The following is a 44,145-nucleotide window of genomic DNA, read 5'->3' on the forward strand; positions in this document are numbered from 1 at the left end:
GTACGTTCTCCGGGTCCCGGCCTCGGCCTGGACTCCGGCCGTCGAGTCGGACGGCGAGGTCTGTGACGGGGCCTGGCTCGCCGAACTCACCGGGGACCTGATCGACGGCTGGCCAAAGGGCATGCGGCTGATCGTCCGCAAGGAACGACCCCATCCCGGGGCCCAGTTGAGGATCACCGACGCGGACGGCATGCGGATCACCTGCTTCGCAACCAACACCGCCGACCGTCCGATCGCCGAACTCGAGCTCCGTCACCGGCTGCGGGCCCGCGCGGAGGACCGGATCCGGGCCGCCCGGGCGACCGGCCTGCGGAACCTGCCCCTGCACGACACCGCGCAGAACAAGGTCTGGCTGGAGATCGTCCAGATCGCACTCGACCTGCTGGCTTGGATGCCCCTGCTCGCCCTGACCGGCAAGGCCAGGCTCTGGGAGCCCCGCCGGCTGCGGTTCCGCCTGTTCTCCGCCGCCGGACAGCTCGCCACCATCGGCCGGCGCCGGATCCTCCGCCTCGCCGCCCACTGGCCCTGGACGTTCGAAATCACCACCGCTCTCGAACGGCTCGCACTCCTGCCCAACCCCGGCTGACCAGCGCTTCTCCTGGCCCTAGAGAACGTTCCAGTCCGGAGCAGTGGAACCCCGGCGTCCACCCGAGACGACACTTGGGACCTCGGCCTGCCCAGCATCAGCCATCGACAACGAAACGGACCACCGACCCCGTCGGCGGCCCGTCAAGAAAGATCGAGGTTAGATCACGCTGCCGACTGGCATTAGCGATTTTTCGCCCCGGAGGCGCGAATGAATCCGCCAAATGAGAAGTGCGGTCGCGCGTTTCCCGATCTGGTCGCGGCGGCCGTTGAGCAGCTCCCGACCGGCCTGGTCCTGGACGGCGAGCTCCTCGTGGAAGGTCTTGCGGGATCGACGGACTGCTTGATGCGCACCTTGACGATCCATCGAGCCGGGGTTGCCGTGTGGGGGTGAGGACCCGGTGCCGAGAGGACCCGTCCATGACCAAACGCACTACTGAGCAGCAGCGCGCCCGCGAACTCCAGCGCACCGCACACGAGCAGGGCAACACGCCTCAGCTACCACGAAGTCCTCAACTGGGTGCGTGAAACCGCCCAGGCGCAGGCTGAGTATCCAGGTCAGATCGTCGCCTTCGCACCGCACGCGAGCATCATGATCTCCGACGCGGACGAGGATCCAGAGTTCATCCGCGCCAACATCACGCCAACTCCCGCAGCCGAAGTTGAGCTCGCCAACGAGCTCTTCCAGCGGAGGGACGCTCTGATGCGCTACCACTCCAAGGCGGAGATCATTGCCATGATCCTCAGGAGGTGGCGCTACGATCCGGGCGAGAATCTCGCACGCTGGACCAAGCAGGAGCTCGCCAATGAGCTGGTGGACGGCGAGGACGGCCGTGAGCGCTACGAGGCGTACGGGCGGGTGGCCAGCGCCCGACTCCCGACCTCTTTGCGGGGGTGTCGGCTACCCCGGACACGACAGCGCGACACCCTGGCCAGAAACCCGCGTGCGCTTCCGCGCGGCCCGCGAACACGGCATCGTCGACGCCCTCGCCCAGGCCGATATCAAGTGCTGGGGAGACAAGGGATACCGGGGTGCCGACGGCACGGTCCGCATCCCGTACTGGGGACGGTGGGAGGCCCTCTCCGTAGGCCAGAAGGCGGTGAACCGGTCCCCACGCAAAGATCCGGGCTCCGGTCGAGCAGGCCGTCGCCACCCTCAAATCCTGGCGGCTCCTCCGTAAACTGCGGTGCTCGACCACCCGGATTACCAGCCTCGTCCAGGCCGTCCTCACCCTTCATCTGACCATCTCAGAGTGAGGGTGGAAAAGGCTCTCTGTTACCTGGGCCGTCGTGGGAAAGCCCCGCTGGGGAACCGGAGCCGGGGACGCGCGCGCCGGGGCGTGTTCACGGTCGAGGCGGACCGAGGCGGGCCCCTCGACCGGCTGGACGTCAAGGACCAGGCGGAGGTCGCCGCCGCGGCGCGTCAGCCTCGTGGGTTCCCCGATCGCGCCGCGATCAAGGACCGGCCGGCGTAGCCGAGAAGGCCCAGATCGTCCAGGGCCGCGCCGGAGGCCCAGCGCTGCAGCTGGCGGCCGTCGAGGAGGTGGACGCCGCCTTGGCGGGAACCCCAGAGCACGGCCGTGCGGCTGAAGGTGCCGAGGTGGACGACGACCCGGATCAGGCGGTTGATGCTGGGGCGGCCCGCCTCCGGTAGGGGAGCGGGCCCGCTCGTGTCCTCGTCATTGTCTGCCGCAGCCGTCGCCGCGGGCCGAAACGCCACGTCGAGTTCGCGACCTCGGAGGTCCCGCGCGTACAGGCGCGGCCGCCCCTGGCGAGCGGTCAGGTCGACCACTCGCCAGCCGTCGCGCCGCAGCATTCGCCCGGTTGCCAGCGCCAGGCCCTGGTCATCGAGCCGGGCGAGTTCGGCCGGGGAGTAGTGGCCGCCGCGCCGGCGGACGACCGTCCGGCGCACACGCAGGCCCGCGGTCGCGGCGGCCGCCACCAGGACGACGCCGAGCACCAAGCCGGCGCCGAGGGCGTGGTAGAGCCAGACGAGCAGCAGGATAGGGGCGACGGCCAGGCCGAGGCCCACGAAGCCGGCAAGGACGTCACGGACTTCAGGCCCGTACCGGCGCTGGGCACGCGACCAACGCGACTCTCCCCGGGTCCCTGGCGCTACCACCGATTACGGGACAGAGACGTCCTTTTTGTAGACCTGACCGAGGCCCCGACAGACCCCCTGGTCCGTTCCTGTGCGTATTACGAGGGTTGAATGAGCCTTGCCTTGCCGTAGATGGTTGCCAAGCGTGCGCCGCTTGGGCCTGAAGCGAATCCCATGCCGATACTGAATACGCCGGGTTGGGTGAGGTCCGGAACGTAGACTCCGATGCCTTCGGGTTCACGGTAGTCCAGTGTGTACGCAGCTGCGGTGTAGAGGGGATTGACGTTGCCATTAAAGGGAGAGGGCGGGGCAGGGTAGAGGGCGCCTGTGGCGAGGTCCACAGAGGTGATGAACGTGTTGCCGATATTGGGCTGGGAGATCACCACATTTTGGCCATTGATGTTCTCGGTCGTACCGTAGGCATTGCCGTGCAGCATGTAGAGGTATCGGCCGACGGCAACGTAGCCCTGGAGGGACGGGTGGCCGTAGGTAGTGAGGGGCCATCCGGGGACCGCGGTGATGTCGGGCTCACTGATGCTCGCGAGCGGCTTGCTCCAGATATTGAGGCGCGCCAGGTCAAGGTCGTGCACCTGGTACTTCTTAACGCCATCCGTGTCGCGGTAGCGGACGACGAGTCGACCGTAGATTGGGTCAATGCTGGCGGTGTTGACCGTGGAGCCTGGGACGGGCGTGTACTTGGCAAGGGTGGAAGAGGTGGAGTCGAGTACCTGGCCGTTGGTGAACGGGAAGCGAGCTAGGCGAATGCCGCGACTGGTGCCGTCACTTAGCGCAACGGCGTCGACTTCCGTCCACAGATAAGCTGTGCCGCCGACCGGTTCGACGCCGAAACTCATTCCATGTCCGAAGCCGCGCAGATACATGTAGCCGAGAATATTGCCAGACATGTCCCACTTGGTTATGGTCAGGTCGCCGTTCAGATTGCGGTCTGCACTGCTTACTGGGGCGGACTCGCCGGTAAGTTTCAGACCTCCCTGCGTCACCTGTGCAAGATATATGTGTCTGTTGGCGTTGTCGTAGTCGAACGACTGGATGATGGTGGCATCCTTGGTAGGCTTTGCGCGTATCCAGTTGTCTGACGCACTGTTCAGGTCAAGTCGAGGGGAGGGCGCCAACAGGGCGGAGCCTGGCGCGGGAAAAGCGGCGGCTGAGGCTGTCTCGGTGCCGAGGGATACGGTCGCGGCAGTAAGCGCACTGGCACCGCTCCATGTGAGCAGGGAGCGGCGGCTGGGGCGGAAGAACCTGTCGTAGGTCATGGCGCCCTATTAAATCGACAGGTGCGGCCATGATCAACCCTGGCTGTCAGCCAGGCGTGGCACTGGCACACTGATAGGCAATTTGCAGAAGGCGGGACGCACCCGACCTCGCAGGTGCCGAATACTGACTTCGGCGTTTTGCGGTCAAGACGGTGGTGAGTCGACTTAGAATACGGTTTCGGCCATGAAGCCGTCCAGGACCGGGGGCTGGTATTGCAGGCTTTTGAGTCAGTTACGGACCAGGTTTCCGGCCGGTCGACCGTACCAGCGGCGAGGTTGGCCAGACTGCGCTTGCACTGTGACCACACGCCTTCTACCGGGTTCAACTCGGGCGCATACGCAGGCAGCAGGCCATGTGCGGGTGGCTGCGGACGCGCTGGAGGTCTCGGAGCGCACGGTGTGGCGCTGGCTGGCCGCCGCTGAAAGCGATGAGACCGCAGCCGCCTACCCCGGCGCACGCTCCCGGGCCGACGCGAGGTTCACGATCACGCCCGAGGTCCGTGGACTGCTGGCGTTGTGGAAGGGGAACGTGCGGGCGGTGCATCGTGAGCTGACGGCCCGTGCGGCTCGGCAGTCTCCGCCCGCGGACGCACCGTCGCTGACGACGCTGCACCGGGCGATCCGCCGTGATCTGACGCCGAGGGAGCGGGCCGGACTTGCGGGAGGTGAGCGCAGGGCGGTTGCAAGTTCCGGGATCGCGTAGATCGTCCGCGTCCAGCGGGAGTTGACGTGGCAACAGCACAGGCACGAGACGGTGATCATCAGGGTGTCTATGCCAGCTGAGCTGATCACATCGAGGTCTCGTGCCTGCCGCTCCATCCTCCCCGATCCCTGCCGTCCTGGCGAAACTGGGCCCCCTCCACCAGCGCGACACCGGCCGCCTGCGCGTCCACCTCCAGCGCGTACCCGACCCGCGTTCGCGTCGAGGCCGGTGGTATCCCCTGGTCGGCTTGCTGCTGATCTGCGCCTGCGCAGTCGTCTCCGGCGCCCGGACCGTCACCGAGATCACCGAGTGGGGACAGCGCGCCACCACTACGGTGCTGGAACAACTCGGCATCCGCCGCCACCTGCCCGGACGTCGCCGCGCCCCGTCCCACGCCACCCTCACCCGGCTCCTGGCCGCCCTCGACGGCGATGCCCTGGACGCCGTGATCGGCGCCTACCTGGCCGCACGCGACCACATCGATGCCGACGGCACCGGCTCGGCGCCGCGGCCGGCGATCGCGGTGGACGGCAAGGCGCTGTCCGGCTCCGCGCACCGAGGCCAGCGCCACCGGCACCTGCTGTCCGCCGTGACCCACGCCCCCACCGTCACCCTGGCCCAGCGGGAGGTGGGGGCCAAGACCAACGAGACGGCCGCCTTCCGCCCGTTGCTGGAACCACTCGATCTGGCCGGCGCCGTGGTCACCTTCGATGCCCTACACAGCGTCAAGGACCAGGTGCGCTGGCTGGTGCAGGAGAAGAAAGCCCACTACATCGCAGTGATCAAGGGAAACCAGCCGACCGCGTCGGCCCAGGTCAAGGCCCTGCCATGGGAGCAGGTGTCCGTAGCGCACACCGTCTCCGAAACCGGTCACGGTCGGCGGGAGTCCCGCTCGGTCAAGACCATGGCCATCGCGGCGAACCTGGGCGGGATCGCCTTCCCAAAAGCGCGACTGGCCTTGCGCATCCACCGGCGCCGCCAGGAGAGCGGCAAGCGGCAGACCCGGGAGACGGTCTACGCCGTCACCAGCCTCGACACCCACCAGGCCAGCCCTGCTGACCTGGGCAGATACGTGCGCGGGCACTGGGGAATCGAAAATTCCAGCCACTACGTCAGGGATGTGGTGTTCGCCGAGGATGCCTCCACCGTCCACACCGGCAGCGCGCCGCGGGCGATGGCCGCTTTGCGGAACCTGGCCATCGGCAGGCTGCGGCTGCTGGGAGCGGACAACATCGCCAAGACCACCCGAGCGATCCGGGATGCACCCGAACACGCCGTCTGGATCTGGGGCATCACCGACAGCCCGCTCCTACCGGGATTGAAGTCGCCCTGGTAGGCGGTGTAGCCGTATGTGGCCTTGGTGTCGCCTGCCGCCGTGGTCACGGATTCGATGTCACCGCGCGAGTTGTAGCTGTAGACGCCCAGCCCCTGGGCGCCTCCCGGGTACTTGATCTGAGAGATCCGCTGTATGCGTTGCTGCGAGAGTCCGGTTGATGGGGTTGGGTTGCCACCGCCGAACGCATACCGGTTTCCGGTGAACGGATCGACGGTTCGGTCATCCGATCGGCAACAGGGCCGGCCACCAGGAGGGAGCGGCATCCAGTTCGCAAGCCTGCCCGGCCGGCCCCGCCAGGAAGTGCCAGACCGCCATGGCGGGCCAGAGCAGGGCGAGGACAATGCCGAACATCCCTAGCACGGGCCACACAGTCGAACAGCCGTCCGTCGCTCTGAACAGCGCACGCCTGCTCGCCACACTGACGATCGCCACCAAGGTCGCGCTGACCATCACATGGGCGACCATGAGCCCTGTCTCTGTGTCGCCGCACTCCCGCCAGGCGAGACCCAACACGAGTCCATGCGCGTAGAAGGACGCTGTGAAGACAACCCACGCCCAACCGGACGGCTCAGGTTGGCCACGGAAAGGTATTCGGTCACCCCACGCATTCTTCAGGATCTTGAACAGAGATATCCAGGCCAGAAACCCGAGAGCAGCAAGCACGAGTCGGGAGGGAATAGGGAGGCCGTGGAACACAGCCACTCCCGGCATCGCTACGGAGGAAATCACCGTCACAACCAGCACGGGGGGACTGGTCGGAGCCCGCAGCGACATAAGAATCTCCAATCCATCAACGGCCAGTCGGCGGCCCTGCACATCCGTGCAGGGCCGCCGGTCAGCCTACCGACATGGACAAACTGGGCGGTTGCAGCCTCCGGGCACCAAGATGAGCCTTGACTCCCGCTGGACGCGGACGATCTACGCGATCCCGGAACTTGCAACCGCCCTGAGGTGAGCGGGCGGCGCGCAAGCATGATGTGTTCCTGCCCCGGTGTGAGTGGGCAGTGGGGTGGCAGTGGGTGGGCGTCAGCGGGCTCGTGATGTGGATGTCCTGGTAGCAGGTGTGGGGCGGGGTTGTGGTCGCTGTCATGGGGTGACTAAGCGGCTGTTGTGGTGTGGCTAGCAGGTTGGTTGCTGGATGTCATGGCTTTCGCCGTTCCTATGTGAGGGGTTGGCGGGGTCGGGTGGGCTGGCCCGTATGACGGTTCAGGGGGTTTCGGCGGGTGGGGCCGAGGCGGGGTCGGCTGGGTCTGCGCCGACGGGGGGTGTGCCGTTGGCGCGGGGTGTAGTGGTACGGCGGCTTCTTGCGGTGGACGGGGACGGGACGCTGACTGCGCTGCATGTGCGGATCGCGGCGGAGCTGGCGGGTGTGTCGGAGCGGACGGTGTGGCGTTGGCTGGCCGATGGGCGCCGGGGCCACGTCGAGGCGCGGCCGCGGCAGGACGGGTTTTCGCTGAGTGACGCCTTGTGGGAGGTCCTCGCGGAGGCGGGCGGGAACGTCGCGGAGTTGCGACGCAGGATGCTTCGGGCCCAGGAAGAGGGGGTGTTGGAGGGGTGGGGTGCGCAGTGTGTGCCCTCGCTGCCGACGTTGCACCGGGTGATCAAGCGGGATCTGGGGGCGGGCCGGGTTCTTGAAGTAGCTCGTCCGGCTGGGGCCAGGGTGGGGCTGGAGCCGAGCCGGTATGACCGGGCGCTGGCGGATTTGGGGCTCGTGGACGGGGCGGGTGGTCCGCTTGTTGTCGACGGGCCGCCCGCCGACGTGCCGGTGCCGGAGCACGCCGCGAGTGCGGGGGTGCGGGGCGGCGGTGTGCGGTTGTATGTGCCGGGGGCCCGGCTGGTGTCCACACGGCAGGTGGCCGCTGTGGCGGAGGCTGTGGGGCATACGGTCGCGGCACGCGGGATGTGCTGTGTGTACGGGGATACGGGCCTGGGGAAGACGGTCGCCGTCGAGCAGGCGTTGCATCTTCTGCCCGGCCGGGTGCCGGTGTGGAGGGCGGTGGCCGGCGTGGCGCCCGGTCTGCCGCAGATGCGGGCCTCGCTGTGTGAAGCGCTCGGGCTGCCGTTGGGGGCGCTGCCACATCGGGCTGGGCCGGCCAGCCAGGCTCTGACGCGGGCACTGGCCGAGCCGGGTGTGCTGTTTATCGATGACGCCCAGCGGCTGACGCCGCCACTGTTGGATTACCTGCGGCAGTTGTGGGACGCGCCGGGCTGTGCGGCGGCGCTGGTTCTGTGTGGGGCGGGAAGCGAGCGGGCTCTCGCCCGTGCTTCGGCTCTGCGCTCGCGGGTGTTGACCTGGCATCAGGTCGGCCGGCTTGAGCCGTCTCAAGTGCCGCAGACGCTGACCCTGTTCCATCCCGTGTGGGCGCAGGCGGCCCCGGAGGACCTTGCGCGGGCGGACGAGCAGATGGCGCGCGGCAATTTCCGCACGTGGGCGAAGATCACGTCGCATGTCTACGCGGCCCGCGAGCGCGGCCCCGCAAGGCGTGTGGACCCGGAGCTGATCGAGCAGGCCTGCGCGCGTCTTGGCCCCTACCCGTGACGGTCCGGGCTGCTCGAAAGGCTCGTGCATGAGGGCCTTCACCTGTCCCGTCGAGGTGAACGAAGACGGGCTCCACGGAAGCGGATGAGAACGAAGGGGCATGGCATGGACGGACAGCCGCTGGCGCCGCCGGACGATCCGGCCGGTGTTTTGGGGGAGGAGTCGTTGACGGCGTTGCGGGCGCCGGCGGTGCGTCGTCTGCTGGCGCTGCGCGCCGAGCGGCGGCTGTCGCGGGAGCATGTGCGTCTGGCCGGGGAGTGTCTGGGCGTGTCGGAGCGGACGGTGTGGCGGTGGCTGGCTGAGGTCTCCCGGTCGCCTCAGGCCGCGCTGCGCCCTGGGGAACGCAGGGGTGACCGGTTCGAGATCACCAGGGAGATCCGGGTGCTGCTGGCGTACTGGCACGGCAACGCTTCTGCGGTCCACCGTCAGTTGGTGGCCCGGGCCCAGACCGGCGGCGATGACGGTCAGCTGACGGCGGCGTCTGAATCCGTGGCTTCTCCCGCGGGCGCTCCGCCAGCTGCGGTGCCGTTGCTGGACCCGGTGCCATCGCTGTCGACGTTCCTGCGTGCGGTGCGTCGTGATCTCACCGCGGGGGAGCGGGCCGGTCTTGCCGCGGGGCCGGACGCGGCCCGCGCGCATGACGTCTTTGGTAAACGGGCGGCCTCCTGGCGCAATTACGTATGGGAGGCCGATCATGTCCAGGCGCCTCTGCTGGTCGATGCGGACGGTGACCTGGTGCGCCCGTGGGTGACGTGGTTCATCGACACCGCCACCAAAGTGATCACCGGCACTGCGGTCACTCCTGGCGTTCCTTCCCGTGCCTCCGTGCTGGCCGCGCTGCGCGCCGCTGTGCTGCGTGAGGAGCCCTACGGCCCCGCGGGAGGGACACCGGAGCAGGTGCGGGTGGACCGGGGCAAGGACTTCCTGTCCACCGCCGTCACCGCCGCGTTCGGCACGATGGGCGTGACGGTGAAGGACCTGCCCGCCTACAGCCCCCATCTCAAGGGCACGGTGGAAAACCTCAACCGGGCCGTCGACCGGATGCTGTTCGCCGCTTTGCCCGGCTACACCCTCACCCCCACGAAGCCCCGCTCCGGCCGGCGAAGTAAAGCCGCGGGCCGCAGGCCGGAGACCTCCGGTGTCATGTCGTTTCAGGACTTCACAGCGGAGGTGCTGGCCTGGACACACTGGTGGAACACCGAGCACCGTCCCAAGGCGCTGTCCGGCCGTACGCCGCTTGAGGCATGGCAGGCCGATCGGACTCCCGTCACGGACGTCCCCGCCGCCGACCTGTGGACGTTCACTCTGGAGGACGACGGCCGCCCGCGGAAGCTGACCAGCCACGGTGTGCGGTGGCGCGGGCGCACCTACATCGCCCCCTGGATGACCGGCCAGGCCGGCCGTACCGTCACAGTGCGCTACATGCCGCACCACGATCACGAGATCGACATCTGTGACGCGAGCGGCAAGTATCTCGGGTCCGCGCACCTCGCGGACGCGGCCACCCCCGAGCAACTCGAGGCCCTGCGGACAGCCCGAGCGGAGCGTGCCCGACGTCTGCGCGCGGAGGTGAAAGCCGCCGAGACGCTGCGCCGACAGCGCTTCGCCCCGGCTACCACGGCCGGGCCGGCCCAACGGCTGGGAGCCCTCACCTCCGCTGCGACTTCTCATTTTGATGTCGTCAGAAGTTCTCATCTTGGTGTCATGCATCTCTCCTGGTCAGAGCGCAGAAGTGGTGACATCGAGTGAGAAGTCTTGGTGACATCGAGTGAGAATCCCCAGCGCACTGAACTAAGAAAGCCATAAGAGTGGCCATTTGACCTGTGGTTTTGTGCTTTGGCCTTGCTGAGTGAGAGCCGTGCGCGTTAGCCAAGAAGTTTGATCACCAAGGACAGTCGCTGGGGGCGAATGAACCCGAGCGCCTGTGACCGGGCATTACAGGGCTATCACCGTCGTCCCACTGAGGGCCGGGACGAGCCCACGGGCCGGGACCGAGCGGGCGTACGTCCAGTGGGTAGAACGGCTCCCACGTGGGTGGGGAAAACGGGCTGGCGGTTGAGAACGTCCGCATAAACGGAGACAGACCCCCACGCGTGTGGGGAGTACCGATCCTGCGCATCCCGCGGTTGGGGTACGAGGGACGGACTTTACGCCTGAGGGGCCACCGATGGCATGCCGTGACCGATCGCGGAATCCGCGGCAGACCCCCAGGTCTGTGGGGAGAGCGGCTTGCGCAGGCAGGTGTTGACGGCCAGGGTCGACAGACCCCCACGCGTGTGGGGAAGACATCAGCGTCGTGCGCCCGTCTTCCTCGGCGCGCGGAAGACCCCCACGCGTGCGGGGAAGACCTCCGAGGGGGTCAGGTCCTCGGGAAGACCCCCACGCGTGTGGGGAAGACCGGGCTGGAGCATCCGATGCGCCCAGTGCAGGGGGAAGACCCCCACGCGTGTGGGGAAGACCCTTCGTGGCCTGCGGGTTTGAAGATCAGCGGGCTGTTTTTTGCTCACTTTACATGGTCGGCTGTGCTGATGAGGGCCGTGTGCCGGGGGGCAGTCGCCCGTGGTGGGTGAGTTTGAACCGCTCGGTCGGTAGGCGACTTCGGGATCGCCTTGTGGCCGGGTGAAGGGCCTGGCACCTGGAAGGCCGAGCCCGTCAGACCGTCCAACTTGCGCCGCCACGACAGACCCCCACGCGCGTGGGGGAGGTGGCACGGCTGGACGACCGGGGAGGCGTCACCCTGGACAGGCCCCCACGCGTATGAGGAGCATCCCAAGACGATCGTTGTCGAACGGGGCAAGGTTGACAGACCCCCACGGGGGTGGGGAGAAACAGGGGGATTGCCCTACTGTCATTCGGTCGCCGAGACGGACCCCCGCGCGCGTGGGGGAGCGCCTCCTAGCTGTACTGGTGATGCTGCTCATGGCGGACAGACCCCCACGCGTATGGGGAAGACCTCCACGCCGACCTTGCCGAAGCCCTCACGCAGGGCAGGCCCCTACGCGTGTAGGGAGACCTCGCGGTGCGTGCTGATGCATCCGAAGATTCCGGCACGACCCCCATGCCAGGTGGGGAGGCATAAGGTCTGTGAGGCCCGTGGTGACCAGCAGGGGTGCACCCTCCCAAGGGGAGAAAATCCGCGAGACCCGGACCGCAGACTACACCTCCGCTGCGGGAGACGTCGGCACCGGGAGATGTTCCGCGTGCGGCAGGATGAGCGTCAACAGCTCTGACGCATGGGAAAGTTGAGGCGGGCGGGAGTTGGCCGTAGGAGTGCGGGAGGATGCCCGGTTTGGCGGGATCGATCTGACGCCGTGGGGGAAGTTCGACCGTGGGCAGCTTGCGGTGTATCCGCTGCTGTTTCATCTTCTGGATGTCGCGGCGGTCGCCGGGGTGGTCTGGGACCGGTATCTGACCCGCGGCCAGCGGCGTTTGATCGCAGCTGGGCTGGGGGTGACGCCTGCGGAGGCGCGCTGTTTGGTGATGTTTATTGCCGGGCTTCATGACTTGGGCAAGCTGTCTTCGTTCCAGGAGCGGGAGGCGCATCCCTGGGCCCGGGTCAGCGACGCCCTGCGGGCGGACACTGGCGATTGGCGGCATATGCCGCACGAGCGGGTGTCCATGCACAGTGTTTTGCAGCTGCTGGCGGAGGCCGGCTACCCGGTGGACACATCCGACAGCCCCGGAGTGCTGGTGGCGCAGATCCTGGGCGGACACCACGGCCGGTTCCTGCAGGTCGACATCGACGGTGCGGCCAAGGCCTCCCGGGTCAACCTCACGCTGGGCGGGCTCGCTTGGCAAGATCTGCGCCGCCGCTACTTCGCGCTGGTGCGCCACCTGACCGGCGCCACCACGGTGCCGACCGATGTGTCGGTGCCGGCGGCCGTACTGATCACCGGAGTCGGCATCATCGCGGACCGGCTGGCCAGCCAGCGCCACTACTGGCTGCCCAAGGCCCAGGCGCCCGCCTTCGGTGCTGGCGAGCACTACGCGCAGGCCGTCCGGGACGCCCCCGGCCTGCTCGAGCAGTCCGGTCTGACCCGCATCCCCCTGTCGTACACATCCTTCACCCGAGCGCATGGCGGCCTGGAGGCCCCGAATGCCCTGCAGGCCTCGGTGATGGAGCAACTCGCACCCGCGGTGGGGGAGAAGGGGCCGGGGATCCTGGTGGTCACCGATGCCACCGGCGGCGGTAAGACCGTCACCGCCCTGGAAGCCGCGCGTATCTTCAACGCCTCCGGGGACACGGCCGGAATCCTGTGGCTGCTGCCGACCATGGCCACCACCAACGCCGCCTACGATGTCCTCGAGGCCTACGTGGCCGCCCACCGGCCCGAGCATGCCCCGGTCTCCCTGGTTCACAGCCACAGCTACCTCAACACCGCCTACACCGACCACCGTCTCGCCGCGCATGAGCCGTCGACCTGCGACGCCTTTTGGCCCGGCGAAGACGACGCCGACACACCGGCGGGGGAGCGGCCCGAGGAGCGGGTGACGGTGCCGGACGGCTGGCTGCGCGGCTGGGACAGGGCTCTGCTGGCTCAGTTCACCGTCGCCACCCACGACCAGGCCCTCATGGCTGCGCTGCCGGTCCGCTTCAGCGCCCTGCGCATGCTGGCCATCTCGGGGCGGACCGTCATCGTCGACGAGGTCCACGCCCTGCCCCCGTTCATGCGGCAGATGCTGGGGCAGCTGCTGCACTGGCTGGGCGCTGTAGGCTGCCCGGTGGTGCTGTTGTCCGCGACCCTGCCGGGGCAGGTGAGCAGCGAACTCATCCGCAGCTATCTCGACGGCGCTGGCCACCCCCACCCCTACACGGCCCATCTGGACTGCCGTCCTGCCTATCCCGGCTGGCTCTATGCCGCGGCCTCGGACGCCTCCCTGACCCGCATCGCCCCCGCCGCGGCCGCCGCCCACGCCGCTCGCAACCGCCGCCGCGCGGACATCCGCCTTCACTTGGTGCGCCACTCCTCCTGCACCGATCCCGAAGATGCTCCCGTCCGGGAGACCCGCCTGGAGCGCATCACCCGGGAGATCGCACCCGTCGCCGAGGCCGGTGGCTGTGCGGCCGTGTACTGCGCCACCGTGGCCGACGCCCAGGCCACCTACGCACACCTGCACACGGCCCTGGACTGGCCGGACGGTGGCCCCGGCCGTCAACTGCTCCTGGCGCACGCCCGCCTGCCCGGCCATCAGAACGAGACTCTCACCCGACGCGTCCGCACCGCGCTGTCCCGCACCGGTGAGCGCCCCCAGCGCCTGGTGGTTGTCACCACCAGCCTGCTGGACATGAGCCTCGACATCGACGTCGATGTCATGGTCAGCGACCTGGCCGCCCTGCACACCCTCCTGCAACGACTGGGCCGGCTGTGGCGCTTCGACCACATCAAACGGCCCGACTGGATGCGCCAGCAGAACCGCCCCCGCCTGAACGTCCTTCAGCCCACCGACCACCGCGGCCACCTCCTGCTGCCGCCCGCCTGGCGCGGTCTGGACTCCCCGTTCCTGCCGCGCGCCGCCGCCGCCTACCTCGCCCGCCGGCCCGATCACCCGCTCACCCTGCCCGACGACGTGCAGCGCCTGGTGGAGAGCGTGCACGGCGACACCGACGACCTCACCCAGGCCGATGCGGCCCTGCAGCGCAGCGACACCCTCCACCAGGCCCGGCAGCGAACCGAGGAACACCACAGCGCCCTGCACACTGTCCCGGCCTGCCACGACACCCTCTCGCTGTCCGACCTGCACCGCCAGAACCTGCACGCCAGCCAGGCCGCCACCCGCCTGGGTGTCATGCCCCGCCGCCTCCTGCCCGTCTACCGCACCCCGGGCGGCCGTATCACTCTGGACGCAGCCGGCACCCAGCCGCTGCCCCGCCACCGCAAACCGACCACCGTCCAGACCCGCAGGATCCTTCAGCACACCCTGCCCGTGCCCGCCGCCTGGGTCGCCGACCGCGGCCGCCGCAACCAGGTCCCCGACTCCTGGCGCACGCACGCTCTCCTCGCCGGCCTCGTCCTGCTGCCGCAGGATGCCGAAGACCCTGCACGGCCGGTGCGTTTCGGACGGCACAGCCTGCGCCTCGACGCCACCTTGGGGCTCGTCCACACCGAGGCCTGAGCCGTTGTCGCCCACACGCCTGTGGCCGCCGCCTTGCCCCGAGCACTTCACACGCCCTGTGACTGCGGATCGCAGACCGCGCAACGCTGCACGACGACCGAGCGAGCGCTGTCGAGCCGGCGTCTGTCCAGCGGGCCACCGCCACCTCGCGAATCTGCCCAATACGACAGGCGCTCGGACAGGGCCCGCACGCCCTGGAGACGGTGCCGCGTCGCACCCCTTGTGCTCTTAAGACGGTCGCTTGCGCCCGTCCGGGAGGCGAAAAAGAAGGGTGTATTTCAAGCCAGAACCGCGAATAGATCCGCTCCGTATCCGGGAAATGACGCCAAGTCGAAAAAGCAAACTGGCCGGTAATTGCGGCGTAAACGATGTGGTTCGAAGGTGGCCGGGGTGTGGCTAATATGGAATCGCGAAGCTGGACGAACGTTCGAGTCCGGTATGTCGCGCCTGCTGCGCTGTGTGCACCGCACCCCTGGTGTTCCCGTGCGGCACTCGCCCGTCGGCGTGGCTTGACCCGGCCCACGACCGTGCGGCCTGCCTCCTCTCCTTGACCCTTGGCATGCACTCACGGCATCCCGACCCAGGCGGGCTCCTGATTCCGGCAGGCAACTCTCCACAGAAGTCCCCTCTTTCTTCACACCCGGCAATGGAGCCCGTGTGCCTGCCCCGCATTATGCGACTGATCAAGAGCCCTGCATTCCCGTCTTGTTCCTGAACGGGCGTCAGGAATACCTGGGATGGCGGGATGTCCTGCTGCACGCCCACCTCATCAAGGACCTGGCGCTGCCACTGCCGCCAGCGGCATCCGCCGCCCTGCGCCTGCTCGTTGCGATGGCCGCGCGAGTCAGCGGCCTGGACGCGCAGGCAGACGGGCGGATGACCGCACGACAATGGGCACAACGCCGCCGTGACCTGCTGAAAAGCCCCAGCGGGTTCGACCCGGGCGCCGTCCACGCCTACTTCGACCGCCACATCTGGGATCTGTTCCATCCGGTGCGGCCGTTCCTGCAAGACCCACGGCTGGCCACACAATGCGCGAAACGCGCCGGCGTCAACAAGCTGGTCTTCGGACGCCCAGAGGGAAACAACCTGGCCTGGCTCAGCCCCCACACCGACACCGACCCCCAGCCCGTGCCCAGCGACCAGGCCCTGTGGCACCTGCTCATCCACCACTACTACGGTGCGGCCGGCCAGTGCTCCGTGCGTACCGTGGGCGGCCGCTCCCTCGGACGAGCCAAAGCCGGACCGCTGCGCTCGACGCTCTCCTTCCACCCCCTGGGCCGCACCCTGTACGAAACCCTCCTGGCCGGCGTGCCCAAACCGTCCCGGCTGTGGCCGGACGCCCAGGACCGCTGCCCATGGGAGGAACCGCTGCCCGACCCGGACCCGGACCCCGACGACGGCCCCGACCCCGATGCCGCCCTACCACCGGTGTCCTCCCCGGGGCGACTACTGACCGGCCGCTCCAGGCATGCCGTCCTCCTCATCCCCGCACCCGACGGCCGTCAGGTGACCGACGCCTACCTGACCTGGGCCACCCAGAAAAAGCTCCCCGCTCTCGACCCCTACCTCATCCATCATGTCCATGCTGATCAGCCCGTCACCAAGCGCCACAGGCCGCGCCCTGCGGACACCGACCGGGCCCTGTGGCGGGACCTGGACGCCCTGCTGCTGGCGGGTGACGAGGACGACAGCAAAGGAAAAACCGGCACAGGCCGCAAGAGCTACACGGTCCAGCGCCCCGACGCCTTCACCACGCTCAACGACCTGCCTGCCGACCTGCGGGCCGCCTTGCGAGTACGCGTCTACGGCTTCGACCAGGACGACAAGACCCTCAACCGCACCTGGTACACGGCCCTGACCCCGCCGATCTGGCCCTGGATGCAGGAACACGACCCGGCCGCGGCCGAGCGCGTCACCGAATGCCGCAAAGCCGCCGAGGAGATCGGCGAGCACCTCGACCACGTTTCCAAGACTGCCTGGAGCCAGGTCACCTCGCCGTCCGGCGACAAGGCCGGGCGGCCGCCGAGGCGCCTGCCGCCCTGGACCCACAGCGCCCGCACCCTGTACTGGCCCCGCGCCGAGACCACCTTCCGGACCCTTCTCGACGACCCCACCCGCGCCGCACGAGCGGCCTTCGCCGCCGACGCCATTCACGCGCTCCGCGCCGCCACCCGCCCGGCCATCACCCAGCACTTCCGTGCCGCCGAGGCCATCGCCCTCGCCCTGGCTCAGCTGCGCCGCCACAGCCACTGACGCCGCCTTCCGAACCTCTGCTCCCTTCGCCGTCCCGCTGCCGTCCCACCCAAGGCCTTCGCACCCATGTCTTTCACCACCGCGCAACGACGCGCCCACTACGACGACTTCGTCCACCAGGTCATCACCCTGTGCGCCGTCAACAGCATCCGCGCCGACCTCAACTCAGGATTCGGGCGCCCCGTCGCAGAGTGCCCCCGGATGCCAGAGCACCTCACCCGGCACATCGCCGGCTTCGGAGCACACCGCGCCCACTACACCGTGGCCGGACTCATCGCCCAGGACCGAGACCTGCCCCACGAAAACAGCCTCTACCAGCCAGAGCTGGTCACCCCCAGCCTGGACCACACCGCCCGCGCCGCCATCACCGCACCGGCCACCACCGATGCCCCACCACCGCCGGTACCGGCCCCCGCACCACAGCCCGACCAGGCCGCCCGGCCCTGGCGCAGACGCCCCGACCTCGGCACCCACCTCGCCATCGCCGTGGCCCGGTACGGCTTCAAGGAAGCCACCATGACCAACCGCATCAAAACCCTCACCAAACTCGACACCTCGCTGCTGCACCCCAGGCTGTGGTCACTAACCAGCCACCTGCACAGCCGCGGCGCCGCCCGCCTCGACTTCGCCGTCCTCCTCGAGGACCTGGCCTGGTGGGACCACGACCAGATGGAGACCGCCGCCCGCTGGCGCGAGAACTACTTCCTCACCCTGCACACCCTGTCCTCGAAGGAGCACTGACATGGCCGCCTACGCACCCGCCCGCTACGTCGACTTCCACGCCCTGCACCCGCTGCCCGCCTCCGTGCTGAACCGGGGAGAGGACGACCTGCCCAAAACGCTGCAACTGGGCGGCGCCGTACGCGCCATGGTGTCCTCGCAGTCCTGGAAGCGGGCCATCCGCCTGCGGCTGGAGGCCGACCTCGACGAGCACGCCGCCCGCACCCGCATGCTGCCCCTGCGCGTCGCCGACGCCCTGCGCGAGGCCGGCTGGCCGGCGGACCTGGCGGCCTTCGCCGGCGCCCAGATCGTGCGCTCGGCCACCAGGGAGGGACTGAAGACCGAGGAAAAACAAGGAGGCATCACCTCGGTCACCCTCTACCTGCCGCGCACCGTGCTCGACGACCTCACCGACCTGTGCGCCGAACACCGCCCGCAGATGGAAGAGGCCCTTGCCAAGGAGAAGGCGGAGAAGGCACAGGAGGCGCAAGCCGAGGCCAAGAGCGCCCGCGGGAAGGCAAAGAAGGAGAAGACGGAGGCCGTCCTGCCCACGCCCACCGTCGCCACTCTCATCCGCCGGCGCACGGCCACCATCAACCTCTTCGGCCGCATGCTCGCCGAGGTACCCGGCGCCCAGGTCGACGGCGCCGTGCAGATGGCGCACGCCTTCTCCGTCCACCCAAGCAGCCAGCAACCCGACTACTTCACCGCGGTAGAGGACTGGTCACTGCCCCACGAGGCGGGCAGCGCACACCTGCAGACCAGCTTCTTCACCACCGGCCTGCTCTACCGCTACGCCACCGTCAACCTCACCGAACTGACCCGCAACCTGAACGGCGACCACGACCAGGCCCTGCACCTGCTGGAACTGTTCGCCGAGGCCTTCATCGACGTCATGCCCGGCGCGAAGAAGACGGCCACCGCCCCGCACACCTACCCCTACCTGGTGCACTACGCGGTACGCGACCGCCGCCCCGTCTCCTTCGCCGCCGCCTTCGAACAGCCCGTCAAAAGCGCCCCAGGCGGCGGCTACACCACCCCCGCCGTCCAGGCCCTGTCCCAGCACGCCGGCGCCCTGAACCGGCTGCTGGGCACCCGCCGCCTGATTGGCTCCGGCTACGCCACCGCGCACGGCGCACCCGTCGACCACCTCGGCACCGCACACGCCAGCTTCGACGACCTGACCGGCGCCCTCACCCAGGCCGCCGCCCAGCCCTCCCCGGCACGGGCGGCCGCATGAACGGCATCCTTCTACGCCTCGCCGCCCCGCTGATGTCCTTCGGGGAACACGCCGCCTTCCACTACCGCGACACCCTCGCCTTCCCCACCCGCTCCGCCCTCATCGGCCTGTTCGCCGCCGCGGAAGGGCGCTCCCGCGAAGACGCCCTCGCCCCCGACCCGGACACCGGCAAAAGCCCCTACACGGGACTGGCGTTCACCGTCCGCATCGACCGGCCCGGCATACGCCACACCGACTACCACACCGTTGGCGGCGGCCGCCCCCACAAACAAGGCCTGCGCACCAGCGCCGGCGACTATCGCGCCCAGAACAAGTCCACTCTCATCAGCCGGCGCGTCTACCTCGCCGACGCCGTCTTCACTCTCGCTGTGCAAGGCCCCGATCCGCTCCTGGAACACCTCATCCAGCGACTCGAACAGCCCGCCTTCGGACCTTACCTGGGCCGACGCGCCTGCATCCCCGACGAACCCCTCTTCCTGCGCGGCCTGCACCCCGACCCCGTCGCTGAACTCCGTCACCGCATTCCGCTCAGCCTGGCCGCACCGCCGCACCCTGAACAGGCCATCGTGCCCGTGGACTTCATCTGGGAACGACAGCCCGAACACGTGCCCGCCGCCCCTTCCCACCGTGAAGTCGCCGACGTACCCGCCGACTTCACCCCCACCCAACGCCTGCACGACACCCGTCACGTCTGGCGCACCACCGAACCCCTGCCCGCCACCCTGTACGCCCCACCACCCGCGCTCACCGAACTGACCGCCTACATCCACCAGGACACCACTCCGTGACCAGCACCCCAACCGCCACCCTCGCCACCACAGCGACACTGACCCGGATCCGCCTCAACCACCGCAGCCCGGCCGCCCGCCGTGACCTGGCCGACGCCGTCAGCCTGCACAAGACCGTGATGCTCCTGGCCCCCGACGACCTCGGCGAAAACCCCCGGCAGCAGGCCGGCATGCTCTTCCGCCTGGAAGACGCCGCCGAAGGCACCCCACCCACCCTGCTCGTCCAGTCCCACCAGCCGCCCGACCTCACCCGCCTGCCCCACCACTACGGCGCCGCCGAAACCCGACCCCTGCACTCCATGTTCCAGGCCCTGACCCCCGGCCGAGCGGTGCGCTACCGCATCACCGCCAACGCCAGCGCCGCCCGCCGCGTCCTGGACGACCACCACCCCGTCGACAACAAGCACGGCCGGAAAATCGTCGCGCTCTACGGCGACGACGCTCTGGCCTGGTGGCAGCGCCGTGCCCACCAAGCCGGCCTCACCCTGGCCACCACCGACATCACCCCCGCCCGCTTCCCCCGCACACGCCGCCGCGCCGACAAGCCCGGCGAACAAGCCCACTCTCCCGGCCCCATGCACGCACTGACCCGCTTCGACGGCCTGGCCACCATCACCGACCCCGATCAACTCAGCCACGCCCTGCTCACCGGCATCGGCCGCGGCAAGCCCTACGGCGCCGGCCTGCTCACCCTCGCCCCCGCCTGACCCACCCGCGCCCCGACGTGCGCCACCCCAAGAAAGACCCCGACGCGTGCCCGCCACACCACCACCCGACGGCCCCTACGACACCACCTCCCTGCGCGCCGCCGCCGTACGCCGCCTACTGCGCCTGCGTAATAGCGAACGCCTGACCCACTACGACGTGCGTACCGTCGCCGCCGGGTTCAACGTCCACTGGCGCACGGTGCGCCGCTGGATGGACAACGCCACCACCCACAACGGCACCTACACCCCCCAAGGACGCCGCCACTTCACCCTCACCCCGGCCATGCACGAAGCCCTGGCCCGCTGGCACGGCAACGCCGCAGCCACCTACCGCGAACTCGTCGCCGACGGCATCTTTGGCAACCCGCCCCGTGTATCCCAGGCAACCTTCTACCGCGCCGTAGACCGGGAACTCACGCCCGGCCAGCGTGCCGCCCTCAGAGGAGGCGAAGCAGCCCGCCGCCGACACGACGTGCACGCCCTGCGCCCACACGGCAACCGCAACGACGTCTGGGAGACCGACCATGTCGAAGCCAGCGTCTTCGTCAACGTCGACGGCCGCCGCAGCAAACCCTGGATCACCTGGTTCATCGACCACACCACCGCCGTCATCTGCGGGCTGGCCATCACCCCCCACCAGCCCAGCCAGGACGCCATCCTGGCCGCCGCCCGCGACGCCATCCTCTGCACGGATCACCACCGGCCCTTCGGCGGCATCCCCCGCAAGATCCGCACCGACCGCGGCCGCGACTTTCTGGGCAGGTGCGTGGACGAGGCGTTCAAAAAGTTCGGCACCGAACTGATCGTCCTGCCGCCCTACAGCCCCCACCTCAAAGGCACCGTCGAAGCCATCAACGGCGCCGCCAAGCACATGCTGTTCAAAGGACTGCCCGGCTACGCCCACACCCCCCGAAGCCGCCGCGACCGCCGCGGCCAGCCCTTATGGGCCCTTAACGACCTCCTCGACTACGAAACCTTCATCACCGTCGTCCTCGACTGGGTGGACTGGTGGAACAACGACCACACCATCGCCCGCCTCCACCGGCGCACCCCCGCCCAAGCCTGGCACGCCGACCTCACCCCCATCGACACCCTCGACCCCGCCGACCTGCACACCTACACCCTCACCGACGCCGGCCCACCCCGGAAGATCACCAGCAAGGGCGTCCGCTGGAAAAGCGCCTACTACGTCGGCGACTGGATGCACGGCCACTCAAGCGCCGGCGAGATGGTCCGCCTGCGCCACGAACCCCACCACTACCACCGCGTCGAACTCTACGACGCCGACACCCTCACCTACCGTGGCCCCGCCTTCCGCAGCGACGAAATGAGCCCCCGCCAAGCCCGCGCACTGCACAACGCCCGCCGACGCGAAGCAGACCGCTACGCCGCCAAAGCCCGCCGAGCACGCAAAAACGCCACACCCCGCTACGCCGCCACCAGCGTCGCCGCCGCGCCCGAACCCCTCAACCGGCTCACCGCCAGCCAGGCAGCCGCCCAGCTACGCCAGTTGCAAACACCGGAAGGTCACCTGCACGCCGAGGCCCGGCCCGACCTCCTCAACCGGCCCCAGCCCGACTCCGCCCGCTGGACCAAGCCCCGGCCCGGCGTCAAACCCCAGGACACCGAGTGACCCACCCGACGACCACGCCCGAGAACCAGCCGACCGCCGGCTCGAACTACCACTACATGGGCCTACCCGGCGCCCGCGCCATGCTGACCCAGGCCAGCGCAGAGACCTACGCCAACCTTGTCACTACCCTCAACGCCGACGCCGGCAAGGGCGCCATCATGTGCGTCCACGGTGGCGTCGGCCTGGGCAAGACCTTCGCCGTCAACAGCCACCTCGACGACCTAGCCCCCCACACCACCCTGCGCATCAAAGTCGGCTCCGCCAAAATCCAGGCCCTGCGCGCCGCCCTGTACAAAAAACTCGACCTGCCCGGCGAGGCCCCCCTCAACAGCACCCGCTGCGAAACCATCCTCAAGGAAGCCCTGTCGGAAACCCCGCGCGTCCTGGTCGTAGACGAAGCCCAGTGGCTGGACACCCGGGCCTTCGAATTCATCCGCGAGCTCTGGGACGACGAGGACACACGCCTCGCCGTCGTTCTGGTCGGAGCCGAAACCTGCTACCAGAAGATCAAGAACCGTCCGGCTCTGGACTCCCGCATCCTCGTCTGGCAGCGCTACAAGCCCCTCACCCCGGCCGAAGTCCTCACCGTCATCCCCGAATACCACCCGCTGTGGGCGGACGTACCCACCGACGAACTGCTGTGGATCGACGACGTCGCCTGCCACGGCAACTTCCGCCAGTGGGCCAAAATCACCTACCTGCTCCGGGAACAGCACGGCGGCCCCGGCACGAAGGGAGCCGGTAGCACGGATCCGACGAACCCGCCCACTCCACACGGCGCGGCCGCACCGCTCCCTCCCTACAGCCGGGACCTCATGCGCGCCATCCTCAGCCGCCTCGACCCCACCCAACGTCACACCGACTGAAGCGCCGCCCCGGCGTCTGAGCGCATCCGCACCGTCACCAGAGCTGGCGGTGCGGCACCGGCAGCCATCCGTGATACTCCAACGCCCGGTCATCCACAACGCGGGGGAGCGGCTGGCACATCCACACTCCCGGAGGGGTCGAACAATCACCAGCCCGCCCAGCCAACGCACCACACGGGCCGGTTGCTCCGGAGCCCCGTCTCGGTCCACGAAGCCGTACTCGACCGGCGCCCGCTTACTGCCTCAGCAGCTGGTTGGCCGCGTTCGTTGAGGGCGAACCCCACCCGCGTGGGGAACAACCAGGTGGTGACGCCGCCGGTGGTGCGGCCGTGGATAGACCCCTACTTACGTGGGGATGCCCCCTTGCTGACCTGCGAGGCCAGCTCTATCGATAGAGAATCTTACTCGTGTGATCCGGGCGGCAGTCAGCAGTACCTTCTGCCGGAGGGCAAGGCGGAGCACGCGAACCGGGCCGAACAGTCGGGTCGGCCACCGGCAGTGGCCTTGTCGGACGAGCCGCACCTCTCGCGTGGCGGCTGTCCCCGGGGGCTCTGGGTGCGGGCTGGTTAGTGGCTGTTGTCGGTGAGGGTTCCGCGCTGCACCAGCTCGTCGGCGGTGCAGCCGCGTCGCTGCGCCATTGCGTGGAAGGTTTCCCGCTCGCGCTGCCAGGACAGGGCCCGGTCGGCTGCGGTCTGACGGATGTACTCATCGGCGGACAGGCCGAGAGCGGCGGAGTGGGCGGCGATCGCTTCTCGTTCCGCGGCCGTGAATGTCATCGTGGTGGCCTCCTTTGGCCGGTGGGCCTGCTGCTCGGCGGGGTGCCGGGCGTTAACCCGCGCAGGTCATGACGCTAGCCGTTGCGCGGGTTTCAGCTGGCGCTCGGTGCGGGGCGGGGTGGGTGTTGATCCATGAGAGGCCGCCGAGGTCGAGGTGGTGGCGGGCGCGGGTGACGGCGACGTAGGCGAGGCGGGCATCGGTGTCGCTGACGGGTTCGGGAATGGGCTGGCCTTGGGCGTCGTGCTGGTCGGTGTCCTTGGGCGGGGGAAGTCGTCGGCGATTTTGACGGTGGGCCATTCGCGGCCCTTGGCGGTGTGGGCGGTGGAGACGGTGACGTCGGCGTGCTGTTCGTCGGTGAGCTGGTCGACGGCGGTGAGGATGGCGTCGGGTCCGTGGGTGTCGACGAGGTCGACGAAGGGCTGGAGGTCGCGTCCTGCGGGGTCGTGGGCGGCGTAGTCCTGCAGTTCGCCCCAGGAGGCGAAGAGCACGAGTTCGGGGTGGGAGGTGCGGCGGCCGTCTTTGAGGTCGCGGGCCGCGAGGGCGAGCGCGGCCAGCTGCTGTCCTCCGCGGGTGAGGGCGACGCGGTGGCCGGCGGCGAGCAGGCGCATGACTTCGGCCATGGTGCCGATGTTGGTGCGGCACAGCACCGCGTCCGGCCGGTCGAGGCTGCCGATGTCGGTGGGGATGGTGTCGCTGCCGGTCAGGCGGATGGGGGCGTCGGCGAGGGTGAGCCACCGGTTGGCCTCTTCGGCGATCAGGGTGCCGAATCGGAAGGAGCGGGTCAGGGTGAGAGGGGTGGCGTCGAAGCTGGTCATCACGTCCCGGGCGCCGCGCCAGCCGTAGATGGCCTGGGCGGAGTCGCCGACCATGACGAGCTGTGCGTGGTCGCGCTGGGCGGCGAAGACCTCCTCGAGGACCGGGTTGGTGTCCTGGGCCTCGTCGAGGAAGAGGAAGTCCGCTTCGATGGTGGGTGCGGTGAGGGCCCACATTTTGAGGTAGTGGTCGTGTTCGAAACGGACCACGCCCTGGTCGGGGTTGTGCAGGTCGGCCCAGGCTTTGGTCGCGAACGGCATGACCTCGTCGGCAAGTCGGGCATGGTCGCCGGGTGTGTCCAGGCCACGCAGTCGTGGCACATGGTGGCCGGTCAGGGTGCGGTCGGCGGAGTAGCAGTAGCGAGTGACGGTGCGCAGCACGGTGTGGGAGAGCGCGCGGGGGCCGATCTCGTGAGCACCGATGCGGACCGGACGCGTGATGCCGAGCGCCTGGCCGGTCTTCCACGCGGGCTGGCGGGGCTGTTGAGCCGGCGGCAGTAGCGGTGACCGACGGCGGCGAAGGCTGTGGCGTGAGCGGTCTTGCACAGCACCGTGCGGGGGAAGCGGCCGGCGGCGTCCTGGGCGATGTTCTTGTTGAAGGCGAGGTAGCGGCCGCGGCGGTGGGTTCCGGCCGTGAGGAGGCCGAGGGTGCTGGTCTTCCCTGTCCCGGCGCCGGCCTGCAGGACGAGATGGTGACCGGCCCGAAAAGCGTCGGCAGCGTGCGCCTGTTCGTCGGTGGGTGTGTGCAACAAAAACTCCGCGAAAGAGAAGAAAAACATCGGAAGGGGAAAGGGATGATGAGTGAGGTCTGCGGTGTGGGCTGCCGTCCCGGCAAGGTGCAGCGTCCGGGATGGGCTCGCAGCGCTGCCGGGACGCAGTGGTGATGCCGGCTGTGCAGGATTCGGGCCGCGCAGACCAGGACTTCTTCGATGGTGGGGTGGGTGAGCAGGCTCGCGAGCCGGCTCTCCGGGCGCCGGGCGCGTTCCTGCTCATGCCGGGCACGGTCCGCGGCCATGTACCGGCCGAGCACATCCTGCGGCCGCTCTCCAGATCTGCTGCGGCCCGGCGAAGGACCGCACCTGCTCAAGGGGCCGAGAACGATGTTGAGCAGAACCCGGCCGTGCCGGTTGGGGTGGTGCGTGGTCAGGATGCCGATCGGCAGTCGCGTGCCCCGTTGGTGCCGTAGCACGTGCAGGGCACCGCCCAGGCTGCGCGCTCTGCACTGCTATCAGCCGGTTACGGTCCGCGTTCGCGGCCGGCCGGACGCATGCTCGGGCGTGCCGGAGCTCGGTTGGTGGCGGGCCTGGGCAGGGTGAGCTCGAGGGCGTGGAAGGGCGTCATGGGCGGGCTGCCTCATGGGCCCTGCCGGTGGGGCCTGGGTGTCGGGTGTGGGTGGGAAGGCGGTTGTGGATGTGCTCGTGGTGGCGCAGGGGGTCGAAGGGCTCCCAGTCGGTCACCGCCAGGTCGGCGGCCGTGGGGATGGCGGCGTGCTGCGGGCAGCGCTGGGCGCGCCAGCGCAGCTGCTCGGCGTACGGGATGGCGCTGAGGTCGTAGATGGCCATAACCGCGGAGGGCAGGGCCAGCTGCCCGCTCGTCGCGGTGGCCGGGACCAGCCTCCAGGTGCCGGCCGGGGTCTCGGGGGAGAGCAGAGTGCTGGTGCAGCGGTGACGGCGCCGGGTCTGGGCGATGCACTGGATCTCGTCCACCGGGCGGGCGGCGAGGTAGCGCACGTACAGCAGCTGCACGACGGGACGGGCCGGGCGGCAGACTGTCGAGTTCTTCCGTTGGGGTGCCGGGCTGTCCGGGGAGGCCGGGCAAGGGGCGAAGGCGCCGGCGTCGATTAGACGGCGGGTGTTTACGGCCAGCGACCGGCGCAGCCCGGTCAGCTCGGGAGGGGGCGGGGGAGTGTCGCGGGCGGGACAGACGACAGCGTGCGGCAGACGGCACCAGCTACTGCCATCTCCTCCCGGGTAGGCAACACCGGAACTGACATGCCAGCGGCAGACGGCGGGCACCCGGGCGGCCGGAAGTTCGTGCGGATGAAGGCGGACGGGCCGCTGAGCGCCGCGGTGGTACCACTCGATCCGGTTGCCGCACTCGCGGCACCGGTCGCCCTGGCCGCAGCGCAGCAGCCGGCTGACGCCGTCTGGGGAGACGTGCAGGGAACGGCGCACGTGGTGGACGAGGAGGCTTCCGTCCCAGCGCCGGGCCGGAGGAGGTGTGGAGCGCATGCGGGCGAACCTGCCAGCCAACACGCCGGATCCGCGGCAGCAGCTCTGCCGGATCGCCCGGTCAGCCCCATCCGGTGAGACTGGGGTGCGAACGCTTGATTGCGCGTTCGAGAGGGTCTCGCCGGTTCGGGTGATCTGCGACAGGCGCTCGGGCGGGGAGTCAGTCCTGGGCCGGGCCGGGCAGGTCGTGCCCGCGGCACAGGGTGCTGAAGAGCTCGTCGAGCGGGGTGTTCAGGGCGTGGGCGAGGGCGTGCCAGGTCTTCAGCGTGCCGATGGTGCGGCCCTGCTCGATCTCGATGACGGTGCGTCTGGCCAGGCCGCTGCGGGAGGCAAGCTCGTCATAGCTCCACCCGCGCGCGGCCCGCAGGCGCGCGAGTTCGAACCGCAGCGCAGTGAGGTCCGGATCGGGCGGCAAGATCGTCACCCGCCCATCCGACGGTGCAGACCCCTGCACTGCCAGTGCATACCTCTGCCCTATTTTCCCAGGTGGCGGCACGCGCGAGAGGGCAGAGGTCTGCACTACGGTGGGCGGCCGTCCCCATACCCAAGACCGGGATCGGCGCGGAATCGACAAGGAGGAACACGCGCCCATGAGGCTGCGCCCAGCATGTCCGACGACACCACGCACCTGGACCGTGGAACTGCGCTCGCACGCCGGCGGGCTTGCTCTCGTATGCCAGCAATGCCCGCACGGCAGCGGGCAGATCACCGCAGCCTCCGCACGCGCGGCCGCCCTCGCCCACCTCGCACGGCACGCACGCGGCAACCTTCTCCCCTCGTACCTACGGATCTGTCAATGTCATGAACGCGGCTGCCACTGGCATCCCCGCCACCGCGGCTGCGCTGGCCCCATCCGCCTCCTCCTCGCACGCGAACACGGCGGACGACTATGGCGGCTCGCCGACGCCTGCAGCGCCTGTGCCGCAGCGACAGCACAGGCCGCCGTAGTGCCCGACACCGTCCTTGCCCGCCTACCGCTGCACCCGACAACCGCCCGGCGGCACAGACGCCGCCCCAAGGGGCCCGGCGAACAGACCCGGGTACGTGAAATCCTCAGCTACCTGGCCGCTGCCCTTCCAGCGGGCACTTCGGCAGCCGCGCGCTTGCTCGCGCTGCAGTGCGCGCTCCGCGTGAACACCAGAATGCACGTCCGGCTGCCCAACGGCGTGCTGTGCAGCCTCCGCCTCAACGCCGTCCAGGACCCATGGCGCGAGCTGGAGCACGCGCGATGGCTGCGCATCATCCCCGCGACCGCGGCCAACGAGGTTGTTGCCGAACTACTTGACGCCGCGCTGCTTGGCCAAGCACCGGCCCGCCCCGACCGGATGCGTGCCGCGGACTGGGCACTGCGCGTCAGCTCCTCCTCGACAGCAAGGGCAATCGGACCGCTGCCGCAACTGGCCAGCGCCTACCTCGCGGCGCACGCCGACCTGCGCGCCGGCAGCGGACTGAGCGAGCTCGACCAGATGGCGCGCGCCTGTGGCGTCCCGCTCGCGGAACTGCCCACCCTGCTTGACCAACTGGCAGCAACCGGGCTGCTCAGGTCATGGCAGGCCTGCCCAGACTCGGGGGACCTGCACTGGACCCTCGCGTACGGAAGGGGAATCCACGACGCCAGCCGCCTGCACGACACGGCCGCTCCCGGCAACGCGGATGAGGGAGGAGCACGATCTTGAGTGTGCGACAGCCGCTCGGGCGAAAGGCGACGTGGCGCGCTCGATCTTGAACAGGACGTCGTCTGGCCGGTGGACGGCCGGCCTCGACCGGATCCCGCACCGCCCCGTTCCAGCCGCGTCCTTGACTCCTTCCCGGAGCCGACAGACGGCGGAGTGGTGTCTTCCGGGCGCCCATAGTGTGTCTCTCTCGCCGCCCGCTCAGAGTTTCCCAGCTGCCACATGGTCACCGGTCAGCGCAGCCGGGCCACGGTGACGACGGCGTGCCGGGTCGTGCCCGCCACGACCTCCACCACCACGTCGCCGACGGCGGGCGTGTAGGAGTCGCCGGCCTTCGTGAACGCCCGCCCGGCCTGGGGAACCAGGCGCGGGGCCACGATCGAAGACAGCGCTGTGGTCAGCCGTTGGGATAGCGTCACCCGTCCGTCGGGCAGCCGTACGGCGAGCGCCTTCGGGTGCCGGGCGCTGCCGGTGAACCCGACCCCGGCCGCGTCGACTGTGTCCGCGTGCCTGATCTTCGCCCAGACCCGGCCCGCCTTGTAGGCCCCTCGCAGTGGCTTCGCCACGATCCCCTATACGCCTGTTCCTTCGAGTGCCGCGTACCAGAGCAGGCCCTCGTCCAGGTCGGTGGTCGACCACACCGGTACGATCGACGGACCGGCGTCGCCGAGCACGTCCAGGAGGACCTGGCGGCGCTCCACGTACGGACGCGGGCGCAGGTCGGGAAAGCCCGCCGCAGGATGGGGCTGCGAGACCGTTGCGGTACGGCCGCGCTGCGCGACCGGACCCTGAAGTGGGCGGTGATTTTCGAGCTTTCTGCTGAGCGTCTTGCCGAACCGCCCGCCTGTCATCACCCACAAGGGTGGCACTGTGACTGAGCGCCTCGGTTGGCCATTGAGTGCTACAGATGGCTGCCCTTGCGCTCAGCGGCACATCCTCAGGAGGGCGTCCGACTGATTGCTCTGATCGGTCGGTACGTTTCGCCAGTGGCCGATGGATACGGGACTACGATCACTGTGTCGAGCAGTAGGTGTGCGTCGGCCAGCCGGCGTTGAGGGGGCAGCGTGGACGACGGCAAGCAGCCGGTCCGGTTCCGGCAGCGGACGAAGCAGGTGACGGCGCCGCCGACGCCGGAGGCACTGTTCGGAGTACTTCCGCGAACGACCACCAGCCACGGCGCTCTGTGGTCGCACCAGGCAGACATCCTGCGTTCCTATGCCTCGCCCTCACTCTTGAACAAGTCGGACGTCGCCCTGGAGCTCCCGACCGGCTCCGGCAAAACCTTGGTTGGCCTGCTGATCGCTGACTGGAGGCGGCGCTACTACAAGCACCGCTCGGTCTACGCCTGCCCGACCAAGCAGCTCGCTCACCAGGTCTGGGAGGCCGCCCAAGCCCAAGGCGTCCCCGCCGCCCTGTTCATCGGCTCGCGTCCCGACTTCGACGGCCGGGCACTGGCCCGCTACGAGGGCGCCGAGGTTGTGGCCGTGACCGTCTACAGCCACGTGTTCAACACCAACCCGGCTTTTCCGGACGCCCAGAGCTTGCTGTTCGACGACGCGCACGCCGCCGAAGGCTTCGTTGCGGATGCCTGGGCAGTGAACATCCCGGCCTCCGCCAGCCAGTTCACCTCGCTGTTGGACGCGTTCGGCGACGACCTTGACCCGCACCTGGTGTCCCGGCTGACCGACCCGTACGGCGGCACGGAAGTACGGCTTGTGCCGGTGCCGACCGTCGCCAAGCACGCCGTCGAGCTGGACAGGGTCCTGTCGACCCTGTCCGGCAAAGCCTGGCACCGGTTCAAGATGGTCCGCTCGCAGCTGCGTGCCTGCCTGTTCTACGTCAGCCCGCAGGGCTGGTACATCCGGCCGATGATCCCGCCGACCTTCGCCCACACCCCGTTCATGGGCCCGCAGCAGCGGATCTACCTCTCGGCGACCCTCGGTGAAGGCGGCGAACTGGAGCGGGCCTTCGGCCGCCCGACGATCACTCGGATCGCGGCGCCCCCAGAGTGGGAGAGCATCGGCAGCGGCCGACGCTTCTTCGTCTTCCCCGATCTGGCGGAGTCGACCAACGACCCCTTCGGCCCCGGCGGTCTGCACTTGGCCGACACCAGCCAGCCAGCCGCGCAAACCGGTCCTGCTGAGGCGTCGGCCAATCCAGCGGACAAGGGCGGCCTGGTCGGCGGGTTGATCGGCCTGCGCGGTAAATGCGTGGTGCTAACACCCGACGGGAAGTCGGCCACGATGATCGCCGACACCTTGGGGGTGCCACAGGCCGAACGATTCCGACCCGGCGACACCCTGGATGGCCTCCAACCGTTCAAGACCGCCGACCGGGGCATGCTGCTCGCCCCAAGCCGGTTCGACGGTATGGACCTCCCCGACGAGTCGTGCAACATCATCCTGATGCACGACCTCCCCGACGCCCTTCACCTCCAGGACCAGTTCCTTCAGTCCCGACTGCGCGCCGGCCGCGTGGCCCTGGAGCGGGTCCGCACCCGCGTCATCCAGGGCGCTGGCCGCTGCACCCGCGGACCCCGAGACTTCGCACTTGTCATCGTCACTGGACGCGAACTCCAGCGCTTCCTCTCCCGCCTCGACGTCCGCGATGGACTGCCGCCCGAGCTCCAGGCCGAGATTGCCTTCGGCCGCGACAACAGTGAAGTACCCCCGTCCGATCTCGTCGCTCTAGCACGCAGCGCCCTCGATCGTGACCAGATGTGGCAGCAGGACGCCGAGCCGGACATCGTCGAGCGCCGCTCCGAATGCGCCAAACAAGCCCCTGCCTACGTGGGCATGTTGGCCGCAAGCGCCGAACATGAGGTCAACGCCTGGCAGGCCGCCTGGCAAGAGGACTGGGACACCGCCTCCCGCAGCGCGGTGCAAGTCCTCGATCTCCTGACCAGCAGAGAGCTGCGCCCCTATCAGGCGATGTGGGCCTACCTCGGATCAGTCTGGGCCCGGCTGGCAGCAGACGCCCCGGGCGCGGCAGCGCGGGCTGAGCAACTGCTGGAGCGGGCCCGCAAGGCCGCCTTCGGCACCACGTGGCTGCGGGAGATCGAGGGGCACGCGGTGGACGCGCCAGAACTCGGCACCCTGGACACCGAGGCCGTAGCAGCCGTGGCCGTGGCCTACCGGTCGTCCGCGAAGCTAAAGACGGCCGCCAAGTTCGACATGTTCGCGAACGAGATGCTGGCTAACCTGCGCGAGCAATACTCCGTGAAGTACGAGGCGGGGCTGGTCTCCCTCGGGGAACTGCTGGGGGCCCGCTCGTTCAAGCCGACAGGTCAGGGACGCACGGACGCGGCGTGGCTGTGGCCATCTTGGTGGCTCACGGTCGAGGCCAAGAGCGAGCAGAAGTCCGAAGGAGGCATCAGCCTGAAGTACATCAGGCAGTCGAACAGCCAGCTCCGTCAGCTCGCCAGCGACGAGCAGGTCGACGAGGCGCCGCGCGACAGCATCAGCCTCGTCGTCTCCCCCCGAGGGATGGTGAGCGACCTGGCCGTTCCCGCCGCGGAGTCCCATCTCTACCTTGTCTCCCCTGATACGATCCTCGCGCTCGCGGTGCGGGCGACGCAGGCATGGACCCGGATCCGCAACGCCGCCCCGGCTGGCGTCGAGGGCGACGACCTGCACGCCGTGGTCGCGGAGGCCCTGCGCACCAGCCTGGTGCTGCCCTCCTACGTCAAGGAAGCCGTGACCGCAGACCCCATCCGCCCGTAAGGGCCCAGACTCCGAAGTGAGCACCTGATCCAGAAGCCATGGCGGTGGGGCCGGCAGACAGACCAGCCCGGCCCCACCGCCGGTCAGCCGATCAGCTTGTGCAGCACGGGAACGCTGCCTCCAGCGGTCACCAAACATCGGGGCTTCGTTTGTTTTTCCGTTCTGGCCTCGGGATGTCAGTGCTGGTCTCTAGAGTGACTGCGTACTCCTTGTGGAGCCGTTCTCACTTGAAGTGGCGGTGGGCCCCGAACACGGAAGGCCGCGATGTGGCCGGGAAGTCCGTGGGCGGTGGGCCAGGGCAGCAGGAGGGGCAGCATGACTCCCCTTCCTGACTGACCAACCAGCATTGCGAGCGAGGTGGTGCAACCACGGGAGGCGGATGCGACGGCCAAGGGCCGCCGTACCGTCCGTCCTACCTCGAAGGAGAGCCACCGACGTGGCCGATGCACTGTTTGACGATGGACACTCCGAGGACGTCGACGATGGCGATCCAACGCTGATCGCCGTGCACGGATGGAGTGTCGCTGACGCCAAGAAGGCGAAGACCCGGGTCAACAAGGTTAGAAAACTGATCGATGCCGGCGCCGTCCATCTCCATCCAGACCATCTGGACTGGATCCGGTTCATTCTGAACTGGGCGGAAGTGGACCGAACGCTTCCCAGCTACAGCCCCAAGACCGGCCGCTATCGCGACCGGGTCCGGCCCATGCGGCTCGGTGAGTATCGGGTGTACTGCCTCGACCTGCTGATGCCGACGGTGACCACCGTTCAGCAGCTCATGAACTACCGCACCCGGCAGGGACGTTCACTGCGCGATGTTCCGGATGACCTCCGACCTGTGTCACGGAGTCACCCCCTCCTGGACGGGCACGGCGTCCCCGTGGTGGGCGTCACGCACACCTACGTGACGGCTGAAGGGCTCCTCAACGAGCTTCGAACGGCTTCGCAGAAGGTACGGGAGTCGCGGCAGCGTGAGCGCGGCTGGGATCCACTTCGCGATGCGGTACTCAGCGATGGGGTGGAGGACGGCGGCCTGTGGCTGCAGACAGTCTTCGCCCCGTTGGGTGACGACGGCGAGCCGGACTGGACGTGGGCTGTCAGTACCCTGGCGCCAGCGGACGCGGCCAGTCGCAAGGCCGTGTGTGACAGCCGCGTCGACCCGGACGGCAAGCTGGCCGCTCTGCCTCTGCTGAAGCCCCGTCGCTCGGACGTCTTTGACGGGACAGAGAAGGACCCCTCCGCAGTGGTCGGCGTCACCGAGGCGGTGAGCGTGCAACTGGGCAAGGTCAAGACAGCCGTTTCCGGCCTCGACTTTGTCGATGATCTACCAGATGAAGCGCGCGAGTTGCTGCACGCCAGCGTCATGCCGGTTCGGCTTGCCTACCGGGTGACCGACCCGCGCGGACGTGACGTCCGGCTGGACGGGCCCGCCCTGTTCCGCAATATTCAGAAGCACTTCCACGGGCCCGAACGCTTGGGACACCCGCCCGCCGAAGCAGAGAGACTCGTGGCCGACGACACCTACGCAGCACTTCGGCAGGCAATCGAAGAGGGCAAGTTCGAGACGTCGGCCGCCGCGTCCGGACCTGCCGACGTGACGTGGTCCGTCCCCTTGCTGGACGCGGTGTGTAGCGGTGAGCCGTTGGATGCACTTGCGGAACTCGGTCTGCCGACGACCTGGCAGGGCCGTGTTGCCGCCGCCGTGATGCTTGTCTTCGGTGACGGACCAGAGAGAGCGATCATCGGGCGGGTCCTCAAGTCGAGGCCGCAGGGCGGACTGTACAACGACCGCCTGGACGAGCGTCGCTTGTCGCTCCTGCGCGAGTGGACCTTCGGGGAGACTCCTGTCAACCGGCGGGCATTCGAGCAGATCGAAGCCAAGGAGGTCTTCGAGAACCCACTGCGCTCCTGGAACGGCAACACGGACGAGCTGGTGGAGCTCGTGTGTACGGGGAAGGCCACTCGCACCGAGACGGCACTGTTCCAGGTCCTGGCCGCCACAGCGGCCGGCCGCAACGAGATGCAGATCGTCGACATCGGATCTGCCCAGCAGGCACGCGGCTTCGCCAGCGTCAAGGCGTACCAGGCTCTCCGCGGGCGGCTGGTACGCACAGCCCCGGGGACTGAATCGACCCTCGAGTTCGTTCCGTGCGGACCGTCCTACATGCGGGCGCTTCTTAAGGATCAGCTCCTGCTGAAAGACCCTGAGCCCAGCACCGTCGGCGGCCTTACCCCGGAGGCGCCTACGGACGCAGACTGGCGAAACTGGTCGGCCAACAAGATTGGTGCTTTGAACGAGGACGGCACTCCCGTTGCACCCCGCTCGGTACGCGCAGCATTGACCGGCGACAGCAAGCTGATCGAGGACCCAGACGGCACCGTGCGCTATCGCATGATCGACGTGCCGCAACTCGTGCCCGACAACTTCCTGGACCAGTTCTCCACCCAGGCATTGACCCGCCGGGCCAAGGACCGCCAGGCCTCGGCCGAGCCCAGGCAGCAGGAAAGGCCTCTCACGGCTGACGAACGGGTGACCGAGGCACTCGACGAGGCGGTGAAGCTACTCCCCGCCCTCAGCAGTGAGGTCGGAAAGCTCGAAGGTCTGCAGCGGGAAGGCCACCTTTTCGACGTCTCCCAGAGAAACCGGCTCAACGAACTCGCTCTCGATGTCCGGGGAGCCGGCCAGCACGACCAGAAGGCAATCGCCGGCCGCATCGACACCATCGTGCGCAATGCCCGGGACCAGGAGAGCCAGCTCGTACAGGTGCAGGAGATGATCGAGGACGGGAACCATGCAGCGGCAGCCGACCATGACGATGGTGAAGACGGCGAGAACCCGGACGAACTGATCCTCGCCAGCAAGGACGCCGGATGAGCCGCACAGTGCTGACCCCCGCTCTGTGGCAGGCAATGAGCGACCGCGCTGGCAAGTGGCGACTCCAGCATGATCCCGTAGCGCATCCGATCTCTGCGCTGCGTCACATCAACGCCTCGCGCTGTGTCTACGTTCCGCTGATCGCCACGCAGCGACCGGCGGGTACCTTCACGATCGATTACATCGGATCCGCCGCACGTGCTCATCCGCGCGCCGTATGGCGGCGTGTTGCCGGTGAGCATCAGCTTGTTGATCTCAACCGAAAGAGGGACTGGGATCGTGTAGTGGTCCTGCCGCTGAAGCCGGACACTCCGCTGACCGTCGTCCGGATCATTGAGGCGGCCGTTGCCGATCTTTGCGGGCGACCGCCGCGATGTTCCCGACTCCCGCACCTGCCCGCGGACTGGCGTGCTCGCATAAGCATCTAACGAGCAAGGGAAGTTCGCCCGCGCTTCAGACGCGTCGCGGGTGGCTGAGCCGCCGGGCTCGGCTCAGCCACCACACCACCATGGAGACCCCGGACCACTACCGCAGCCGTATCAGCGAGGCGAAGGTTGCATCCGTGACCCGCGCTGCGAGCACGCCGCCGCGCTCGTCCGCGTGGTCGGGTGTCCTGTGCGGGCGGGGGTCCCGGGACAGCGGAAACAGAAGGGGCTTGTCGGCCACCACGGCGACTGACAAGCCCCACTCTTTGCGCGTCCTGCGCCAACAGGCCGCGTCCACCTTCGCCGTAGGCGCAGAAGTCCGGGTCAAGACTGAGGTGCCCAACGAAGGTCAGCCCTCAAGGGACTTCCGCTCAGCATGTCATCGATTGTTGGTTGACACTGCACCGAAGGTGCCGCCCCCAGCCAGCCAAACGAGACAGTTCTTAAATAAGCAGTGCTTCAGTCCCCACTGACCTGCGACACAACCCATGAGAGCTGAGATTGTTAAGTACATAGACGCTAGCCCACGTGTACAGGAGCTTGAAAAAAGGCTCTTGTTTGTTCAGGAACCGTTCACAACGGAATGGACATCGTCCGAGCGGGTGGGTCAGCATGAGGGCGCCAGCACACCTTGGCGCCAACCGAGGCCTGGCGTTCCATCAAGTTCGGGTCAAGGAAGCGCAGTTGAGCGCTCCCTCAAGAGACTGAGGTGTCCACACCCATGTCACGTACCATGACGTTCAAAGTCAACCTGCCGTTCATCGGAGACCGCCACCTTCCCAATGAGGCGGTCGTCCTCGCCGCTACGGCGGTCTGGCTCATGGTGGTCATCGTCCTAGCGATCATCGTGCTCATTCTCTCTGGCTGGGCTCCCCATGTGGCCGTCACCACCGTGGGAGGAGCAGGCCTGATCGCAGCGAAACTGCGCCGCGATCTTGCTTGATCATTTCCGATGGGCCAGCCTCCTTGCGAGGCTGGCCCCCGGGTCTTTTCACAGGAGAGCATCGATGGGACGGCACGCCAAAGAACTGCCGACCGAGCAGGTCGACACCTTCATCGTGGAATTCGCCGCAGCGCTGCGTTCCCTTAGGGAACAAGCAGGTAATCCAACCCTCGCAGAGATGGCGAGCAGAGCGGGGATCTCCACAGCTTCGCTTTCAAAAGCAGCGGGAGGGCACGAAATGCCATCATGGCGTGTAACCGAGGCTTACGTGGAGGCCTGCGGAAACGATCCGAAATCATGGCGTAGGCGTTGGGAGAATGTGAGACGAGCAACAAGACCCAAGGAGTTTGTAAGCGATGAGTCTGTTGAATCGCTGAACCTGGACCCTGAACAGAGACGTAGAGCGTCATGGCCGAGAATATGGGAGCGCTGGGACAGGACAGGGATGATTCTTCCCACGCACCGAGCAGAGACGGCATTGGATCTTCGGATTGCTTTGCAGTCCCTCCGCGCCTACCGGTCTCTTTCGCTTCGCCAGCTGGCCATCCTCATGCCCTACTCGCATTCCACAGTAGCGGCAGTACTTTCGGGAGCGAGGCCAGTGTCAGCGTTCTTCCTCCGTAATTACCTGCAGGCATGCGGAGTTACTACGTACGGCGAGGTGCTGCAGTGGATGGATCTCCTACGCACTGCCGACCCAACCGAGAAGAGCGCGGCCGGAGCAGTATTAAATTCCACCCTGCGAGGCAATGGTGGAAATTCGACATCCTACTCCTGGAGGTCGCGACTGTCGATCAGTAGCGAAATCGACAGACTCAAGAAAGTCTCCCTTCGCAAGCGGTCGGAACACCTCCGTACATGGATGCTGGGTAAACTCGAAACTAAAGACAGGAATGTAATATATCGCCGACTGGAAAAGCTGTACGGAATCAATGCGGTTGACCTGCGTCTTTTTGAGCGTGAAGAGTGGAGTTTAACGCTCGACCAACTCAACAAAATTGTTAGAGAGGTAAAGCGCCACGGCTTTAAGGACATAGACCCAGTCGTCGAATTCTGAGGCCTACCAACCAGATCGTCACGACCATCGCATTCCGATGGCGGAGAGCTGTTCCACCCGTTCCGGCGTCAGCGTCGCGGCCCTGCTCCGCTGGTTGCTGATCCAAGCACCCAGCTTCAGCTGCCGCTCCTCCTGGTCCTCGCCGCTGTCGCCGTCTCCGTCGCCGACGACGATCCGTTTCCGGGTTCCAAGATGCACGTCCTGTCGGACGCGAACGCACTGCCCCTCGTCGTCGGCGTCTCGGCCGCCAACGTCCACGACAGCAAAAACGCTGAAGCCGATGGTGGCCGGTCACCAAACGAGACACGACCCCCACCGCGGCCGCCACTTCAAACCTCAACGCTTCCACGCCGACAAAGCCTTCGACGTCCCACACCTGCGTAAATGGTTACGCGGCAAGCGCATCGGCGTGCGCATTGCCCGCAAGGGCGTCGAGTCGACTGAGGGGGCGTTTGGTGAGCCGCTTTCGCTTATCGTGTCGGCGCCGGGAGGATGCGGAGTGATCCTGTGACAGGGAAAGGCGTGTGTTGCAGCATGTCAGATGCTGTGGCCATTGCTGCTGTTGTGGTAAGTATGACGGCCGAAGGGGAGTCGTCGCGGGATGCGGTCGGGGTGTCCGCGCCCGGGGTGACGCTGGGGCGTTGATGGCCCGGGGCCGGCGGTACGTGCGGCGGCCTGTCCGGCCGGTTGGCCGGGCCGCCCGATCACCGATTGCGATGTGCGCGCGGCGTCGGCGGAGCACTGCAGCGGGCTGGGGGCGTGTGATGAGCGAAATGAGACTGTGGGACGACAACCCCACGGGTGTGGACCTGCTGGGCTTCGCATCCATCGTCGACACTGTGGTGACCACGCTCGAGATCCCGTATCTGGACCCGGTGACGATCGGGGTCGCCGCGCCCTGGGGCGGCGGTAAGTCGACGGTTCTACGGCTCCTGCACAAGGAACTGGACGGGCGGGACGGTTATCGGGTGATCCGTCTCGATCCCTGGGAGTTCGACGACCAGTTCGATGTGCGCGGCAGTGTGATCGGTGAGGTCCTGCAGGATCTCCTGTCGGCCTACGGGGCGCAGGACGGCCTGCCGGAGAAGATCAATGAGCTTCTTGAGCGCGTGAGCTGGTCACGTGTTGCGGTCAGTATGTCGAGGGGATCTCTGGTCGCCCAGTCCGAGGACTTGGTCAAGGCCCTCACGCCCCGGTCGAAGAGCGATCCCAGGAGCCTGGCGGGCTTCCGGGAGGGGTTCGCCCGCCTACTCAAGGACCTGACACAGCTCAAGCGTCTGATCGTGCTGGTCGACGATCTGGACCGCTGTCTGCCCGACGCGGTGATGGCCACGCTGGAGGCCATCAAGCTGTTCCTGTCCGTCGAGAAGGTCGCGTTCGTCCTGGCGGCGGACCAGGACATGGTGCGCGAGTCGATCGCGGCCAGTCTGGACGCCACGGGCCGGGGGGAGCGGTTCGCCCATCGCTACCTGGAGAAGATCGTCCAGGTGCCCCTGTCGCTGCCGCGGATCGGCGCCGACGAGGCAGCCACCTTCATCACGCTGCTGCTCTCGGCCCACCAGTGCTCGCCGGAGCACTACACACGGCTGGTCGAGCATGCGCAGCAGCGGCGGGCCGCGGGGCAGTCGCCGGTCCTGGCGGACCTGCAGAATCTTCCGTGGCAGCCCGACGGGGCCTCGCTCGCTCTGGCCAGCCGACTGGCCACCGGTCTGTCGGCCGACCGGTCCGGAAGCCCGCGCAGCATCAAACGCTTCCTCAACGCGTTCGCCCTGCGGACCCGGATCGCCGAGAGCCAGGGCATCAGCATCGACCCCTCCGTGATCGTCAAGCTCATGCTGCTGGAAGACAGCCCCGGCAAGGACTTCGAGACCCTCGTCAAACTCCAGGACGCCCAACGAAGTGAACTCCTTGAGCACTGGCAGGCCTGGGGGAAGAGGGAACGTGACGACAGACCGGACCAGGTCAGCGAGGCGAGCAGGCACTGGGCCGCCTCCGAACCCGACCTCACCACGGCCCCGATCGGCCCCTACCTCAGCCTGGCCGCCTCTCTCGTGAGCCTCACCGCGGCCGCGTCCCTCACCCAGGAACAGGTCACCTGGGTCTCCCATCTCGCCGGGCAGGCCGAGCCGCACCGGCGCAGCGCGCAGCAGGAGGTGACGGCACGACCGGTCACGGAGCAGCAGGCCGTCGTCGAAGCCCTGTTGGAGCGCGGCCGCCGGGAACAGGAGAGTGAGCCGCTCGTGGAGTCCCTCCTATACATCGCGAAGGCCACCGAGGACCTGCGCCGCCGCATCGCCGACGGCCTCTGGGACATGCGCGGCAACCTCACCCCCGGCTCCGTCATGGACATCGCCGACAGTGACAGCGAGGAACTGCACGACCTGGCGGCACGCCTGGCTGATGCGACGGACATCGCCCCGATGGTGAAGGAAGCGGCCAAGCTGGAACGGGAGGGCCGCTGATGGGGACGTCAGGCGCATACGGAGGCAGCGGCTCCGCGGAGTGGAGCGCGGCCCATGACGCTTTCGACGCCCTGCCCGGCACCGGAACGGGACCCGCGGACACCCCGGATCTGCCGGACGGCCAGCAGCAACTCCTCGACGACGTCGTGCAGGCGCTGGCGACCGCGCTGAACAAGGACGACGCGGACCACGGCACGGTGCCCGCCGGCGGCTATCCGCTCTCCGCCCTGATAGCCCCTGCCCGCGGCAGCGGCGGTGGCGGCGGGGGAGGAGGAGCCGGGGGCGCGGCAGGCCCGGGGGGCCGTATCGGCGGCGGATCGCAGCGCCAGGTACTCAAAGGCTCCTCTCGCGGTGCCGCAGCCCTCGCGGGAGCCTACGCACTGCGTAACGGCGACGCCGCGCAACTGCGTGAACTCGGCCTGGACTTCACCGAGCTGAGCAGCCTGCCACGGCGCACCCAGATCTCCCGCATCCTGCAGGCCGTCCTCGGCGACGCCGGCCACCCCGATGAAGCGGCCCTGCGCAGAGCCACCGTCAAGCACGTCAAAGACGTCCTCCTCGCCGCTGAGCCGCCCACGCCGGAAGACAGCCTGCGCGGCCTGGTCGCCGAATGGATCTACGAACTCGGCCTGGTCGAGCTCCAGTCCCAAAAAGCCAGCGACAACCTCACCCCCGAGGAGGCCGTCCGCAAACAGGGCTGGCTGCGGTCCTGGCTCCAACGCCGAGTACGCCACATCTCTGTGCCCGACACACGACGCATGACCGTCAAGGAATTCACCGCCACAGCCGCGACAGTGACGAGGGAGGCACTGCGCATTCTGCGCGCAGGACGCTTATGACGATCGCCTACGAAGTACTGCCGCACGACGGACAGCAGCATGAACCCTCCGCCACCGCCCTGCACTGGCCCCGCACCCGAGCCCACAGCCCCACCCCGACCGTCACCGGCACACTCGGCTGGGACCTCGACCTCCTGGGACCCGCACCGGCCGCAGCCGCCGACCTCGTTCGCATGGCTGCCTCCGCCTACCTCGCCGACCGCAGCACCAGCCGCCCCACCACCTTCGCCCGCACCATCGACCTCACCGTCCACACCATCGACCCCGCCCCCTGGAACGCTACGTCCGGCCGGCTCGCCGAAGAATTGCTCGCCTGGCTCACCGGCGACGCCTGGCACCTGCACGCAGTATCCGCCGACCCCGGTGACCACCGCCCGGCACCCGTGCCCGCCGCCGACGACGTGATGCTCCTCAGCGGCGGCCTCGATTCCCTGTGCGGCGCCGCTGACCATCTCGGTGACACGGCAGCCCGTATCCACCTCAGCCACTACGACGGCAGCACCGTCATCCGCCACGCGCAGCACCAGACCAGCGCCTGGCTCAGCGACCGTGCACAGCAGCCACTACGCCACCTCAGCGTGAAATTCCACCAGACCCGCACCGCCCGGGAACGCTCCTCACGCAGCCGCAGCCTGCTGTTCGCCGCCCTGGCCTCGGCGGTCGCCGCCGGCGCCGCCAGTCCGCGCGTGACCGTCCCCGAGAACGGCTTCACCAGCATCAACCCACCCCTGACCGCAGCCCGGGGCGGCGCCCTGTCCACCCGCTCGACCCACCCCGGTACGTTCGCCCGCATCAACGAGCTCCTGGCGAGCCTGGACGTGCCCGTCACGGTGACCAACCCGTACGCCTACCTCACCAAGGGACAGCTCCTCGCACGAGCCTGCGACCGAGCGGGCCAGCCGCTGCTGCAAGCAGGGGCGGCAACCCTCTCGTGCAGCAAACTCGACGGGAACTGGTACCCCGGCGGAGACCCCACCCTCAACTGCGGCCTCTGCCTGGCGTGCCTGGTGCGCCGGGGGGCGTTCACTCAAGGCCCCCGCCGCGACCCCACCCTCTACCTCGTCGGCCATCTCACCGGCCCCGCGCGCCAGCTCCTGCTGGACCGCCGCCGCAAAGACATCCACGACGTACGCCAGGCCATCGCCCGCGGCATCGACGACACCGACATCCTTGCCGTCGGCGACTTTCCCCCCGACACCGACCTCGACGCCGTCGTGAACATGTGCCAGCGAGGCCTTCAGGAGCTGAACCATGTCTCTCTTCCCTGAAGAACTGCCACCGCTCGACTGCCACGCCCACATCGCACCCGATGTGACCCCCGCGCAGATCGACGCCCTCCATGGAGCCGTCGTCTTCGCCGTCACTCGCACCCCCGCCGAAGCGCACCGCGCGTGCCGGCGCCGTGACGCGCGCCTGGTGTGGGGATCAGGCGCGCACCCCGGCGTTCCCGAAGCGCTTGATGCCTTCGACCTGAAGAAGTTTCGTGCCTCCTTGCAGCACAGCTGCCTTGTCGGGGAAATCGGCCTCGACCGCCGAGGCAACCTCGAGCAGCAGCGCACCGTACTCGCCCAGATTCTCCGGGCCGCACACGACCAGCCCGTTCTGCTGTCGCTGCACAGCACCGGACGCACCGGCCCCCTCCTCGACCTGCTGACTGACCAGCCGCATCCCGGAATGATCCTGCACTGGTTCCTCGGCAGCCCCACCGAGCGGCAACATGCCATCGACCTGGGGGCCTACTTCTCCGTCAACGCCGCGATGCCCGACGACATCCTGACCTCTCTGCCCCTGACACGCCTGCTGCCGGAGACCGATTTCCCGGCCAGCCGGCGCACCACCGGTGCATCGCGCCCCGGCCACATCGACCGGCTCGAACAACGGCTCGCCCCCCTCCTCGGCATGACACCACAGCACCTCAGACGACGCTTCTGGCAGAACCTGCGGGAACTGACCACCCGCACACACGTCCTGGACCGGCTACCCGAACACGTCGCGGACTGGGCTCTGGAAGCCTGATACACAGCCCCGCAGAAGCCACCGACATCACTCACCCCGGCCGACACGCTCCACGACCGTGGGATCACTGCGCACAGGCTCCGGCAGCACACAGTCGCGCAGAGCGCGGGCCGCAAGCACCTGCTCGACCGTCAATCCCCGCGCATCGGACAAGTCCGCCCGCACCAGATCGGCATCCGTCAGGTCCGCACCGTCGAGCCGCGCCCGACACAGAACGGCGCCCCTGAGCGCCGCTCCCTTGAGGAGAGCCCCTCGCAGGTCAGCCTCCAGCAGACAGGCCTTCGCGAGATGACGCCCCGCGAGATCGACCGGCGGCCAGGAGCCCTTTCGACGCCGTGAACCAGGTGTGGTGAGCGCCCTCAGGGCTTCCTGAACCATCTCGTCGGGTTCCTCCGGAAGCTGTACCGATGCCAGACCACCGGGCGCACCGGCAGGCTGCGTATGGTGCTGCACGAACGCATTCAGCACCCGCGCGGCATGCCATCCCTGTTCAGGAGCATCCTGGACGATCTGTTCCAGCGCCAGAACACCCCCGATGCACACGTACGGTTCATCCGAACTCAGTCGCTCCAGCGCCTTCGTGAAACGGTCCGTCACCTGCCCGCGACGGCTCAGCCGGTAGGACCGGGCGGTGTAGATCAAGGCGATGCCGGCACCGACGCCCGCAACGGCCTGCACCACGGCCAGCCGGACCTGGCCCACTGCCGCAGACCGGGCCGCGGCGTCCATGGACGACCAGTCCCGCCCGGCCAGCCAGCATGCCAGGCTCCGGCTCAACGGAGTGAACATCAGCGCCAGCAGCCCCGCCAGCCCGACCGCGCCCAGGACAGCCATCACGGCCGGCCATGCCTTCTGCAACCTCATGACACGGTTTCTATCGCGCCCACCCTCCCGGGGGCGACTCGCCCCCGTGGCCTTGACGGCGTTGAGCGACGGTGCAGTGGTTGGCCTGACGGCGGCCCTTATTTGACAGGACGTTCAGGGGCCCGAGCAGGCTGGCGGTGTCAGCATCTGTCAGCGTCTCGGCTACGCCAGCTTCGTCTTCCTGCACGCGTACAGAGTGCGCGTTCTCGGCGAGAAGTGCGGCGCCACCTTTCCTTGTCCGGTTTTGTATCGGGTCTCGGCAACGGGTGAAACCTCGTTTCACCCGTTGCCGAGATCGCCGGCTTCTTCCTCTCCACCCTCCTGGACTTCCGCAACGCCGGCAGCGAGGACCGGCCCTACCGGCGCGGCGGACCCCGCCCGGGTTCCACGATCGTCGACATGGCGAAAGGCCTCTGAGCACGTCCGAACCCCTCGCTTTATGACGATTGCGAGGGGTGTGACCTGCTCGTCGACGCTGCGGGCGGCAGCGATGTACTGCCCGCCGCCGGCAGGCGGCGCGCAGCGACCCGCGGCTAGAAGGTGATCTTGACCTTGAGCGCCTCGCGCGCATCCATCGCCTTGTAACC

Annotated in this window: 34 protein-coding genes and 5 pseudogenes; 26 read left to right on the forward strand and 13 right to left on the reverse strand. The window is 68.3% G+C overall.

From position 1 onward, the window contains the following. Both CG719_RS34735 and CG719_RS34745 read left to right on the forward strand, forming a co-directional pair. Positions 1-586: transposase (locus CG719_RS34735; RefSeq protein WP_199836896.1), on the forward strand; the 586-nt coding region annotated here is incomplete at its 5' end. Positions 587-1,538: 952 nt separating this feature from the next. Then, positions 1,539-1,842 (forward strand): annotated as a pseudogene (locus tag CG719_RS34745) (transposase family protein); the annotation flags it as partial. 166 nt (positions 1,843-2,008) lie between these two features. Here CG719_RS34745 and CG719_RS34750 read toward each other — a convergent pair. The 3 genes and pseudogenes from CG719_RS34750 to CG719_RS37680 form a co-directional block, all read right to left on the reverse strand. Next, on the reverse strand, positions 2,009-2,617 hold the full coding sequence (locus tag CG719_RS34750) for a hypothetical protein (protein WP_100572692.1): 609 nt from the start codon (positions 2,615-2,617) through the stop codon (positions 2,009-2,011). 167 nt (positions 2,618-2,784) lie between these two features. Next, on the reverse strand, positions 2,785-3,960 hold the full coding sequence (locus tag CG719_RS34755; RefSeq protein ID WP_234375912.1) for a phage baseplate protein: 1,176 nt from the start codon (positions 3,958-3,960) through the stop codon (positions 2,785-2,787). A gap of 165 nt (positions 3,961-4,125) precedes the next feature. After that, positions 4,126-4,310, reverse strand: a pseudogene (locus tag CG719_RS37680) (transposase); the annotation flags it as partial. A gap of 11 nt (positions 4,311-4,321) precedes the next feature. On the opposite strand from CG719_RS37680, the gene CG719_RS34765 reads away from it, so the two are divergent. Continuing rightward, entirely contained in the window at positions 4,322-4,663 is a 342-nt protein-coding gene (locus CG719_RS34765) for a hypothetical protein (protein WP_234375919.1), read from the forward strand. 100 nt (positions 4,664-4,763) lie between these two features. Then, positions 4,764-5,999, forward strand: a complete 1,236-nt coding sequence (locus CG719_RS34770; protein WP_234375913.1) for an ISAs1 family transposase — start codon at positions 4,764-4,766, stop codon at positions 5,997-5,999. A gap of 219 nt (positions 6,000-6,218) precedes the next feature. On the opposite strand, the gene CG719_RS35645 is transcribed toward CG719_RS34770, so the two are convergent. Then, the gene (locus CG719_RS35645; RefSeq protein WP_159025031.1) at positions 6,219-6,743 is read right to left on the reverse strand and encodes a hypothetical protein; all 525 of its coding nucleotides are present in this window, start codon (positions 6,741-6,743) and stop codon (positions 6,219-6,221) included. A 565-nt stretch (positions 6,744-7,308) separates the two neighbouring features. Between CG719_RS35645 and CG719_RS34780 the strand changes: the two genes are divergently transcribed. The 10 genes from CG719_RS34780 (at position 7,309) to CG719_RS34825 (ending at position 22,862) form a co-directional block, all read left to right on the forward strand. Beyond that, positions 7,309-8,538, forward strand: a complete 1,230-nt coding sequence (locus CG719_RS34780) for an ATP-binding protein (RefSeq protein WP_100572694.1) — start codon at positions 7,309-7,311, stop codon at positions 8,536-8,538. A gap of 381 nt (positions 8,539-8,919) precedes the next feature. Further along, on the forward strand, positions 8,920-10,287 hold the full coding sequence (locus CG719_RS34785) for a Mu transposase C-terminal domain-containing protein (RefSeq protein WP_159025032.1): 1,368 nt from the start codon (positions 8,920-8,922) through the stop codon (positions 10,285-10,287). A 1,521-nt stretch (positions 10,288-11,808) separates the two neighbouring features. After that, complete coding sequence (locus CG719_RS34790; protein ID WP_234375914.1) at positions 11,809-14,652, forward strand: CRISPR-associated endonuclease Cas3''; 2,844 nt, start codon at positions 11,809-11,811, stop codon at positions 14,650-14,652. A 657-nt stretch (positions 14,653-15,309) separates the two neighbouring features. Then, positions 15,310-16,908 carry a type I-E CRISPR-associated protein Cse1/CasA gene (gene casA / locus CG719_RS34795; RefSeq protein ID WP_267895385.1) on the forward strand — a complete coding sequence of 533 codons (1,599 nt, stop codon included), beginning with the start codon at positions 15,310-15,312 and terminating at the stop codon, positions 16,906-16,908. Positions 16,909-16,974: 66 nt separating this feature from the next. Further along, the gene (locus CG719_RS34800; protein ID WP_100572697.1) at positions 16,975-17,649 is read left to right on the forward strand and encodes a type I-E CRISPR-associated protein Cse2/CasB; all 675 of its coding nucleotides are present in this window, start codon (positions 16,975-16,977) and stop codon (positions 17,647-17,649) included. A 1-nt stretch (position 17,650) separates the two neighbouring features. After that, complete coding sequence (gene cas7e / locus CG719_RS34805) at positions 17,651-18,868, forward strand: type I-E CRISPR-associated protein Cas7/Cse4/CasC (RefSeq protein ID WP_100572698.1); 1,218 nt, start codon at positions 17,651-17,653, stop codon at positions 18,866-18,868. Next, positions 18,865-19,656: a type I-E CRISPR-associated protein Cas5/CasD gene (cas5e, locus tag CG719_RS34810; RefSeq protein ID WP_100572699.1), complete on the forward strand. Its 792-nt coding sequence runs from the start codon at positions 18,865-18,867 to the stop codon at positions 19,654-19,656. Before cas7e ends, cas5e begins: the two co-directional genes overlap by 4 nt. Next, a complete protein-coding gene (gene cas6e / locus CG719_RS34815) occupies positions 19,653-20,363 on the forward strand; it encodes a type I-E CRISPR-associated protein Cas6/Cse3/CasE (RefSeq protein WP_100572700.1) in 711 nt (236 codons plus the stop codon). Before cas5e ends, cas6e begins: the two co-directional genes overlap by 4 nt. Positions 20,364-20,409: 46 nt before the next feature. Then, entirely contained in the window at positions 20,410-21,996 is a 1,587-nt protein-coding gene (locus tag CG719_RS37275; protein WP_100572701.1) for a Mu transposase C-terminal domain-containing protein, read from the forward strand. Continuing rightward, a complete protein-coding gene (locus CG719_RS34825; protein WP_100572702.1) occupies positions 21,993-22,862 on the forward strand; it encodes an ATP-binding protein in 870 nt (289 codons plus the stop codon). Before CG719_RS37275 ends, CG719_RS34825 begins: the two co-directional genes overlap by 4 nt. Positions 22,863-23,428: 566 nt before the next feature. Here CG719_RS34825 and CG719_RS34830 read toward each other — a convergent pair. Beyond that, positions 23,429-23,638: a hypothetical protein gene (locus CG719_RS34830; RefSeq protein WP_100572703.1), complete on the reverse strand. Its 210-nt coding sequence runs from the start codon at positions 23,636-23,638 to the stop codon at positions 23,429-23,431. A 52-nt stretch (positions 23,639-23,690) separates the two neighbouring features. Then, positions 23,691-25,200 (reverse strand): annotated as a pseudogene (locus CG719_RS34835) (UvrD-helicase domain-containing protein). Between the two features lie 101 nt (positions 25,201-25,301). Here CG719_RS34835 and CG719_RS34840 point away from each other — a divergent pair. After that, positions 25,302-25,637: a hypothetical protein gene (locus tag CG719_RS34840; protein ID WP_100572704.1), complete on the forward strand. Its 336-nt coding sequence runs from the start codon at positions 25,302-25,304 to the stop codon at positions 25,635-25,637. A 151-nt stretch (positions 25,638-25,788) separates the two neighbouring features. On the opposite strand, the gene CG719_RS37015 is transcribed toward CG719_RS34840, so the two are convergent. The 3 genes and pseudogenes from CG719_RS37015 to CG719_RS34850 all read right to left on the reverse strand — a co-directional run bounded on the left by CG719_RS37015 (position 25,789) and on the right by CG719_RS34850 (position 27,106). Beyond that, complete coding sequence (locus CG719_RS37015; protein WP_234375920.1) at positions 25,789-26,196, reverse strand: hypothetical protein; 408 nt, start codon at positions 26,194-26,196, stop codon at positions 25,789-25,791. Positions 26,197-26,298: 102 nt separating this feature from the next. After that, positions 26,299-26,682, reverse strand: a pseudogene (locus CG719_RS37020) (DUF6083 domain-containing protein); the annotation flags it as partial. Positions 26,683-26,842: 160 nt separating this feature from the next. Continuing rightward, the gene (locus tag CG719_RS34850) at positions 26,843-27,106 is read right to left on the reverse strand and encodes a helix-turn-helix transcriptional regulator (RefSeq protein ID WP_058846732.1); all 264 of its coding nucleotides are present in this window, start codon (positions 27,104-27,106) and stop codon (positions 26,843-26,845) included. A gap of 706 nt (positions 27,107-27,812) precedes the next feature. On the opposite strand from CG719_RS34850, the gene CG719_RS37475 reads away from it, so the two are divergent. Beyond that, positions 27,813-28,358 carry a hypothetical protein gene (locus tag CG719_RS37475; protein ID WP_324839475.1) on the forward strand — a complete coding sequence of 182 codons (546 nt, stop codon included), beginning with the start codon at positions 27,813-27,815 and terminating at the stop codon, positions 28,356-28,358. Positions 28,359-28,588: 230 nt separating this feature from the next. Here the strand turns inward: CG719_RS37475 and CG719_RS34860 are convergent, their stop codons facing one another. Then, positions 28,589-28,921 (reverse strand): hypothetical protein, encoded by a 333-nt coding sequence (locus tag CG719_RS34860; protein WP_100572706.1) that lies wholly within the window; start codon positions 28,919-28,921, stop codon positions 28,589-28,591. Positions 28,922-28,927: 6 nt separating this feature from the next. After that, on the reverse strand, positions 28,928-29,206 hold the full coding sequence (locus tag CG719_RS35650; RefSeq protein ID WP_159025033.1) for a hypothetical protein: 279 nt from the start codon (positions 29,204-29,206) through the stop codon (positions 28,928-28,930). Between the two features lie 213 nt (positions 29,207-29,419). Here CG719_RS35650 and CG719_RS34865 point away from each other — a divergent pair, with 213 nt between their 5' ends. From CG719_RS34865 to CG719_RS34880, 5 genes are all read left to right on the forward strand, one after another. Continuing rightward, a complete protein-coding gene (locus CG719_RS34865; RefSeq protein WP_100572707.1) occupies positions 29,420-32,077 on the forward strand; it encodes a DEAD/DEAH box helicase in 2,658 nt (885 codons plus the stop codon). 436 nt (positions 32,078-32,513) lie between these two features. Then, positions 32,514-34,952: a hypothetical protein gene (locus CG719_RS34870; protein WP_100572708.1), complete on the forward strand. Its 2,439-nt coding sequence runs from the start codon at positions 32,514-32,516 to the stop codon at positions 34,950-34,952. Beyond that, the gene (locus tag CG719_RS35655) at positions 34,949-35,380 is read left to right on the forward strand and encodes a hypothetical protein (protein ID WP_159025034.1); all 432 of its coding nucleotides are present in this window, start codon (positions 34,949-34,951) and stop codon (positions 35,378-35,380) included. The genes CG719_RS34870 and CG719_RS35655 overlap by 4 nt, the downstream gene beginning before the upstream one ends. Positions 35,381-36,098: 718 nt before the next feature. Continuing rightward, a complete protein-coding gene (locus tag CG719_RS34875; RefSeq protein ID WP_159025035.1) occupies positions 36,099-36,320 on the forward strand; it encodes a hypothetical protein in 222 nt (73 codons plus the stop codon). 64 nt (positions 36,321-36,384) lie between these two features. Next, the gene (locus CG719_RS34880; protein WP_100572710.1) at positions 36,385-37,377 is read left to right on the forward strand and encodes a helix-turn-helix domain-containing protein; all 993 of its coding nucleotides are present in this window, start codon (positions 36,385-36,387) and stop codon (positions 37,375-37,377) included. Positions 37,378-37,395: 18 nt separating this feature from the next. On the opposite strand, the gene CG719_RS34885 is transcribed toward CG719_RS34880, so the two are convergent. Further along, positions 37,396-37,635: a helicase associated domain-containing protein gene (locus tag CG719_RS34885; RefSeq protein WP_324839481.1), complete on the reverse strand. Its 240-nt coding sequence runs from the start codon at positions 37,633-37,635 to the stop codon at positions 37,396-37,398. Between CG719_RS34885 and CG719_RS34890 the strand changes: the two are divergent. The 5 genes and pseudogenes from CG719_RS34890 to CG719_RS34905 form a co-directional block, all read left to right on the forward strand. Continuing rightward, positions 37,558-37,822, forward strand: a pseudogene (locus CG719_RS34890) (transposase); the annotation flags it as partial. The gene CG719_RS34885 and the pseudogene CG719_RS34890 sit on opposite strands and share 78 nt — an antisense overlap. Before the next feature lie 328 nt (positions 37,823-38,150). Further along, a complete protein-coding gene (locus CG719_RS34895; RefSeq protein WP_159025036.1) occupies positions 38,151-39,839 on the forward strand; it encodes a KAP family P-loop NTPase fold protein in 1,689 nt (562 codons plus the stop codon). After that, positions 39,839-40,678 (forward strand): hypothetical protein, encoded by an 840-nt coding sequence (locus CG719_RS35660; RefSeq protein WP_159025037.1) that lies wholly within the window; start codon positions 39,839-39,841, stop codon positions 40,676-40,678. Before CG719_RS34895 ends, CG719_RS35660 begins: the two co-directional genes overlap by 1 nt. Beyond that, complete coding sequence (locus CG719_RS34900) at positions 40,675-41,946, forward strand: queuosine biosynthesis protein queC (RefSeq protein ID WP_100572712.1); 1,272 nt, start codon at positions 40,675-40,677, stop codon at positions 41,944-41,946. The genes CG719_RS35660 and CG719_RS34900 overlap by 4 nt, the downstream gene beginning before the upstream one ends. Further along, on the forward strand, positions 41,930-42,694 hold the full coding sequence (locus CG719_RS34905; RefSeq protein WP_100572713.1) for a TatD family hydrolase: 765 nt from the start codon (positions 41,930-41,932) through the stop codon (positions 42,692-42,694). The genes CG719_RS34900 and CG719_RS34905 overlap by 17 nt, the downstream gene beginning before the upstream one ends. A gap of 27 nt (positions 42,695-42,721) precedes the next feature. Here the strand turns inward: CG719_RS34905 and CG719_RS34910 are convergent, their stop codons facing one another. Then, positions 42,722-43,558 (reverse strand): pentapeptide repeat-containing protein, encoded by an 837-nt coding sequence (locus tag CG719_RS34910; protein ID WP_100572714.1) that lies wholly within the window; start codon positions 43,556-43,558, stop codon positions 42,722-42,724. Positions 43,559-44,145 lie beyond the last annotated feature (587 nt).

Origin of the sequence: Streptomyces sp. CB01373 (genome assembly GCF_002803075.1) — a bacterium.
GTDB lineage: Bacteria > Actinomycetota > Actinomycetes > Streptomycetales > Streptomycetaceae > Streptomyces.

Excerpts from the sequence above, each read along its gene's own strand:
- CG719_RS34910 (WP_100572714.1), bottom strand. The coding sequence starts at position 43,558 with ATGAGGTTGCAGAAGGCATGGCCGGCCGTGATGGCTGTCCTGGGCGCG.
- cas7e (WP_100572698.1), top strand. The coding sequence starts at position 17,651 with ATGGCCGCCTACGCACCCGCCCGCTACGTCGACTTCCACGCCCTGCAC.
- CG719_RS34880 (WP_100572710.1), top strand. The coding sequence starts at position 36,385 with ATGGGACGGCACGCCAAAGAACTGCCGACCGAGCAGGTCGACACCTTC.
- CG719_RS34800 (WP_100572697.1), top strand. The coding sequence starts at position 16,975 with ATGTCTTTCACCACCGCGCAACGACGCGCCCACTACGACGACTTCGTC.
- CG719_RS35650 (WP_159025033.1), bottom strand. The coding sequence starts at position 29,206 with ATGACAGGCGGGCGGTTCGGCAAGACGCTCAGCAGAAAGCTCGAAAAT.
- CG719_RS35660 (WP_159025037.1), top strand. The coding sequence starts at position 39,839 with ATGGGGACGTCAGGCGCATACGGAGGCAGCGGCTCCGCGGAGTGGAGC.
- CG719_RS34830 (WP_100572703.1), bottom strand. The coding sequence starts at position 23,638 with ATGACATTCACGGCCGCGGAACGAGAAGCGATCGCCGCCCACTCCGCC.
- CG719_RS34900 (WP_100572712.1), top strand. The coding sequence starts at position 40,675 with ATGACGATCGCCTACGAAGTACTGCCGCACGACGGACAGCAGCATGAA.
- CG719_RS34905 (WP_100572713.1), top strand. The coding sequence starts at position 41,930 with ATGTCTCTCTTCCCTGAAGAACTGCCACCGCTCGACTGCCACGCCCAC.
- CG719_RS34875 (WP_159025035.1), top strand. The coding sequence starts at position 36,099 with ATGTCACGTACCATGACGTTCAAAGTCAACCTGCCGTTCATCGGAGAC.
- CG719_RS35655 (WP_159025034.1), top strand. The coding sequence starts at position 34,949 with ATGAGCCGCACAGTGCTGACCCCCGCTCTGTGGCAGGCAATGAGCGAC.
- CG719_RS34840 (WP_100572704.1), top strand. The coding sequence starts at position 25,302 with ATGGGCTCGCAGCGCTGCCGGGACGCAGTGGTGATGCCGGCTGTGCAG.
- CG719_RS34755 (WP_234375912.1), bottom strand. The coding sequence starts at position 3,960 with ATGACCTACGACAGGTTCTTCCGCCCCAGCCGCCGCTCCCTGCTCACA.
- cas5e (WP_100572699.1), top strand. The coding sequence starts at position 18,865 with ATGAACGGCATCCTTCTACGCCTCGCCGCCCCGCTGATGTCCTTCGGG.
- CG719_RS34895 (WP_159025036.1), top strand. The coding sequence starts at position 38,151 with ATGAGACTGTGGGACGACAACCCCACGGGTGTGGACCTGCTGGGCTTC.